Annotated in this window: 61 protein-coding genes (2 of these 61 cut by a window edge); 42 read left to right on the forward strand and 19 right to left on the reverse strand. The window is 68.3% G+C overall.

The features are described from left to right. Positions 1-129 carry the 5' portion of a TolC family protein gene (locus L1081_RS30760; protein WP_489417267.1) on the reverse strand. 1,074 nt of this gene lie to the left of the window's left edge, so 129 of the gene's 1,203 nt are visible here — the first part of the coding sequence; its start codon is at positions 127-129; its stop codon lies off the left edge, out of view. A 106-nt stretch (positions 130-235) separates the two neighbouring features. After that, positions 236-595 carry a hypothetical protein gene (locus tag L1081_RS30765; RefSeq protein WP_489417268.1) on the reverse strand — a complete coding sequence of 120 codons (360 nt, stop codon included), beginning with the start codon at positions 593-595 and terminating at the stop codon, positions 236-238. Between the two features lie 301 nt (positions 596-896). On the opposite strand from L1081_RS30765, the gene L1081_RS30770 reads away from it, so the two are divergent. From L1081_RS30770 to L1081_RS30820, 11 genes are all read left to right on the forward strand, one after another. Continuing rightward, a complete protein-coding gene (locus L1081_RS30770) occupies positions 897-2,003 on the forward strand; it encodes a PQQ-dependent sugar dehydrogenase (protein WP_489417269.1) in 1,107 nt (368 codons plus the stop codon). 151 nt (positions 2,004-2,154) lie between these two features. Beyond that, positions 2,155-2,442, forward strand: a complete 288-nt coding sequence (gene bufA1 / locus L1081_RS30775) for a BufA1 family periplasmic bufferin-type metallophore (protein ID WP_489417270.1) — start codon at positions 2,155-2,157, stop codon at positions 2,440-2,442. Between the two features lie 22 nt (positions 2,443-2,464). Next, the gene (bufB, locus tag L1081_RS30780) at positions 2,465-3,307 is read left to right on the forward strand and encodes an MNIO family bufferin maturase (RefSeq protein ID WP_489417271.1); all 843 of its coding nucleotides are present in this window, start codon (positions 2,465-2,467) and stop codon (positions 3,305-3,307) included. Next, positions 3,304-4,092, forward strand: a complete 789-nt coding sequence (locus tag L1081_RS30785; RefSeq protein WP_489417272.1) for an HvfC/BufC family peptide modification chaperone — start codon at positions 3,304-3,306, stop codon at positions 4,090-4,092. Before bufB ends, L1081_RS30785 begins: the two co-directional genes overlap by 4 nt. Continuing rightward, positions 4,089-4,574, forward strand: a complete 486-nt coding sequence (locus L1081_RS30790; protein ID WP_489417273.1) for a DoxX family membrane protein — start codon at positions 4,089-4,091, stop codon at positions 4,572-4,574. Before L1081_RS30785 ends, L1081_RS30790 begins: the two co-directional genes overlap by 4 nt. A gap of 73 nt (positions 4,575-4,647) precedes the next feature. Beyond that, the gene (locus L1081_RS30795) at positions 4,648-5,454 is read left to right on the forward strand and encodes a LuxR C-terminal-related transcriptional regulator (RefSeq protein WP_489417274.1); all 807 of its coding nucleotides are present in this window, start codon (positions 4,648-4,650) and stop codon (positions 5,452-5,454) included. A gap of 87 nt (positions 5,455-5,541) precedes the next feature. Next, complete coding sequence (locus tag L1081_RS30800; RefSeq protein ID WP_489417275.1) at positions 5,542-6,567, forward strand: Rieske 2Fe-2S domain-containing protein; 1,026 nt, start codon at positions 5,542-5,544, stop codon at positions 6,565-6,567. Between the two features lie 45 nt (positions 6,568-6,612). Beyond that, positions 6,613-7,590, forward strand: coding sequence for a tripartite tricarboxylate transporter substrate-binding protein (locus tag L1081_RS30805; RefSeq protein ID WP_489417276.1), 978 nt, complete (start codon positions 6,613-6,615; stop codon positions 7,588-7,590). 126 nt (positions 7,591-7,716) lie between these two features. Next, the gene (locus tag L1081_RS30810; protein ID WP_489417277.1) at positions 7,717-8,964 is read left to right on the forward strand and encodes an MFS transporter; all 1,248 of its coding nucleotides are present in this window, start codon (positions 7,717-7,719) and stop codon (positions 8,962-8,964) included. 165 nt (positions 8,965-9,129) lie between these two features. Then, complete coding sequence (locus L1081_RS30815) at positions 9,130-9,390, forward strand: type II toxin-antitoxin system RelE/ParE family toxin (RefSeq protein WP_489417278.1); 261 nt, start codon at positions 9,130-9,132, stop codon at positions 9,388-9,390. Beyond that, positions 9,362-9,655: an addiction module antidote protein gene (locus tag L1081_RS30820; RefSeq protein ID WP_489417279.1), complete on the forward strand. Its 294-nt coding sequence runs from the start codon at positions 9,362-9,364 to the stop codon at positions 9,653-9,655. The genes L1081_RS30815 and L1081_RS30820 overlap by 29 nt, the downstream gene beginning before the upstream one ends. A 52-nt stretch (positions 9,656-9,707) precedes the next feature. On the opposite strand, the gene L1081_RS30825 is transcribed toward L1081_RS30820, so the two are convergent. The 5 genes from L1081_RS30825 to L1081_RS30845 all read right to left on the reverse strand — a co-directional run bounded on the left by L1081_RS30825 (position 9,708) and on the right by L1081_RS30845 (position 14,172). Next, the gene (locus L1081_RS30825; RefSeq protein WP_489417280.1) at positions 9,708-10,271 is read right to left on the reverse strand and encodes a hypothetical protein; all 564 of its coding nucleotides are present in this window, start codon (positions 10,269-10,271) and stop codon (positions 9,708-9,710) included. A 31-nt stretch (positions 10,272-10,302) separates the two neighbouring features. Next, positions 10,303-11,100, reverse strand: a complete 798-nt coding sequence (locus L1081_RS30830; RefSeq protein ID WP_489417281.1) for a DUF899 family protein — start codon at positions 11,098-11,100, stop codon at positions 10,303-10,305. Positions 11,101-11,222: 122 nt separating this feature from the next. Next, positions 11,223-11,909 carry a Vgb family protein gene (locus L1081_RS30835; protein ID WP_489417282.1) on the reverse strand — a complete coding sequence of 229 codons (687 nt, stop codon included), beginning with the start codon at positions 11,907-11,909 and terminating at the stop codon, positions 11,223-11,225. Between the two features lie 49 nt (positions 11,910-11,958). Beyond that, positions 11,959-13,179 (reverse strand): helix-turn-helix domain-containing protein, encoded by a 1,221-nt coding sequence (locus L1081_RS30840; RefSeq protein WP_489417283.1) that lies wholly within the window; start codon positions 13,177-13,179, stop codon positions 11,959-11,961. Between the two features lie 102 nt (positions 13,180-13,281). Then, positions 13,282-14,172 (reverse strand): GSU2403 family nucleotidyltransferase fold protein, encoded by an 891-nt coding sequence (locus tag L1081_RS30845; RefSeq protein WP_489417284.1) that lies wholly within the window; start codon positions 14,170-14,172, stop codon positions 13,282-13,284. 214 nt (positions 14,173-14,386) lie between these two features. Here L1081_RS30845 and L1081_RS30850 point away from each other — a divergent pair, with 214 nt between their 5' ends. Genes L1081_RS30850 through L1081_RS30865 form a run of 4 tightly spaced genes read left to right on the forward strand, consistent with a single transcriptional unit; the run spans position 14,387 to position 18,442 of the window. Next, positions 14,387-14,860 carry a 2Fe-2S iron-sulfur cluster-binding protein gene (locus L1081_RS30850; protein ID WP_489417285.1) on the forward strand — a complete coding sequence of 158 codons (474 nt, stop codon included), beginning with the start codon at positions 14,387-14,389 and terminating at the stop codon, positions 14,858-14,860. Between the two features lie 13 nt (positions 14,861-14,873). Next, entirely contained in the window at positions 14,874-17,147 is a 2,274-nt protein-coding gene (locus L1081_RS30855; RefSeq protein ID WP_489417286.1) for a molybdopterin cofactor-binding domain-containing protein, read from the forward strand. Continuing rightward, positions 17,144-17,488 carry a c-type cytochrome gene (locus tag L1081_RS30860; protein WP_489417287.1) on the forward strand — a complete coding sequence of 115 codons (345 nt, stop codon included), beginning with the start codon at positions 17,144-17,146 and terminating at the stop codon, positions 17,486-17,488. Before L1081_RS30855 ends, L1081_RS30860 begins: the two co-directional genes overlap by 4 nt. A gap of 60 nt (positions 17,489-17,548) precedes the next feature. Continuing rightward, a complete protein-coding gene (locus tag L1081_RS30865) occupies positions 17,549-18,442 on the forward strand; it encodes a LysR substrate-binding domain-containing protein (protein WP_489417288.1) in 894 nt (297 codons plus the stop codon). Here L1081_RS30865 and L1081_RS30870 read toward each other — a convergent pair. The 4 genes from L1081_RS30870 to norR all read right to left on the reverse strand — a co-directional run bounded on the left by L1081_RS30870 (position 18,439) and on the right by norR (position 22,358). Further along, on the reverse strand, positions 18,439-18,639 hold the full coding sequence (locus tag L1081_RS30870; protein ID WP_489417289.1) for a hypothetical protein: 201 nt from the start codon (positions 18,637-18,639) through the stop codon (positions 18,439-18,441). The genes L1081_RS30865 and L1081_RS30870 overlap by 4 nt on opposite strands. A 162-nt stretch (positions 18,640-18,801) precedes the next feature. Then, positions 18,802-19,794, reverse strand: coding sequence for a tripartite tricarboxylate transporter substrate-binding protein (locus L1081_RS30875; RefSeq protein WP_489417290.1), 993 nt, complete (start codon positions 19,792-19,794; stop codon positions 18,802-18,804). Then, the gene (locus L1081_RS30880) at positions 19,791-20,666 is read right to left on the reverse strand and encodes an amidohydrolase family protein (protein WP_489418014.1); all 876 of its coding nucleotides are present in this window, start codon (positions 20,664-20,666) and stop codon (positions 19,791-19,793) included. The genes L1081_RS30875 and L1081_RS30880 overlap by 4 nt, the downstream gene beginning before the upstream one ends. A gap of 111 nt (positions 20,667-20,777) precedes the next feature. After that, positions 20,778-22,358: a nitric oxide reductase transcriptional regulator NorR gene (gene norR / locus L1081_RS30885; RefSeq protein ID WP_489417291.1), complete on the reverse strand. Its 1,581-nt coding sequence runs from the start codon at positions 22,356-22,358 to the stop codon at positions 20,778-20,780. A gap of 138 nt (positions 22,359-22,496) precedes the next feature. On the opposite strand from norR, the gene hmpA reads away from it, so the two are divergent. The 3 genes from hmpA to L1081_RS30900 all read left to right on the forward strand — a co-directional run bounded on the left by hmpA (position 22,497) and on the right by L1081_RS30900 (position 24,600). Beyond that, complete coding sequence (gene hmpA / locus L1081_RS30890; RefSeq protein ID WP_489417292.1) at positions 22,497-23,681, forward strand: NO-inducible flavohemoprotein; 1,185 nt, start codon at positions 22,497-22,499, stop codon at positions 23,679-23,681. Positions 23,682-23,752: 71 nt separating this feature from the next. Beyond that, positions 23,753-24,037, forward strand: a complete 285-nt coding sequence (locus tag L1081_RS30895) for a hypothetical protein (protein WP_489417293.1) — start codon at positions 23,753-23,755, stop codon at positions 24,035-24,037. Between the two features lie 152 nt (positions 24,038-24,189). After that, positions 24,190-24,600 carry a response regulator gene (locus L1081_RS30900; protein WP_489417294.1) on the forward strand — a complete coding sequence of 137 codons (411 nt, stop codon included), beginning with the start codon at positions 24,190-24,192 and terminating at the stop codon, positions 24,598-24,600. On the opposite strand, the gene L1081_RS30905 is transcribed toward L1081_RS30900, so the two are convergent. Next, positions 24,578-25,945 carry an aldehyde dehydrogenase family protein gene (locus tag L1081_RS30905; protein ID WP_489417295.1) on the reverse strand — a complete coding sequence of 456 codons (1,368 nt, stop codon included), beginning with the start codon at positions 25,943-25,945 and terminating at the stop codon, positions 24,578-24,580. The two genes, L1081_RS30900 and L1081_RS30905, sit on opposite strands and share 23 nt — an antisense overlap. Before the next feature lie 308 nt (positions 25,946-26,253). Here L1081_RS30905 and L1081_RS30910 point away from each other — a divergent pair, with 308 nt between their 5' ends. The 3 genes from L1081_RS30910 to L1081_RS30920 all read left to right on the forward strand — a co-directional run bounded on the left by L1081_RS30910 (position 26,254) and on the right by L1081_RS30920 (position 28,032). Continuing rightward, complete coding sequence (locus L1081_RS30910) at positions 26,254-26,673, forward strand: CBS domain-containing protein (protein WP_489417296.1); 420 nt, start codon at positions 26,254-26,256, stop codon at positions 26,671-26,673. A 294-nt stretch (positions 26,674-26,967) separates the two neighbouring features. Then, a complete protein-coding gene (locus L1081_RS30915; RefSeq protein WP_015866353.1) occupies positions 26,968-27,525 on the forward strand; it encodes a type 1 glutamine amidotransferase domain-containing protein in 558 nt (185 codons plus the stop codon). A gap of 54 nt (positions 27,526-27,579) precedes the next feature. Continuing rightward, complete coding sequence (locus L1081_RS30920) at positions 27,580-28,032, forward strand: DUF1772 domain-containing protein (protein WP_489417297.1); 453 nt, start codon at positions 27,580-27,582, stop codon at positions 28,030-28,032. Positions 28,033-28,038: 6 nt separating this feature from the next. On the opposite strand, the gene L1081_RS30925 is transcribed toward L1081_RS30920, so the two are convergent. Then, positions 28,039-29,058 (reverse strand): alpha/beta fold hydrolase, encoded by a 1,020-nt coding sequence (locus tag L1081_RS30925; RefSeq protein ID WP_489417298.1) that lies wholly within the window; start codon positions 29,056-29,058, stop codon positions 28,039-28,041. Between the two features lie 101 nt (positions 29,059-29,159). Here L1081_RS30925 and L1081_RS30930 point away from each other — a divergent pair, with 101 nt between their 5' ends. After that, the gene (locus tag L1081_RS30930; protein ID WP_489417299.1) at positions 29,160-30,092 is read left to right on the forward strand and encodes a LysR substrate-binding domain-containing protein; all 933 of its coding nucleotides are present in this window, start codon (positions 29,160-29,162) and stop codon (positions 30,090-30,092) included. Positions 30,093-30,123: 31 nt separating this feature from the next. Here the strand turns inward: L1081_RS30930 and L1081_RS30935 are convergent, their stop codons facing one another. From L1081_RS30935 to L1081_RS30945, 3 genes are all read right to left on the reverse strand, one after another. Beyond that, complete coding sequence (locus L1081_RS30935) at positions 30,124-31,116, reverse strand: tripartite tricarboxylate transporter substrate-binding protein (protein WP_489417300.1); 993 nt, start codon at positions 31,114-31,116, stop codon at positions 30,124-30,126. Between the two features lie 49 nt (positions 31,117-31,165). Continuing rightward, positions 31,166-33,004 carry a CocE/NonD family hydrolase gene (locus L1081_RS30940; protein ID WP_489417301.1) on the reverse strand — a complete coding sequence of 613 codons (1,839 nt, stop codon included), beginning with the start codon at positions 33,002-33,004 and terminating at the stop codon, positions 31,166-31,168. A 193-nt stretch (positions 33,005-33,197) separates the two neighbouring features. Continuing rightward, entirely contained in the window at positions 33,198-34,088 is an 891-nt protein-coding gene (locus tag L1081_RS30945; RefSeq protein WP_489417302.1) for a LysR substrate-binding domain-containing protein, read from the reverse strand. 131 nt (positions 34,089-34,219) lie between these two features. Between L1081_RS30945 and L1081_RS30950 the strand changes: the two genes are divergently transcribed. The 5 genes from L1081_RS30950 to L1081_RS30970 are packed head-to-tail and all read left to right on the forward strand — an operon-like array spanning position 34,220 to position 38,922. Next, the gene (locus tag L1081_RS30950; RefSeq protein ID WP_489417303.1) at positions 34,220-34,888 is read left to right on the forward strand and encodes an RraA family protein; all 669 of its coding nucleotides are present in this window, start codon (positions 34,220-34,222) and stop codon (positions 34,886-34,888) included. Continuing rightward, entirely contained in the window at positions 34,885-36,261 is a 1,377-nt protein-coding gene (locus tag L1081_RS30955; RefSeq protein ID WP_489417304.1) for an amidase family protein, read from the forward strand. Before L1081_RS30950 ends, L1081_RS30955 begins: the two co-directional genes overlap by 4 nt. Continuing rightward, positions 36,254-37,210: a tripartite tricarboxylate transporter substrate-binding protein gene (locus L1081_RS30960; RefSeq protein WP_489417305.1), complete on the forward strand. Its 957-nt coding sequence runs from the start codon at positions 36,254-36,256 to the stop codon at positions 37,208-37,210. Before L1081_RS30955 ends, L1081_RS30960 begins: the two co-directional genes overlap by 8 nt. Before the next feature lie 54 nt (positions 37,211-37,264). Then, positions 37,265-38,239, forward strand: coding sequence for a tripartite tricarboxylate transporter substrate-binding protein (locus L1081_RS30965; RefSeq protein WP_489417306.1), 975 nt, complete (start codon positions 37,265-37,267; stop codon positions 38,237-38,239). Next, positions 38,236-38,922, forward strand: coding sequence for a hypothetical protein (locus L1081_RS30970; protein WP_489417307.1), 687 nt, complete (start codon positions 38,236-38,238; stop codon positions 38,920-38,922). Before L1081_RS30965 ends, L1081_RS30970 begins: the two co-directional genes overlap by 4 nt. A 90-nt stretch (positions 38,923-39,012) precedes the next feature. Here L1081_RS30970 and L1081_RS30975 read toward each other — a convergent pair whose 3' ends face one another. After that, positions 39,013-39,684 carry an RraA family protein gene (locus tag L1081_RS30975; protein WP_489417308.1) on the reverse strand — a complete coding sequence of 224 codons (672 nt, stop codon included), beginning with the start codon at positions 39,682-39,684 and terminating at the stop codon, positions 39,013-39,015. Between the two features lie 30 nt (positions 39,685-39,714). Further along, on the reverse strand, positions 39,715-40,923 hold the full coding sequence (locus tag L1081_RS30980) for an aspartate transaminase (RefSeq protein WP_489417309.1): 1,209 nt from the start codon (positions 40,921-40,923) through the stop codon (positions 39,715-39,717). A 162-nt stretch (positions 40,924-41,085) separates the two neighbouring features. Between L1081_RS30980 and nac the strand changes: the two genes are divergently transcribed. The 14 genes from nac (at position 41,086) to L1081_RS31050 (ending at position 51,606) form a co-directional block, all read left to right on the forward strand. Beyond that, positions 41,086-42,024: a nitrogen assimilation transcriptional regulator NAC gene (gene nac / locus L1081_RS30985; protein WP_489417310.1), complete on the forward strand. Its 939-nt coding sequence runs from the start codon at positions 41,086-41,088 to the stop codon at positions 42,022-42,024. A 145-nt stretch (positions 42,025-42,169) separates the two neighbouring features. Beyond that, positions 42,170-42,598, forward strand: coding sequence for a biotin/lipoyl-containing protein (locus L1081_RS30990; RefSeq protein ID WP_489417311.1), 429 nt, complete (start codon positions 42,170-42,172; stop codon positions 42,596-42,598). Between the two features lie 17 nt (positions 42,599-42,615). Then, on the forward strand, positions 42,616-43,968 hold the full coding sequence (gene accC, locus L1081_RS30995; RefSeq protein WP_489417312.1) for an acetyl-CoA carboxylase biotin carboxylase subunit: 1,353 nt from the start codon (positions 42,616-42,618) through the stop codon (positions 43,966-43,968). Continuing rightward, positions 43,965-44,633 (forward strand): 5-oxoprolinase subunit PxpB, encoded by a 669-nt coding sequence (gene pxpB / locus L1081_RS31000; protein WP_489417313.1) that lies wholly within the window; start codon positions 43,965-43,967, stop codon positions 44,631-44,633. Before accC ends, pxpB begins: the two co-directional genes overlap by 4 nt. Further along, a complete protein-coding gene (locus L1081_RS31005) occupies positions 44,630-45,622 on the forward strand; it encodes a 5-oxoprolinase/urea amidolyase family protein (protein WP_489417314.1) in 993 nt (330 codons plus the stop codon). The genes pxpB and L1081_RS31005 overlap by 4 nt, the downstream gene beginning before the upstream one ends. A gap of 1 nt (position 45,623) precedes the next feature. Next, entirely contained in the window at positions 45,624-46,031 is a 408-nt protein-coding gene (locus L1081_RS31010) for a biotin/lipoyl-containing protein (protein ID WP_489417315.1), read from the forward strand. Between the two features lie 20 nt (positions 46,032-46,051). Continuing rightward, positions 46,052-46,816 carry a 5-oxoprolinase subunit PxpA gene (locus L1081_RS31015; RefSeq protein WP_489417316.1) on the forward strand — a complete coding sequence of 255 codons (765 nt, stop codon included), beginning with the start codon at positions 46,052-46,054 and terminating at the stop codon, positions 46,814-46,816. 155 nt (positions 46,817-46,971) lie between these two features. Further along, the gene (locus L1081_RS31020; protein WP_489417317.1) at positions 46,972-47,724 is read left to right on the forward strand and encodes an SDR family NAD(P)-dependent oxidoreductase; all 753 of its coding nucleotides are present in this window, start codon (positions 46,972-46,974) and stop codon (positions 47,722-47,724) included. A 32-nt stretch (positions 47,725-47,756) separates the two neighbouring features. Beyond that, positions 47,757-48,458 (forward strand): ABC transporter permease subunit, encoded by a 702-nt coding sequence (locus L1081_RS31025; RefSeq protein ID WP_489417318.1) that lies wholly within the window; start codon positions 47,757-47,759, stop codon positions 48,456-48,458. 6 nt (positions 48,459-48,464) lie between these two features. Beyond that, positions 48,465-49,223 carry an ABC transporter permease subunit gene (locus L1081_RS31030; protein ID WP_489417319.1) on the forward strand — a complete coding sequence of 253 codons (759 nt, stop codon included), beginning with the start codon at positions 48,465-48,467 and terminating at the stop codon, positions 49,221-49,223. A 32-nt stretch (positions 49,224-49,255) separates the two neighbouring features. Then, the gene (locus L1081_RS31035; RefSeq protein ID WP_489417320.1) at positions 49,256-49,990 is read left to right on the forward strand and encodes an ATP-binding cassette domain-containing protein; all 735 of its coding nucleotides are present in this window, start codon (positions 49,256-49,258) and stop codon (positions 49,988-49,990) included. Positions 49,991-50,034: 44 nt separating this feature from the next. Continuing rightward, the gene (locus L1081_RS31040; protein ID WP_489417321.1) at positions 50,035-50,877 is read left to right on the forward strand and encodes a transporter substrate-binding domain-containing protein; all 843 of its coding nucleotides are present in this window, start codon (positions 50,035-50,037) and stop codon (positions 50,875-50,877) included. Positions 50,878-50,979: 102 nt separating this feature from the next. Beyond that, positions 50,980-51,186, forward strand: a complete 207-nt coding sequence (locus L1081_RS31045; RefSeq protein ID WP_319435299.1) for a hypothetical protein — start codon at positions 50,980-50,982, stop codon at positions 51,184-51,186. Between the two features lie 144 nt (positions 51,187-51,330). After that, positions 51,331-51,606: a hypothetical protein gene (locus L1081_RS31050; RefSeq protein ID WP_489417322.1), complete on the forward strand. Its 276-nt coding sequence runs from the start codon at positions 51,331-51,333 to the stop codon at positions 51,604-51,606. Positions 51,607-51,621: 15 nt separating this feature from the next. On the opposite strand, the gene L1081_RS31055 is transcribed toward L1081_RS31050, so the two are convergent. Beyond that, positions 51,622-52,563 carry an EamA family transporter gene (locus tag L1081_RS31055; protein WP_489418015.1) on the reverse strand — a complete coding sequence of 314 codons (942 nt, stop codon included), beginning with the start codon at positions 52,561-52,563 and terminating at the stop codon, positions 51,622-51,624. An 83-nt stretch (positions 52,564-52,646) separates the two neighbouring features. Here L1081_RS31055 and L1081_RS31060 point away from each other — a divergent pair, with 83 nt between their 5' ends. Next, positions 52,647-53,267, forward strand: partial view of a LysR substrate-binding domain-containing protein gene (locus L1081_RS31060; protein ID WP_489417323.1) — the 5' portion only. Its footprint extends 249 nt past the window's final position; the window shows 621 of its 870 coding nt (coding positions 1-621); it begins with the start codon at positions 52,647-52,649; its stop codon lies beyond the right edge, outside the window.

Here is a 53,267-nt window from a genome sequence, read left to right on the forward strand (position 1 = left end):
TTCGGTGGCGCTCCGCACGCCGGCGCGGGCGGCGCGTGCGGTCTCGGAGCGCCGGGCGGCCAGCTCGAGCGCGGCGTCGAGGGACAGGGGCGCTGCCGTCGCAAGGCACGGCAGCAGCACAACAGCCATGGCGGTTGCGCGGGAAAAGAAAATGGACATGGCAACTCCGCGGACGAACGAGGCAATCGCTGGCAAGCGGACGCGCCGCACCAGCACTGGTCAGTCGACGGAGGGGTCAGACGCGAAGTCTGAGGGTCGCAAGAAAAACGGGATCAGGCGGTGGATGCTGCCGCTCGGGCAGCGCCTGGCGCGGGAGCGGCTCGGCAAGCGCTGCCAGCACCAGCGGCACGGCCAGCACCTGCACGATGGCAGGCAGCGAAGGCGTGGCGGCCTTCACCGGTTCGAACGACAACGACATGTCGACGGCATGCTGGTGGCACAGCACGGGCTGGGCGCTGTCCATGCCCTCGCAAGGCTCGCCCGGCGCCATTGCCATCCCGGCCGACGCCTCCGCGTCCGCTGCCCCGGGGCAGACGTAGCTTGCCAGCGCCAGCTGCGAGAACAGCAGCGAGAGGACCACGAGAAACGCGGTCATGCAACGTCGGGGGAAGCGATAGCCGCTCATGAGGGCACCAGTGTATCGCCGGCAACAGAATGTTCCGAGGCCTTCGATCGCCGGGGTAATAGAAAGGACGGACTGTCGGGCTTGCCCGCTCGCCGATAAGATTTTCGAGCGGCAATGTCGCCGCAACCCTGCAGCAGCCACCGACATGAACACAGCGCCACCAGCCATTCGTCGTTCAAATTCGAGGCCTGCTGCGCTGTCCTGGCGGCGACATGGCCCTGGCGCCGCGCTTCTCGCGACGATCTGGCTCTGGCATGCCGGTGCGCCGGCCATGCCCGCAAACTCCGCGCCGGATGCGCCGCAGGCCAGCACCTTCGCCGACGGGCTCGAGTCGCCCTGGGGCATGGAGTTCATGCCCGACGGCAGCCTGCTCGTCACCGAGCGGCGGGGCAGGCTGCGCATGATCAGCGCCGATGGGCGCGAGATCTCGTCCATCCAGGGCGTTCCGCGCGTGGACCATCGCGATCACGGGGGCCTGCTCGATGTCGCCATCGATCCGGCGTTTGCCTCGAACCGCCTCGTGTATCTGAGCTACACGAAAGCCGGCCGCGGACTGCATGTCGACCGCAACGGCCTGACGGTGGCACGCGCCCGCCTGAGCGACGACGGATCGCGCATCGATGAACTCAAGGTGCTGTTTCGCCAGACGCCGGGCGCGGTGAACGGGCAGAACCTCGGCGGGCGGCTCGCTGTTTCCGCCGACGGCCATCTCTTCGTCACCATCGGCGACCGCCACGCGCCGCAGGACCGCATGCGCGCCCAGGCGCTCGCCTATTACCAGGGCAAGACCGTGCGCATCCGCACCGATGGCACCGTGCCCGACGACAACCCCTTCGCCGCAGGCCACGGCGCGCGTCCGGAAATATGGAGCCGCGGGCATCGCAATCCGCAGGGCGCATTCGTTCATCCCCGGACCGGGCAGCTCTGGGTTGCCGAACACGGACCGCAGGGCGGCGACGAGATCAACATCGTGCGCAGGGGCCTGAACTATGGCTGGCCGGTGGTGAGCTTCGGCTGCGAGTACGACACCTGCGCCAAGATTGGCGAGGGAACATCGAGGCGAGGCATGGAAGCGCCGCTGGCCTTCTGGAAAGCGCCAAAGATCGCACCGAGCAATCTCATCCTCTACACCGGCGACCAGTTTCCTGCATGGAAAGGAAACGTCTTCGTCGGTGCACTGGCCGGCAAGGCTGTATGGCGCTTCGAACTCGCGGGCGAGGACAGCGCGCCGCGCGTGGTTCGGCGCGAAGCCCTGTTCGCCGAACTGGGAGAACGCATCCGCGACTTGAGGCAAGGGCCCGATGGCGGCCTCTATCTGCTCACGGACGGTGCCAAGGCGCGCATCGTGCGCGTGGCGCGGGCGGATTCGATGCTGTAGCTGGCGGCGTTCTCGACCCTCGTTCGCTCGGCAAAAAAATCTGCCGAATCGGGCATGGCCCTGTAACCCCGGCCACGCACGCCGCGAACTAGCAAGTGACTGCGCATTGGGCGCGGTTGCAATTTCTCAATCAATCTTTTGGAGTTCATCCATGATCAACCGTTCTTTCGCGATCACCGCTCTTGCACTGGGTGCCCTTGCCGCGGGCTCTGCCATGGCGCAGGACAAACCGATGGCAGACAAGATGGCCGCCATGGAAAAGTGCTACGGCGTCTCGCTGGCCGGCAAGAACGACTGTGCCGCCGGCCCTGGCACCACCTGCGCGGGCACCTCCAAGGTCGACTACCAGGGCAACGCCTGGAAGAACGTTCCGGCCGGCACCTGCGCCACCATCAAGACGCCCAAGGGCATGGGTTCGCTGACGCCGATCAAGTCCTGACCGCGGCACTGTGCACGCTGCCATGCCCGACATCCTCGCGGCCGGCCTCGGCCTCAAGCCGGAGCACTACGAGGCTGCGCTCGGCGGGCGTGCCGAGGGCCTGTGGTTCGAGGTGCACCCCGAGAACTACATGGTGGCGGGCGGGCCGCGCATCGGATGGCTCGAAGCGATCCGCGCGCACCATCCGGTGTCGCTGCATGGCGTCTCGCTCTCGCTCGCAGGGGAGGCAGAGCTGGATGCGGCGCATCTTCAGCGGCTGGCGGCGCTCGCCCGGCGCATCCAGCCTGCGCTGATCTCCGAGCACCTGGCCTGGTCCACATGGAACGGCCAGTATTTTCCGGACCTGCTGCCTTTTCCGCGCAGCACCGCCGCGCTGCACCGCATCGCCGACAACATCGCGCGCACGCAGGACGCGCTGGGCACTGCGATTGCCATCGAGAACCCGTCCCACTACCTGCGCATCGACGGGCATGAATGGGACGAGATCGATTTTCTTGCCGAGTTGTCGCGCCGCAGCGGCTGCAGGCTGCTGCTCGACATCAACAACGTGTACGTGTCCGCATGCAACCTGGGCTTCTCGGCCGAGGACTGGATCGACCGGTTTCCGCAGGCGCTGGTCGGCGAGATCCATCTCGCGGGCCACAGCGCGGACCCCACGCTCGGCGATGCGTTGCTGATCGATTCGCACGATGCGCCCATCGCACCGGAGGTCTGGCAGCTGTACCGGCGCTTCGTCGATCGCGCCGGCTCCCGGCCCACGCTGATCGAGCGCGACGGCAATGTGCCGGCCTTCGAGGAACTCATGGCCGAGCAGGCACAGGCCGCGGCCGTGCTGCAGCGCGCGGCGCAGGAGGCCATGGCATGAACGCGCCGCCCGATCAGTTCCAGCAGGCCTTTGCGCAGGCCCTGTTCGCTCCTTCGGAAGCCGCGCACCCCGCAGTGCGGGCGCTCGCCATGCAGCCCGCTTTCGCGGTGTACCGCAACACCGTGATGAAGGCCTGCATCGATGCGCTGCAGGCCAACTTCCCGACCGTTGCGCAGCTGGTGGGCGAGGCGTGGTTTCGCGCCGCCGCCGCACTCTACGTGGCGGCCGACCCGCCGAGCGACGGGCGCCTGCTGCACTACGGCGGCGGCTTCCCCGATTTCCTGCGCGGCTTCGAGCCGGCCGCCGAGCTCGTCTACCTGCCCGGCGTGGCGCAGCTCGACGCGCTCTGGCGCGAAGCGCATGCCGCACAAGACGCACCGGCCGCCGACGCCGCGTGGATCGCCCGCCGCACGCCGGAGCAGATGGCGGCCCTGGCCCTCGCGCCGCATCCGGCCGCCCGCTGGGCCTGGTTCGACGAGCAACCGGTCTACAGCATCTGGGAACGCCATCGCCGGCCGAGCGCGGTTGGCGACGAGCTGGCCTGGCGAGGCGAGGGCGCGTTGCTGACGCGGCCGGGCGACACGGTGAACTGGCACGGGATCACCCGGGCCGGCTGCGCCTTCCTCGACGCCTGCGCCAGCGGCGCAAGCCTTGCCGAGGCGGCGGAGCGCGCGCTGGCGACCGACCCGCAGGCAGACATCTCGGCCATGTTCGCGGCGCTGCTGCGCGCCGGTGCATTCGCCGGCGCTTCGGCTTCGCCTGCATCCAACGAAAGAACACCATGAGCACCACCTCTCAGGCTTCCGCACCGATCGAAGGCAACAACCATCGCGGTCTTCGTGCGCACTGGAACGCAGCGGCCGAACGCCTCACGCGCCTCGTGGCCCACGACGCGCTGGCACTGGCCACGCGCGTGGCCGTGGCGGCCATCTTTTTCTATTCGGGCCGCACCAAGGTCGAGGGCTTTCTCACGCTGACCGACAGCGCCTACGAGCTGTTCCGCACCGAATACAAATTGCCGTTCGTGCCGCCCGAGATCGCCGCGCACCTGGCGGCCTACTCGGAGCACCTGTTCCCGTTGCTGCTGGTGCTGGGCCTCTTCACGCGTCTGTCGGCACTGGCCTTGCTGGGCATGACGCTGGTGATCCAGGTCTTCGTCTACCCGGATGCATGGCCGACGCACCTCTCGTGGGCCGCGCTGCTGCTGTACCTGGCGGGCCGCGGCGCCGGGCGCCTGTCGCTCGACCACGCACTGGGCATTCGCTGACAGGCCGAGCGCTCGGCCCCCCGAGGGCTTCCACCCTGTTGAATCGGGCGCGGCTTGCCTATATTGGGCCGCCATGCCGTCCACCTGGTTTCTCGACACGCCACCTGCGGGCCAGCTGTTGGACGCCGGTGCCGTCGCGCACCTGCTCGATGCGGGCAGCGAGCAGGCGCCCGCGCTCCACATGCTCGACTTCATCAACCACGTGGTGCCGGTCGAATACATCTCGCTCGTCGAGTACATCGACGGTGTTCCGTCGCAGGTCGAAGGGCATTCGGCCGGCCGGCGCGACAACATCACGGCCGAGTGCTTCTCCCTCTACAAGAAGCGGTTCCGGCTGGCCGACGACATGACCCGCCTGGCCACGCGCATGGGCGGGGAGGCGCTGGCCCATGCACCCGTCACCGCCTTGCTGTACGACGCGGCGGACATTCCCGACCCCGCATGGCGCGAGCAGATCTTCACCGGGCGGCAATTGACGGGGCGGCTGAGCTTTCTCTATTCGCCCGTGCCGCGGACGATCTTTGCGATCAACCTGTACCGCAACCGGCAGAACGGCAGGTTCGCGCAAGCGGATGTCGCGCAACTGCTCGGCCTTGCGCCCCTGCTGAAGCGCGCGCACCGCAATGCGCTGTTCGCGCAGCTCGCGTCGCCCGATACGCCGCTGCGGGTGGCGGGCATCGAACGCACGCTGCAGCGCACGGCGCCGCAACTGTCGCCGCGCGAGCGCGAGGTCTGCGCGCGCATCGCCTGCGGGATCGGCGCCGACGGCATCGCGGCCGACCTCGGCGTTGCCGCGTCGAGCGTGGCCACGCTGCGCAAGCGCGCCTACCTGAAGCTCGCGATCCACGGGCGGCAACAGCTCCTGCGCTTCATCCACTAGGGTTGGCCCGGAGCTTTTTGTACCCTTCTGCGGGGACAGACGAAAGCCGCGCGAATTCCTACATTGCCTGGACTCTTGGAGACAGGCATGTGGGTTCGAAACTGCTGGTACGTCATTGCGTGGGATCACGAGATCTCCGCGAACGCGCTGTTCACGCGCACGGTGCTCGACGAGCCGATCCTGGTCTATAGAACCGAAGGCGGCGAACTCGTTGCGATGCAGGACCGCTGCTGCCACCGGCATGCGCCGCTGTCCCGCGGCCGCAAGGAAGGCGACTGCGTACGCTGCGGCTATCACGGCCTCAAGTTCGCGGCCGACGGCGTCTGCGTGGAAGCACCCGGTCTGGCCAGCATTCCCGTGAAGGCGCGTGTACGGACCTATCCGGTGGTCTCGCACAACAAGTGGATTTTCGTATGGATGGGTGATCCGTCGCTCGCGGACCGCGCGCTGCTGCCGGACAACTTCTCGTGCGACCATCCCGACTGGCGCTACACGCCGGGCTATGTCCACTACGACACGCCCTACCTGCTGGTCTGCGACAACCTGCTGGACTTTTCGCACCTGAGCTATGTGCACGAGGGCACGCTCGGCGGATCGACGGCCATCGCCCAGGCCGTGCCCAGGATCGAGAAGGTGCCGCGCGGCATCCGCGTGACGCGGCACGTGCCCGACGTGCCCCCGTCTCCCTTCTGGAAGTCGTTCCAGAGCTTCGACCGCAATGTCGACCGCTACTTCATCTACGACTTCCTCCTGCCCGGCACCTTGCTGATGAAGTCGGGCGGGGCGCCCGTGGGGCAGGCCGAAGGCGAGCAGCGCGGCGGCGTGCAGCTGCACAGCTGCCAGGCGCTCACGCCCGAGACGGCAACGACCACGCACTACTTCTTCCAGCAATCGCACCGAAGCAGCATTGCGGACCCCGCGGTCACCGAAACCATCTACCGGGGCCTGGTCACCGCGTTCGAAGAAGACCGCGAAATGATCACCGCGCAGTACCTGAACATCGATCCCGAAGCGCGGATGCTGCCGCTCGCGATGGACGCCGCACTGGTCCAGTACCGGCGGCTGGTGCAGGAAGAGGTCGAACGCGAGCGGCGCGCGCCGCTCGGCGCCTGACGCGCCGCGGCAAGCGGCCCCAAACACAACACCCAGGAGACCCCGATGCGCCGCCACTTCCTCACCTTCGGCTTCGCCATGCTCGCCGCACTGCCGCTCACGGGGCTCGCGCAAGGAAGCTTCCCGGGCAAGCCGATCCGCATCGTCGTGACGGCCCAGGCCGGCGGTGCCAACGACTTCGTCGCGCGCCTGATCGGCGAGCATGCCGCGAAGACGCTGGGCCAGCCCTTCGTGGTCGACAACCGTGCCGGCGCGAACGGCGCGGTGGGCCTGGGCGAGGTGGCGCGGGCCGCGCCCGATGGCTACACGATCGCGGTCACGCTCGGCGATTCGCTCATCAACAACGTCGCGCTCTACAAGACGCTGCCCTACGACCCGCAGCGCGACTTCGTCTTCCTGACGCAGGTCGTGCGCAGCCCGGCCATCCTGTCGGCCAACCTCGAGCTCGGCGTGAAGGACATGGAGGGTTTCCGCAAGCTCGCAGCCCGGCCGGGCCAGAAGCTCAGCTACGGCACCTGGGGACCGGGCGGACTCGGCCACCTGGCGGGCGAAGCGCTCAACCGCAGGCTCGATGCGCACATGGTGCACGTGCCGCAGCGCGGAGAGGCGCCGGTGATGGCCGACCTGCTGAGCAACACCGTGAGCGTCGGCCTCACGTCGGCGGGCCTCGCACGCCAGCATGTGCAGGCGGGCAAGGTCGTTGCGCTGGCGATCATGGGGCGCGAGCGCTCGGCGGTGCTGCCGCAGGTGCCCACGATGCGCGAACTGGGCTTCGACGATCCGCTGTTCGAGGCGGCGGTATGGATCGCCTTCGTCGCGCCCGCCAGGACGCCGCCCGCAGTGGTCGAGCGGCTGACGGTGGCGCTGCGCAACGCCGCCGCCATGCCCGAGGTGCAGGCGCGGATGGCGGAGCGCGGGCTGGAGATGCTCAACACCACGCCCGAGCAGTTCGCGGCGAACTACCGGCGCGACTTCGACGTGATCACCCGGCGCATGCGGGAGTTCGGCATCGAGGCGCAGTAGCCGGGGCAGTGCCGCCGTGTCCGGCCGCACTGCCCCGGCGCATGGCTGGCCTCTATGCAAAAAGAGAAATGTCGTTATAGTCAACCAATTGGTTCACTATTTTCAACCTTCTCCGGGAACAAGACGATGAACATCCCTGCCTCCGCGCGTCCGGCCGACGCACTCGACTCCAACTGGTCCATCGTGGCCGCCGGCGCGCTGATGACCTGCGTGGCTATCGGCGTGCTGTTTTCGCTGGCCGTTTTCCTGGAACCCATGAGCGCGGCCACCGGCTGGTCGCGCGCGGGCATTTCCAGCGCCATGACGCTGGCCTTCCTGAGCATGGGCGTGGCCGGGTTCGGCTGGGGCGCCTTGAGCGACCGCTACGGCCCGCGCGTGGTGGTGCTGGCGGGCACGGTGCTGCTGGGGCTGTCGACGGTGCTGGCCAGCCGCGCGTCGACCTTGCTCGAGTTCCAGCTCTGCTACGGCGTGATGATGGGCATTGCCGCCGGCAGCTTCTTCGCGCCGGTGATCGCCACCACCGCCTCCTGGTTCGACAGGCACCGCAGCCTGGCCGTGTCGCTGGTGTCGGCGGGCATGGGCGTGGCGCCCATGACCATCTCGCCGCTGGCCGCGTGGCTGGTGACGCACTACGACTGGCGCACGGCCCAGCTGATCATCGGCATCGGCGCATGGATCTTGCTGCTGCCCGCGGTCTGGCTCATTCGCGCGGCCCCGGGTGCCGCCCATGCGGCCGCTGCGGGAGGAGGCGCAGCCCCGGCGCCGGAGATGAAGGTCGGGCAGGCGCTGCGCTCGCGCGCCTTCCTCGTGCTCGGGATCACGTTCTTTGCCTGTTGCGCCGCGCACTCGGGGCCGATCTTCCACACGGTCAGCTATGCCATCGGCTGCGGCCTGCCGACCTTCGCGGCCGTCACCATCTACAGCATGGAAGGCGCTGCCGGGCTGGGCGGGCGCCTGCTCTTCGGCGTGCTGGCGGACCGGCTGGGCGCCAAGCGGGTGCTCGTCGCGGGACTGCTGATCCAGGCCTTTGCCGCCGCGAGCTACCTGCTGGTGAACCAGCTCGGCGGCTTCTATGCCGTCGCCATCGTCTTCGGCCTTGCCTATGGCGGCGTGATGCCGCTCTATGCGGTGCTGGCGCGGGACTATTTCGGCGCCCGCATCCTGGGCACGGTGCTGGGCGCGGCATCGATGCTGTCCAGCCTGGGCATGGCGCTCGGCCCGGTGCTGGGCGGCTGGCTGTTCGACCGCTACGGCAGCTATGCCTGGATGTACATCGGCTCGATGGCCGTGGGGCTGGGCGCCGTGGCCATCGCGCTCACGTTCCCTCGGACCAGCGCCACGGACAAGCAGCCTCGGCTGCAGCCGGTGGGCTGACTCTTTTGGCAGGCGGCGATCGGCGGCACCGGTTTCGCCGCCCGCCGGGAAGCGGCACTCGCCAGCGCTTGCTTGACTGTATCCTGTAGGCTACAATTCTTTCATGTTCACGGTCATTGTGAAACCGATGAGTTCTCCGCTTGGCTCGAGGGACTGAAGGATGGCATGACGCGCATCCGGCTGGCCTGTCGGCTCGATAAAGCACGCCGAGGGAATCTCGGCGACGTAGAGCCTGTCGGTGACGGTGTTTCCGAGATGCGCGAGTTCTTTGGCCCCGGCTGGCGCATGTATTTCATTGAGCAGAATGGGGCCATCATCGTCATGCTGGGCGGCGGAGACAAGTCGACCCAGCAGCGCGACATTGAACGAGCCAAGAAGTTGGCTCTGGAGTTGCGAAATGAGCAAGATCAAGACCCGTCCATTTGATATCGCCAACTACCTCGCCAGCGAGGAAGACATGGTGGAGTACCTGCGCCAGGTGGTGGATGACAACGACCCCGCCGAATTTGCCGGGGCGCTGGGTGCCATTGCGCGCGCCCGAGGCATGGCCCAGCTCGCCAAGGACACGGGTCTCTCCCGCGAAAGCCTCTACAAGAGCCTCTCGGGAGAAAGGGCACCCAGCAGCGATACCCTGTTCAAAGTCATCAACGCACTAGGCTTCAAGCTGAAGATTGAGCCGGCGCATTCCTGACAGCGGTCGATTCACTTTGCATTGGCCCGTGCAATCCGCACGGTGAATACGATCACATCAAGCGACGAAGCCAGCAGGCACCGGCATCGAAGCCGCGGCAGGCACCGACCGCGATCGCGCCCGTGACCACGAGCATGGCCGCGGTATGAACGCCGACGGCCGCGAGCGCCAGCAGCAGCGAGTCCGACGCACTGAACGCCGGCGCCGCCCCATCGCCCATGCACAGCGGGACCAGCGCCGGCACCAGCATCAGGCCGGCGCCGTGCGCGGTGGACACCATGAAGGACCAGAACGCCATCCCCGCATGCCCCGCTGGCGCACGTGCGGCCTTGGGCGTGCGGCCCGACAGGTGAAGCCCCGCGAAGACGAGCACCAGCACGCCCGCCAGCACCTGCAGCACCACGCGGTCCAGCGAGAGGCCGAAGGCCACCGCACCGGCCACCAGTGCCACCGAGGCGGCGTGCCCGAGTGCGATCGGCGCCAGGGCCCGCAGGGCCTGCCTCCGATCGCGCGAACGCACGCCCCAGGCCGCCGCCCACATCCAGCCGCTGGCGGGGTTCAGCCCGTGAAGGGCGCCCACCCCCGCGACCGCGAGCCACGGCCAAAGGCTTGCCATGATGGGTCTGCCGGTTCAGCGCGTTGACCGGTCAGTCGGACGCGTGGCAGCATGAACCCGCCGCGGCCGCCGGCTTCGCGGCCGGCGCCGCTTCGTAGCGGTCGTGGTGGCGCACCCAGTCCATCGCATGGACCGGGTTGGGCTCGTCGCGGCCCTTGGGCGTGAGATCGAGCAGGCTGTAGGTGCCCATCATTGCTTCGACGCCGCGCTCGTAGGTCGAGTAGGTGTGAAACACCTCGCCCGCATCGTCCTTGTAGAACACGCTGATGCCGGGGGCTTCCTGCGCCGGGAAGGGCCGCACGTTGTAGTTGTAGTAGACCTCGCCCTTGCCCTCGGCCCACTGCTGCGGCGTGAAGCTCACGTTGAAGTCGTAGTTGAAGTCGCTGCCGTGCGCCGACACCCACCTGAACTGCCAGCCCATGCGCCGGCGGAAGCGCTCGATCTGGTCCAGCGGCGCGCGCGAGACGACCAGCAGCGCGACGTCACGGTTCTCGAGGTGCACCTTCATCCCGCCGAGATGGTCGGACATGTACGAGCAGCTCGGGCAGCCCTGCTCCCAGTCGGGGCCGAGCATGAAGTGCTGCACCAGCAATTGGCGGCGGCCTTCGAACAGGTCGGCCAGCGCGCGCGGGCCGTCGGGCGTGTCGAAGACGTAGCTCTTCTCGACCCGGGTCCACGGCAGCGCGCGGCGCTCGCGGGCGACCTGGTCGCGCAGATGCGTGAGTTCCTTTTCGCGCGCCAGCAGCGCCTTGCGCTGGGCCAGCCACCGGTCCTTCGACACGACAGGGTGGTTTGTCACGGTGCTCTTTTCGGCAATGGCGGTGTTCATGCGTTTCTCCTTGGGCTCGGTGAGCCGATGTGGGTTTCGTCCATGCGCGGCTCCACCCGCCTGGTGGCCGGCGCGCTCGTCTTCGGCAGGCAAGCCGAAAAGGGGTTGTCGCGGTGGGCCGCTCAGGCCCTGGCGGCTCGCGGGCGCCGCACGGCGCGGACCTTGCCGCTGCCGCCGCCACCGCAATAGAAGAGGTCGGCGCCGTCGGACTCGAGCCCGCTCACGTTGGCGCCGCGCGGCATCTCCAGCCGCTCGAGCACGGCGCCGCTGTCGGGGTCGACGCGGCGCAGTTCGCTCTCGTCGCCTTCCCAGGTGGCGTGCCACAGATCACCGTCGACCCAGGTCACGCCGGTGACGAAGCGGTTGGACTCGATGGTGCGCAGCACCGCGCCGCTGACCGGGTCGATCTGGAGGATCTTGCGGTCGCGGTACTGCCCCACCCAGAGGCTGCCCTCGGCCCAGGTCAGGCCCGAGTCGCTGCCGTGCCCGGGCGAGGGAATCGACGCCAGCACCTTGCCGTTGGCCGGATCGATCTTGTCGATGCGTGCCTCGGCAATTTGATAGAGGTAGGTGCCGTCGAAGGCGGTGCCGGCATCGCAGGCGCAGTCGAGGGTGCGCGTGGTCTCGCCGCTTGCCGGATCGAAGGCCACCAGTTGCGCGCCGGTGGCCGCCCAGACGCGCTCGCCGTCGTGGGTCACGCCGGCCACGCTGGCGGCGCCGGCGAAGGGGCCGTACTCGCGCACGATCTCGGCCGTGCGCGGCGCGGTCTCCGCCTTGTCTTTCTTGCTCGCTGCAGTGCTGCTGTTCATCGCTGGCTCCTTGTGTGGCGGCTCCGGGATCGGCGCCTTGGAGACAACTCTATTCAATCGGCAGCGCGGCGGGGAGTAACAAGATCGTCGTGAATCCCGAAAGCGGCGGCGCGAGCCAGCGCTGCGCCCGCGCGCGGCCGATGGCGCGCACCCGCCCCTCGGCCTCGAGCTCGGCCAGCGCGCGCTGCACCGTGCGCTGGCTCGCGTCCAGTGCCAGTGCCAGCGCCGAGGTCGACCACGCCGCGCCGTCGGACAGCAACGCCACCAGCGAGGCCTGTTCGCCGTCGATCGGCGGCGCGAGCACGACCACCTCGCGTGCATCGCGCGGCCTGAGCGCAAAGCCGCGCGCCGTGGCCTCGATGCCCGCCTCGGCCACGACCAGCGCGCGCAGGCGGCCGATCTCGACCCGCAGGCGCGCGCGCAGCGTCTCGTCGGGATGGCGGGTGTTGAATGCGTAGGCGATCAACGCTTCGCGGTCGACGTCACCGGGCCAGGCCTCGGCGAGCGCACGCGCCAGCGCGAACAGCACCGGCCGGCGCGCCAGCGGCCGCCATGCGCCGCCGGCGCCCACGCCGCGGCGGCAGGCGTCGACCACCAGCGCGTTCGAGGCCCGCAGTGCTGCGACCTCGTCGAGCCGCAGCGCCTCCTGCCCGCCGGCAAAGAGCCGCCGCGCCGCAGGACGGTCGAGCGCGGCCCGTGCCTCCGCCACCTCGGCCGAGAGCGCCGGCACGCGAGCGCGGTCGGCCGCCGCCTGCGCACGGGCCAGCGCCTCGCGCGCCGGGCCGACGTGCAGCGAGCGCAGTGCCAGCTCCATGGCGGTCAGCTCGGCCACCGCCGCGAGCGCCGGGGGCAGGTCGCGCGCATCGAGCGGCGCCAGCGCGGCCCGGGCCGCCTCGAGCCGGCCGAGCAGCAGCAGTTGGCGCGCCGCGATGAGCCGCGCCTGCAGCGCATTGGCACGATCGGCGTGCGCTTCGAGCGTGGCGGCCGCCGCGGCCAGCGTGCGCGGCGAGCCGCCGAGTTCGCGCATGGCCATGGCCACCTCGGCCTCGGCCACCACGCAGCGCGCGCGCGCCAGTTCCTCATGGGCACCGAAGCCGCGCGCGGCGCGCCGCAGCAGTTCGCGGGCGCGCGGATGCTCGCCGAGCTGCGCCATCGCGATGCCGCGCAGGGCCAGCGCCGGCGGGTCCTCGCGCAGCGCGACCCGCTTGAGCGCGCCAAGCGCATCGCCGGCGGCCAGGGCGCGGGCGGAGGCGGCAATCAGGGAATCCATGGCGCGAGGCTACACCGGTACCAACGCCGATCCAGTTCTTCACTGGAAACCGCCCATGCTCCCCCTGAACCAAGGGACAGGTTCAACGGACACCGGCTGTTGCTAGCGGGGGAGATCGGCGCCTCCCGGTTCCTCTGGCACATCCACGCTCTCCGACGGTCCGAGACGCGCGTACCGGGGCATGCAGTCCCGGACCAGCATTGCTACAAGCTCAGCCTGCAACACGTCTTTCGAACGCTTGAGGGGATCGCGGTTCGGATATTTCGCCAAAGCCCGCTTGACGTCCACGAAATCCAAGGGATGCATCGTGTTCATGAGCGCCATCTCACCGGTCGTGGAGACCACCATCTGGCTGAATCGCGGGGAATCCAGGATCCGCTCGCCCGTGGAGACCTGCACCGCCCAGATGTCGTCTTCGTCATCGCTCATGCGCAGTGGATGCGGGTCACCATCCTTGGCGACACGGCGAATGACATCGACCTCGAATCCGGTCGCGTTGCGCACGGTCTCCTTTTGATCCTCGAGGCGCTCGAAAGACTTGTCGGCCTTGCGAAGAAGACCGAGCAGCGACACCTCCGATTCCTTCATGCGGGAAAAAAAGGCCAGATGCTTGCGCGTACCAAACAGAAGGTCGATGTCGCGAGTCGCCATTGCCTCAGGCACGAATCTCACGCCACACGCACTTTCATAGGCGTACAGGGCGTGTGTGCCGACCACGGTGAAATGCTCGGATACCCCCGCTTTGTCCAGGGCGTTCAGTACGTCGACAACGACTGGGGGGACACGGCCGACGCGCAGCGCGCGATTCAGACGACGCTGCTCTTCGAATGTTCTTTCGATGGACGCCAGCCGATCGGCAAGAGCGGCCTTGCGTTGGGTGAAGGTCTGAAAAGTCCTGGCGGTCGCGTCGCTTTCGGGCCCCAATGATTTGTGGGCGCCCTTGACGGAAGTACGGATCAGATACCGATGACCCGAGATCTCGCGCCAGATCATTCCGCCTCGGAACTGCGCGGCCTCGTGCCTCAAAGCAAACAGGAGTGGTGCTGGGCGACTTCAGGCTGGCCAACCCCGCCCCACAAACGTGTTTCATGAAGCCTGGCTTCACAAGGTATGCAGTATTAGCCACTATTTCTTTTGGATTCTTCTTCTTACAGTCGCCGCCAGCGCCCCTCGGGCGCGACCCCACCCACGAAGAACGGATCCCACCATGAGCTCGCTCAACATCAACGGCCGCGACCGTACGGTCGACGCCGACCCCGGCACCCCCATCCTCTGGGCCCTGCGCGACACGCTGGGCATGACCGGCACCAAGTTCGGCTGCGGCGCGGCGCTGTGCGGCGCCTGCACCGTGCACCTGGACGGCCAGGCCATCCGCTCGTGCATCACGCCCATCTCGGCCGCCGAGGGCAAGAAGATCGTCACCATCGAAGCCGCCACCGATGGCAGCGACCCGGTGGGTGCCGCGGTGCACACCGCGTGGGTCAAGCATGACGTGGCGCAGTGCGGCTACTGCCAGAGCGGCCAGATCATGAGCGCCACGGCGTTCCTCAAGTCGCAGCCGAAGGGCAAGCAGCCCACGGCGGCCGAGATCGATGCCGCCATGGCCGGCAACATCTGCCGCTGCGGCACCTACGCCCGCATCCGCGCCGCGGTGGCCGATGCCGCCAAGACCCTGGCCTGAAGGAGCACCCGCCATGTTGCCCACCCATATCGATTCCACCGAACTGCCGCGCATCCTTCAGCGCCTGATGGCCGAAGCAAGCCAGCAACAACCCGAGGACACCGCCGCGCTGCCGCGCCGCAGCTTCCTCAAGCTGGCCGGCGTGGGCGGCCTCGCGCTCGGCGCCTTTCCCCACATGGCCATGGCGCAGGCCACTGGCAAGGGCGCCGCGGCCAGCGCGCTCAAGCCGACGCAGCAGCCCTCCGCCTTCGTGCAGATCGCCCCCAACGGCGAAGTCACCGTGACCCAGAACCGCCTCGAATTCGGCCAGGGGGTACAGACCGGCCTGCCGATGATCCTGGCCGAGGAGCTCGATGCCGACTGGAACCTGGTGCGCAGCAAGAGCGGCACCAACGACCCCGCCTACCACGACCCGCTCTTCGGCATGCACCTCACCGGCGGCTCCAACTCGATCAAGAACAGCTACACGCAGTACCGCGAGCTCGGCGCGCGCGCCCGGGCCATGCTGCTGTCGGCCGCCGCGGCGCGCTGGAACGTCGACGTGGCCACGCTGCGCACGCAGGCCGGCACCGTGCTGGGCCCGAACGGCCGCAAGCTGGGCTACGGCGAACTGGCCGAGGCCGCCATGGCGCTGCCGGTGCCCGAGAAAGTCACGCTGAAGGACCCGAAGGACTTCCGGATCATCGGCCGCCCGACCACGCGCCTGGACGCGCGCGCCAAGAGCAGCGGCCGGCAGGACTTCGGCATCGACGTCAGGCACGCGGGCCAGCTCACCGCCGTGGTGGCGCATCCGCCGGTGTTCGGTGCGCGGCTTGCATCGGTGGACGACAGCGCCGCGCGCGCCGTCAAGGGCGTGAAGGCCGTGCTGCGCGTGCCGCTGGACCGCGGCGCCGAAGGCGTGGCCGTGGTGGCCGACGGCTACTGGCCTGCCAAGCTGGGCCGCGACGCGCTCAAGCTGCAGTGGGACACGGGCGCTGCCGAGAAGGTCGACAGCGACAAGCAACTGGTCCAGTACCGTGAACTGGCCAAACAACCCGGCGCACGCAAGTTCGACGCCGACATGGCGCCGCTGGCCAAAGCGCCGCGCCAGCTGGACGCGGAGTTCGTGTTCCCCTACCTCGCCCATGCGCCGATGGAGCCGCTGAACTGCACCGTCAAGCTGTCCGGCGACCGCGCCGAGCTGTGGGTCGGCACGCAGAGCGCCGGGCTCGACGGCGCCGCGGCGGCGCGCACGCTCGGCCTCAAGCCCGAGCAGGTGCGCGTGAACGTGCAGATGGCCGGCGGCGGCTTCGGCCGGCGCTTCGTGGGCTCGAGCGACGTGGTGGTCGAGGCCTGCGAGGTCGCCAAGGCCGCACGCGCCGCGGGCCTGGATGCGCCGGTGCGCCTGCTGTGGAGCCGCGAGGACGACATCAAGGGCGGCTACTACCGTCCCATGCACCTGCACCGCGCGCGCATCGGCTTCGACGAGCGCGGCAAGGTGCTGGCCTGGGACCACGTCATCGTGGGCCAGTCGATCACCACCGGCACGGTGTTCGGCGACTTGATGGTGAAGAACGGCATCGACGCCACGGCCGTCGAGGGCATGCGCGATCCGTACCCGCTGCCGATGCGCCTGACCGTGCACCACCCCAAGGTCAACGTGCCGGTGCTGTGGTGGCGCAGCGTGGGTTCCACCCACACCGCCTTCGTGATGGAGACGCTGCTCGACGAGATCGCGCGCAGCACCAAGCAGGACCCGGTGGCCTACCGCATGCAGCTCTTCGGCGACAAGCATCCGCGCCACCGCGCCGCGCTGCAGCTCGCCGTCGACCGGAGCGGCTATGGCAAGAAGCAGCTGCCCGCCGGCCGTGCCTGGGGCGTGGCCGTGCACGAGTCCTTCGAGTCCGTGGTGGCCTACGTGGTGGAGGCTTCGGTGAAGGACGGCCAGCCGGTGCTGCACCGGGCCACCGCCGGCGTGCACTGCAACCTGGCCGTCAACCCACGCAGCGTGGAAGCCCAGGTGCAGGGCGCAGCGGTCATGGGCCTGTCGATGTGCCTGCCGGGTGGCGCCATCACGCTGAAGGACGGCGAAGTGCAGCAGAGCAACTTCGGCGACTTCACCGTGCCGCGCATCACCGACATGCCCGAGTTCGCCGTGCACATCGTGCCGAGCGCGGAGCCGCCCAAGGGCATCGGCGAGCCGGGCCTGCCGCCGCTGGCGCCGGCCTTCGCGAACGCCATCGCGCAACTGACCGGCAAGCCGCTGCGGCAGCTGCCTTTCAACCTCGCGGACGCAAAACCGGCATGACCCGCAACGATCGCAAGCAAGGCCTCGCCGCCTCTCTCGCCCTGGCCTTGGGGCTTTGCGCAGGCGCGGCCTGGCCGGACCGCGCGGCGGCCAGCCAGGCACTGGCGCAGAAGTACGCCTGCGTCGCATGCCACCAGCCCGCGGCCAAGGTGGTGGGGCCGTCGTGGAAGGAGATCGGCGCACGCTACGGCGACGGAAAGACCAGCGCGGCGCAGCTGGCCGCGAGCATCAAGGCCGGCAGTTCGGGCAAGTGGGGCGCCATGCCCATGCCGCCGCAAGGCCGGGTCCCCGATGCCGACTTGCAGTCGCTCGCGCAGTGGCTGATCGACGGCGCGCCGTGACCGGCATTCCCTGAGCCGCGGATGCCCAAGGCGGCGCAGGGCCGCTCCCTAGAATGCCGCATGGAAACCCGGCAGATGCGTTGTATCGTGGCCATCGCCGAGGCCGGCAGCCTCACGCGTGCGGCCGAGAACCTCGGCCTCGCGCAGCCCGCGCTGACGCAGACGCTGAACCGGCTGGAAAACGAGCTCGGCACCCGGCTCTTCACGCGCACGCGCCGCGGAGCCACGCTCACCGAGGCCGGGCTCGCGGTCGTCGATGACCTGCGGGCCAGCCTCGCCTACGGCGACACGGCCACCGAGCGCATCCGCGCCATGGGTGCGGGACGCGCGGGCCGGCTCACCATCGGCTTTGTCACGCACGCCGTCTACGAGGTGCTGCCGCGCGCGCTGCAACGCCTGCGCGCGGCGTATCCGCAGCTGGATATCTCCTTGCGCGAAATGAGCAATGCCGAGCAGGTCGAGGCGCTCGAAGGCGGCCGCATCGACATCGCGCTGCTGCATCCTCCCGTGGCCGTCAACGCGCGCGTGCACGAGAAGCGGCTCGGCGAGGAACGGCTGGTGGCAGCCATTCCCGCGGCCCATGAGCCCGGCGCCGACGGCTGCGTGTCGCTGGCGGAGATCGCCGCGCACGGGCTGGTGTGGTTTCCGAGCCTGCAGATGTCGGCGCTGCGCACCCAGATGCTGGCGGCGTTTCGCGCCGCCGGACACGAGCTGCGGATCGTGCAGGATGCCAACCGCACGCTCACGGTGCTGTCATGCGTGGCGGCGGGCCTCGGGTGGTCGCTGCTGCCGAGCTCGGTTCGCGCGCTGCGCCACGAGGGCGTGCGCTATGCCGAGGTGCGCGACGGCGCCGCGCTGCCGCCTTTCGAGCTCTCCGCGATGTGGCTTGCGAAATCGCGCCCCGCATTCGCGGATGCCTTTGCGGCCATGCTCGATGCGCAGCCTTGCAGCTAAGGCTGTCGAAGCGCGGCTTCCTCGGCCAGCCGCGTGACGATGGCCTGTTCAACCACCCTGCGGGGAGCGAGCTGCAGGCGGTCGCACTGAGCGCAGCGATAGAGCCGCCGCGAAGGGAACAGACGCATCCACAGGCGCCGCTGCAGGCGCTTCAGGTGGCCGAAGCCGCACGGGCAACTTGAAAACAGGTTTTCCAAGACAAGCTCCAAATGGGTTCGCAGTACCGAGCTTGTCTGTCGCTAGAACTTCTCGGCTTCTGGCAGCTTCGTTGCGTCAAGTAATTATTTGTCGAAATTTCGCCTGATTGTGTGGAGATTGGTAACGGTTAACACTCCCACAAAGTAGGGAGCGGCTGAAGTTCAGTCGAGCGCGATCCGGTTGGTCTTCGCGACCTGGGTCCATTTGGCAATCTCGGCGCGGCGGAAGGCGTCCAGTTCGGCCGGGGTGGAGCCGATGACCTCGGCGCCCATGCCTTCGAGGCGCGTGCGCACACCGGGTTCGCGCAGCACGGCGGCCAATTCCCTGGACAGCCGGTCGACCACGGGCGCAGGCGTTCCGGCCGGAACGAACACGCCATTCCATTCGTAGACCTCATAGCCCGCGAGCCCTGCTTCGGCCACCGTCGGCACCTGCGGCAGCACCGGCGAGCGCGCCTTGCCGGTCACCGCCAGCGCACGCAGCTTGCCGCCCTGGATGTAGGGCAGGCTGGAGGCCAGGCTTGCGAAGAACACCGGCACCTGGCCCGCCATCACGTCGGTGAGCGCGGGGCCGCCGCCCTTGTAGGCCACGTGGGTCATGCGCACGCCGGCCATCGCGCCGAAGAGTTCTGCGGCCAGGTGCTGCGCCGAGCCGTTTCCCGAGGAGGCGTAGTTGATCTGCTCGGGCCTGGCCTTCGCCTGCGCGACGAGGTCTTTCACGCCCGCGATGGGCGCGGCGGGATTGGCCACCAGCACGTTGGGCACCCGCACCAGCAGCGAGACCGGCGCAAGGTCGCGCAGCGTGTCGAACGGCATCTTGCTGCGCAGCGCCGGGTTCTGCGAGTGGTTGGAGGCGTCGAGCATGACCGTGTAGCCGTCGGCTGCGCTCTTGGCGACCAGGTCGCCGCCGATCGCGCCGCCCGCGCCCGCGCGGTTGTCGATCACCACCGGCTGCCCGAGCCGGGCCGAGAGCTTCGGCGCGATCACCCGCGCAACCGCGTCGACGGTGCCACCCGGCGGATAGGTCACGACCATCTTCACGGGCTTGGCGGGCCATGCCTGCGCGGCGGCGCCCAGGGCCGAAAGGCACAGCGCGGTGCCGATGCAGGCAGCGGGAAGCCACGCGCGCAGCTTGTTGGTTGTTGTTGCATTCATGAGGTTGTCGTCTCCTTGGAAAAACCGAAAAGCGCGGCCGGCGTGTCGACCAGGATGCAGCGCCGTGCGTCGGCCTCCGGAATCCAGTGGTTCAGCGCGGTGCGCGTGTGTGCGTAGCCCGTGTGTTCACGGTGCTGGGTGTGGGGCCAGTCGCTGCCCCACAGCAGGCGCTGCGGCCCGCAGGCGTCGAGCAGCGACGCCGCAGCGCGGCGCGCCTCGGCCCCGAGCGGATCGCGCCAGTTGCGGTAGGCGGCCGACAGCTTGACCCAGGTGCGGCCACCGGCGGCAGCGCGCACGAGCCAGCCGAAGCCGCTGTCGGCCGCGGTGTTCTCGCCCGGGCGTCCGAAGTGGTCGACGACCAGCTTGCAGCCGGCATCGAGCACGGGCTGGCCCGCCGCGGCCAGGTCCTGTGATGGCCGGTGCAACTCGACGTGCCAGTCCAGCGCCCGCACATGCTGCAGCAGCGTTTGCCACACGGGCCGGGAAAGATCCGGCATCGGCAGCCCCACGAGGTTGAGCCGCAGGCCGCGGATGCCGGAATCCGCGAGCACTCGCAGTTCATCGAGCGGCGTTCCGGGCTCGACCACCGCCACGCCGCGCAGGCGCTCCGGGTGGGCGCGCAGCACGCCGAGCATGTAGCTGTTGTCGGTGCCGAGGAAGCTGGGCTGCACCAGCACGCCGTGCGACACATCGTGCGCATCGAGGAGGCCGAGGTACTCGCCGGGTGTGGCGTCGTAGTCCGGCGCGTGCCGACGCTCGGGAGCGAGCGGCAGGCTGCCGAGGAAGACGTGCGCATGGCTGTCGACCGCGCGCAGGGCTTGCGGACCGTCGCGGGCCGCCGATCGCTGCGGCAGAGGATGGGAAGAAAACAGATCGCGCCTCCTGGATGAAGTGAGGCGGAAGTATCGGCAGGGAGGCGTTGCTGCGGAATCCGCGCGCGCGTTCGTTATTCATAAGCACCGCTTATGCCGCGGCCGGCCCGTTCAGGGCGTGCTGCCAGGCCGCGGCACGCCGAGCTTGCGCAGCGTCCGGTGGAAGTTGCTGCGGTCGATGCCGGCCTCGCGCGCCGCATTGGCCACGTGCCCGCGATGCCGCGCCAGTGCATCGGCGAGCCAGGCCCGCTGGAATGCCTCGGTGGCTTCGCGCAGCGTGCCGCCGGTGGCGCCGGCAAAGCCCGCCTGCGGGCCGGCTGGCTCCGGTGCAGGTGGCGTCGACGGCATTGCAGGAGCGCCGGCCGCCGCGGCCTCCAGCGCCAGGTGATGCGGCTCGATCGCCGTCCAGCGCGCGCCGCGTCGCTGCTCCCTGAAGGCGCGCAGCGACGCGCGGCTGATCACATGCTCCAGTTCGCGCACGTTGCCGGGCCAGCCATGCGCAAGCAGGGCGGCCTTGGCGGCCGGCGACAGCCGCAGGTTGCGCGCGCCCAGGCGATGCTGGTTCTCCTCGAGAAAGCCGCCCGCAAGCGCCACCACGTCGCGCCCACGCTCGCGCAGCGGCGGCACGACCAGCGGATAGACCGAGAGCCGGTGGTAGAGGTCGGCACGGAAGCGCCCCTGCGCAATCGCCGCGGGCAGGTCGCGGTTGGTGGCCGCGATCACGCGCACGTCGACCTTCAGCGTGCGGTCGCTGCCGGGCCGCTGCAGCTCGCCGCTCTGCAGCACGCGCAGCAGCTTGGCCTGCACCGTCAGCGGCAGCTCGCCGACCTCGTCGAGAAAGAGCGTGCCGCCATCGGCGATCTCGAACTTGCCGTTGCGGTCCTGCACCGCGCCGGTGAAGGCGCCGCGCTTGTGGCCGAAGAGCTCGCTGTCGGCCAGCGACTCCGGCAGCGCCGCGCAGTTCACCTGCACCAGCGGTTGGTCGCTGCGGCGCGAGCGCGCATGCAGGCGCTGCGCCACCAGGTCCTTGCCCACGCCGGTCTCGCCGAGCACCAGCACCGTGAGGTCGGACACCGCGACCGTGTCGATCTCGCTGCACAGCTGCTTCATTGCCGGGCTGCTGCCGAGCAGCTCGCGCGTGGCGCCGCGCCCCGACCGCAGGGCCTGTGCCACGGCCTGCTCGCGCATCGCGCGCGCTTCCATTTCCTGGATGGTGTGGGCCGATTCGATGCCGGTTTCCACCAGCGCCACCAGCGCGTCGAGCTGCGCCGGGCCCACGGTCTCGAAGGCGCCGGCATCGAGCGCGTCCAGCGTCAAGAGGCCCCAGGTGGCGCCGCGCAGGCGCAGCGGCGCACCCATGCAGTCGTGCACGGGCAGGATGCCCGGCTGACCAGCGACGAGGCCGTCGTACGGATCGGGCAGGCCGCAGTCGTGCGCAAAGCGCAGGCCCCGTTCGCTCTCGAGCAGGCGGGCAAAGCGCGGGTGCGAGGCCACGGGGAATTGCCGCCCCATGGTTTCGTCGCTCAGGCCGTCCACGGCCAGTGGCCGCAGGACGTCGCCGTCGAGCCGCAGCAGCGCGGCGGCATCGCATCGAACGAGGCCGCGCGCGGCAGCGAGAAGCGCGCGGTAGCGCTGCGCCTCGGCGGCCGCGGCCCCTTCGGTTGTGGCGGGACTGACACTGGTGGTGGTCATAAATACAACATGAATCCTGTTGCGAATTTGACCACGTGTCGAAAATCCCCAGTGGTGGCGGGCACTTGCGAGAGGCCGGAAGCTGGCACGGATCGTGAGAAGGAAAGGCATCTCAACTGCCGACCCCGAAAGCCACAGATGACCCCGCAAAACATCGCCATCGTCAAAGCCACCGTTCCCGCGCTCCAGGCGCACGGAGAGGCCATCACCAGCCACTTCTACCGGATCATGTTCGAGAGTCATCCGGAGGTGAAGGCCTTCTTCAACGAGGCGCACCAGGCCGCCGGCAGCCAGGCCCGCGCACTCGCTGGCGCGGTGCTGGCCTATGCCACGCACATCGACCGGCTGGACGAGATTGCCGGCGCATTGCCGCGCATCATCCAGAAGCATGCCGCGCTGGGCGTGCTGCCCGAGCACTATCCGGTGGTCGGCGGCTGCCTGCTGCAGGCCATCAAGGACGTGCTCGGAGACGCCGCGACCGACGAGATCATCGCGGCCTGGGGCGAGGCCTACCAATCGCTCGCCGCGCTGCTGATCGCCGCCGAGGAGGAGGTCTACCGCGCCAACGCGGCGCAGACCGGCGGCTGGCGCGGCGAGCGCGAATTCCGCGTGGCGCGGCGCGAGCAGGAGAGCGAGGTCATCACCTCCTTCTACCTGGAGCCGACCGACGGCGGCCCGCTGCTCGCTTTCTCGCCCGGCCAGTACCTCACGCTGGTGCTGAACATCGACGGCGAGCCGCTGCGGCGGAACTACTCGCTGTCCGATGCGCCGGGCAAGCCCTTCTACCGCATCAGCGTCAAGCAGGAAGAGGGTGGCCGCGCATCGAACTGGCTGCACGAGAAGGCCGGCGTCGGCACCCTGCTGCAGGTGCAGGCGCCTTGCGGCGACTTCGTGCTGCAGCCCGCGGGCGAGCGCGTGCGGCCGCTGGTGCTGGTGACGGGCGGCGTGGGCATCACGCCGGCCATGAGCATGCTCGAGTCGGTGGCGCACACCGGCCGCCCGGTGCACTTCATCCATGCCGCGCGGCACAGCGGCGCCCATGCCTTCCGCTCGCGCGTCGACGCACTGGCGGCCCGGCATGCCAACGTGAAGCCGCTCTATGTCTACGACGCGCCGCGCGAATCCGACCAACCGCATGCGACCGGTTTCATCACGCGCGAACTGCTCGCGCAGCAGCTGCCGGCCGACCGCGACGTCGACCTCTACTTTCTCGGGCCGAAGCCCTTCATGAAGGCGGTGTATGCGAGCGGCCTCGCGCTGGGCGTGCCGAAGCAGCAGCTGCGCTACGAGTTCTTCGGTCCGCTGGAAGCGCTGGAGGCATAAGGCGGGCTACCCACCCCATCGACGCTTGGGCGGCATCGATATACGATAAAAGTACACTCAAGGAGATCGGAATGTCCAACCCGAAAGCGCCTGAGAGTAGCAGTGGCTGCGGTGCGGTCGAACGCGCGCTGGACGAGAGCAAGCAGGTGAAGAAAGCGGTGGAGGAAGCCGCGGACGAGCTCGCTCTCGTTCACGTGGTTCTGGACAAGGGCGTGGCCCGGGACGTGCGCAGCGACGACCTCGACCGTGCAATCGAACAGACCGATGAGATCGAGAAGAAGCTCTCGAAGTCTGTCGATCTGCTCGAGAAGGTCGCCGAGGCATTGGAATCCGAAAGCAACAAGAAGGCGCCGTAAGGCTCATCGGGCTCATCGGCGGCGCGCTTCCTGAGCACCGCCCCCAAGTCGAGAAGCCTGCCTACAAGGACAGGGAAACCCAGGCCGTAAAAAGAATCGATTGGTGGTTGCGTTCCGTTGTCCAAGGGCCTCCAGACGCCGAAAGCGTATGCATGCCACTCACTACGATCCTTGTCGAGGACAGCCGGACGATCCGGGACAATCTGATTCCTGCGCTGGAAGAACTGGCCGGCGTTCACGTCGTGGCGAGCGCCGAGACGGCTGAAGGGGCCATCGATGCCCTCGCGCTGCATGGTTCCTGGCAACTGGTGATCGTCGACCTCTTTCTCAAGGAGGGCTCGGGCCTGACGGTCATCCGCGCCTGCCAGAGCCGCTCCAAAGACAAGCATCTGATCGTTCTGACGAACTACCCGAGCGCCGAAATGCGCCGCCGGTGCCTGGCGCTCGGCGCCGATGCGGTCTTCGACAAGTCCACCGAGCTCGATGCCTTTTTCGAGCAGTGCCTGGGTTATCAAGCCGGTGAGCTTCCAGGCGACCAGGCTATGCCACCCACACCGTCTTGATGTTCACGAACTCCTTGATGCCGTAGCCCGACAGCTCGCGGCCGTAGCCGCTGTCCTTCACGCCGCCGAAGGGCAGCCGCGGATCGGAGCGGACGGCCTCGTTGACGAACACGCAACCCGCCTCGATCGACTCGGCTGCGATGCGCTCGCCGCGGGCCAGGTCGCGCGTGATGACGGCGGCGCCCAGGCCGAACGAGGAGTCGTTGGCGACGGCGATGGCCTGCGCCTCGTCCCGCACCGGAATGACCGCGGCCACGGGGCCGAACAGCTCTTCGTCGTATGCAGGCATGCCCTTGGCGACATCGGTCAGCACGGTCGGCGGATAGTAGGCGCCCGGGCCTTCGGGAATCTGGCCGCCGAGCAGGCAGCGCGCGCCGCGCTGCACGCTCTGCCCGACCTGCCGGTGCAGGGCGTCACGCAGGTCGTGCCGGGCGAGCGGGCCGATTTCCGTCGCCATGTCGAGCGGATCGCCTTGCCGCACCGCCTTCATCTTCTGCACGAAGCGCTGCTCGAATTCACGCTGCACCGGCTCGACGACGATGAAGCGCTTGGCGGCAATGCAGCTCTGGCCGCCGTTGACCAGCCGGCCCTTGGTGCACACGCTCACAGCCAGGTCGAGGTCGGCGTCCTCCAGCACCAGGTAGGGATCGCTGCCGCCGAGTTCGAGCACGGTCTTCTTCAGCATCTCGCCGGCCTCGCGCGCCACCGCGCTTCCGGCCGCGCCGCTGCCGGTCAGCGTGACCGCGCGCACCAGCGGATGCCCGATGGCCGCGTCGACCTGCGCATTGCCGATCAGCAGCGTGCGGAACAGGTGTTCTGGCATGCCGGCCTCGCGCAGGATCTGCTCAATCGCGAGCGCACAGCCCGGCACGTTCGACGCATGCTTGAGCACTGCGGCGTTGCCTGCCATCAGCGCGGGCGCGGCGAACCGGAACACCTGCCAGAACGGAAAGTTCCAGGGCATCACGGCCAGCACCACGCCCAGCGGATTGAAGGCGACGAAACTCATGCGCGCTTCGGTATCGACCGGCTCGCGCGCCAGCAGCCGCGCCGCGTTGTCGGCGAAGAATTCGCAGCACACCGCGCACTTCTGAGCCTCGGCAATGCCGTCGCGCAGCGGTTTTCCCATTTCGCGCGCCATCAGCCGGCCCCAGGTGTCGGACTTCGCGCGCAGGATCTTCGCCGCCTCGCGCAGGTGCTGCGCGCGCTGCTCGAACGAGGTGCCGCGCCAGGCCAGGAATGCCTCGTGCGTCTTGCCGATGATGTCGTCGACCGCGGCGGCGGACATCTGCGCATAGGTTTCCAGCTTCTCGCCGGTCGCGGGGTTGATGGATTCGAGGGCCATGTCCTTGGGCTCCTTCCTGTTGAACGGCAACGAGCGCTCTGCCGCAGTGCGCTCCTTTGGGTCACTCTAGGTCGGCGATGCGCAGCGCATGTAGGCCGCCGCGACCATGACGGTGTAAGTCTCCGAGCCACCGGAGTCGAGCCTGCCTTCCTGATCTTTGAAGCGAGCGATGCAGGCGACCACGCATGTGGAGGGCCGAGTCCTACAGCTGAGAGGCGGCAATTGTTCGCAAAGTGCGCATGAGGCCCGGGCGCCGGCCGTATCGGCTGGATCTGCCGCGTGGCCTTCCAACCGAAGAGGAGATTCTCATGCACACGATCAAGGATGTGATGAGCCGGGACGTGCAAGTCATCAGTCCCGACGCGACGATTGCCGAGGCCGCGCGGCAGATGCGCGACGGCGATTTCGGCATGATGCCGGTCGGCGAGAACGACCGGATGATCGGCTCCATTTCGGACCGCGACATCGCGGTGCGCGCGGTGGCCGAAGGCCGCGGCGCCGACACCAAGGTGCGCGACGTGATGTCGGACGGCGTGCGGTGGGCGTACGAGGACGAATCGGTCGAACGCGTGGTCGCGATCATGGGCGAGTACCAGATCCGGCGGCTGCCGATCGTCAGCCGCGACAAGCGCCTGGTGGGCATCGTGGCGCTGGGCGACATTGCGGTCAGGGAACCTGCGCCGGCTCCCGCGGCCGAAGCGCTGTGCGAGATCTCGGAGCCCGCCTGAGTGCCGCCGTTGGCGCAATTCCTACAGCGCTTCCGCACACCTCTGACAGAAGTCGGCGGTGCGGCGGCGCAGTCTGGTATCGGATGTGGTGCGCTCCTCTGGACCCCGACGTGCTCTTGTGAAATCGAGCGAGCACGACATGCATGGGATCGGACAGGCCGGCACACAAGCCAATGAGCGAAGCTTGTCGGCAAGGCGCATGGCATGAAAAGCGCACCGCATCCCCCTGGTCATTGAAGAGGGCAGCGACCGGCCGATGCCTTCTTTCGAAAACACCGCCGAAAGGATTCCCACATGAGCAAGACCCAACTCGATGGCGCCAAGGTCGCCATTCTCGTGGCCGACGGCTTCGAGCAAGCCGAGATGACGGAGCCGCGCAAGGCGCTCGACGCGGCCGGCGCCGCCACCAAGATCGTCTCGCCGAAGGACAACACCGTGCGCGGCTGGAAGCACCACAAGCCGGCCGATGAGTTCAACGTCGACATACCGCTGCCGCAGGCGGCCGCGCACGAGTTCGATGCGCTGGTGCTGCCCGGCGGCGTCATGAACCCCGATGCGCTGCGCATCAACGAAGAGGCCATTGCCTTCGTGCGCGATTTCTTCAAGGCCGGCAAGCCCGTGGCCGCGATCTGCCACGGACCGTGGACGCTGATCGAGGCCGACGCGGTGCGCGGCCGCACGATGACCTCGTGGCCCTCGCTGCGCAGCGACCTCACGAATGCCGGCGCCAAGTGGGTGGACCGCGAGGTCGTGGTCGACGGCAACCTGATCACCAGCCGCAAGCCCCAGGACCTGCCGGCCTTCGACCGCGAGATGGTCAGGCTGTTCGCGGACGCCCGGGCGCATGCCTGAGACGGCTGCTGGCGAGCTCCAGGTCTTTCGGGAGAAGGCCGGGCCCTTCGTGTCATGAGCACGAGGATCGTTCAGTTCCTGGCCATTGCAATCGGCGCACTCGCGCTGATTCCTTCGGGCGCGCACCTGGCAGCGCTTCCGAACAAGATCGACCTCGGCCAGGCGGCGTATTTCCTGGTGCAGGGCATCTACCGCGGCTGGGCCGTGCTCGGGTCGCTGTGGGTGGCGGCGCTGGTGGTGAACATCGTCCTTGCGGTCGTCGTCCGCTCGCAGCTCGTGCCGTTCTGGCTCGCGCTCGGTGCCGCGGGCTGCATTGCAGCGATGTTCGCGATCTTCGTGGCGTGGACCTTGCCGGGCAACCAGGCCACGCAGAACTGGACCACCGTCCCGGCGAACTGGGAAACCCTGCGGCGCAATTGGGAGTACTCGCATGCGGTGAATGCCGCCATCGTGTTCCTCGCGCTCTGCCTGGTTAGCGCGTCGGCGTTGTCCTGGCGCAGGCCATGACCGGGTTCATCGGCCGCCCGCGCGCACTGCTTCGACAACGGACAGCACCGCATCGGCTACCACCTGCGGCTGGTCGAGTTGGATGTCGTGCCCCGCATCGGCCACGAGCAGGTGCCTGCCGCGCGAGGACCAGGCCGCCATCTCCTCGTGCATCTGCTTCCAGATCGCCTGGACCTGCCGGCCCTGCTCGGGCGTGATCTTCATTCCGCCCAGCTCAGCGGTGGTGTACGGCGCCATTGCGGTCAGCACCACGAGCGGACGATCGCCCAGGTCGCGGAAGCCCCTGGCCTCGGCGAGCGAGGCGTCGGCCGCATCGCTCTCCGCGAGCTGCGTGCGCAGCGACTTGGGTGCGAAGGCACGGATCGCCTGCATGTCGCGCGCGCTTCGATGCGGGGCCTGCGGCAGCAGCGCCGGCGCGGCCGCGCGCAGCACGCCGAAGGGCGCAAGCGCCACGCCGATGCGCGAGCGCATCGAGCGCGATTCGGTCATGAAGCGGGCGACGCGTTCGACCTGCTCCGGATGCGAGGGATCGACCAGCACCAGCCCCGCCACCTCGGCGCCGAAGTCGCGCGTGAAGCCCACGCTGTAGAGCCCGCCCAGCGACTGCCCGACCAGCACGAAGGGACCGCGCTCGCCCGCGTTGGCCAGCGCGGCGCGAAGGTCATGCGCCGCCTGCCTTGCGTCGGGAGGGTGTTCCGAAGGATCGCTCCACATCAGCCCCGCGCGGCTGTAGGCGCATGCACGCGTGTGCGCCGCGACCTTCGGCTGGACGGCCGACCAGCTCAACGATCCGTCGACACTCAGGCCCGCTTCGAACACCACGATGGGGGAGCCAGTGCCGCGGCAATCGAGCTGGATGCGGCGCCCACCGCCGATGTCGATCAGCTTTCCGGGCGCGGGAAAGTCTCGCGCCGCGCGGTAGCGGCCGATCTGCTCGTAGGCGGCGCCGGCGAGAGCCGCTGCGGCGACGAGTGCCGCAACTGCGGCAAGGCCGGCGCGCAGGCTTCGATGTCTTGAAGTTTTCACTGTACGGCTTTATGGCATGAAGGCGCCGTCGCGGGAACCTGGAGTCGGGAAAAAAGGGCACGCGATTTCAACAACAGCCCTGTTGCACGCAATACTTCCGCATGGACATCCGTCAGCTACGCTATTTCGTCAAGGTCGTCGAGCTCAAGAACATCACGACCGCGGCAGAGGCGCTCTTTATCGCCCAGCCTTCCTTGAGCCAGCACATGGCCAATCTGGAGTCGGAGCTCGGCGTCACCTTGCTGGAGCGCAGCGTGCACGGCACGCGGGCCACGGCCACCGGCGAACTGCTCTACCGCCATGCCAAGACGATCCTGCGACAGTTCGAAGACACCCGCTCGGCCATCCGGCAGGAGAGCGAATCGCCATCCGGCCGGGTGGCCATCGGGTTCCCGACCAGCACCTCGCGCATCCTGGCCGCACCGCTGCTGGCGCGGCTGCAGCAGCGCTATCCGCTGATCGAACTGGAACTGGTGGAGGCCTCCAGCGGGGACCTGACCGGGCAGGTGGCGGCCGACCGGCTGGCGCTGGCGGTCACGATGGATGCGCGGGCCGACTCGCGCCTGCGCATCGAGCCGATCCTCGAGGAAGAACTGTTCGTGGTGGTGGCCTCGTCGCAAAGGGCACCGCGCGCCTTCGGCATCGAGGCCTTTGCCAAGCTGCCGCTGCTGCTGCCCACGCATCCGAACTCGGTGCGCGTGGCCACCGAGCGGCTCCTGCGCGATCGCCAGCTGAAGTTCCGTCTGGTGGCCGAAACCAGCGCGGTGGAAATCCTGATCCTTGCCGTCGAACGCGGGCTCGGCGCCACGGTGCTGCCGACCGCGGCCTTTGCGCTGGCGCAGCAGCATGGCCGCGTGTGCGGCGTGCCCATCAAGGGGCGGCCGCTGCTGCGCGAGCTGTCGCTGAGCCTGTCGGTCCCGGCGGCGCACAGCCCCGCCGTGCAATGCGTGCGCGAACTGCTCCTGCAGGTGATCGAGGAGGAGATCGCAAGCAAGCGCTGGAAGGGCGTGCGGCGGTTCAGCGACGCAGGGTAGGGCGGTGCGCTCCTTCGCGAGCGCCCCATGCTCACTCCACGCGGATGTTGTTCCTGGTGATGAAGGCACTCCAGAAAGCCTGGTCGTCGATCGCGCGGCGGCGGATCTCGGCTTCGCCGCCGCTCATGGCCGGCAGCGAGAGTTCGGCCAGCCGGGCCTTGACGGCCGGGTCCGCCATCACCTTCTGCAGCGCGGCGTTGAAGGTGGCAACGATCTTCGGGTCCAGGCGCGCCGGGCCGGCAATGGCGTACCAGCCGGGCATCGGCGGCACGTTCAGCCCCGCTTCCTTCACCGTCGGCACCTGGGGCCACTGCGGCACGCGGCTGGCGCCGAGCACCGCCACCGCCTGCACCTTGCCCGACTGCACCTGCGGCAGGGCCGGCCCGACCACGCTCACCATGGCGTCGACCTCGCCGGCCAGCACGGCCGTGAGCGCCGCGGCCGAGCCCTTGTAGGGCACGTGCATCAGCTTGACGCCCGCGGTCGCGGCGATCAGTTCCATCGCGATGTGGGTGGAGTTGCCGATGCCGGCGCTGCCGAAGGTCAGTTCGCCGTTCTTCGCTTTCGCCTGCTCGAGAAACTGCGTGAAGGTCTTGATGCCGCTCTTGTTGCTCGCCACCAGCACGAAGGGCGTGTCGGCCACGGGCGCAAGAAAGGTGAAGTCCTTCAGCGCGTCGTAGGGCAGGCTCTTGTACAGGGCCGGATTGAAGGCGATCTGCGATACGCCTGCGAGCACCAGCGTGTAACCGTCGGCGGGCGCCTTGGCCACGGCGCCCAGGGCCACGAGGCCGTTGGCCGCCGGATTGTTCTCCACCACCACGGCCTGGCCCAATTGCTGGGCGAGCCGGTCGCTGAGCAGGCGCGCGATCACGTCCGACCCCGAACCCGCCCCTTGCGGCACCACGAGCTTGACCGGCCGCGCGGGCCAAGGCGATTGGGCCTGCACCGCGAGCGGCACGGACAGGAGCGGCGTGCCGGCCAATGCCAGCATGGGAACGAACGAGCGACGGGTGATGTGGGGCATGGCGTGCCTCTCTCTTGGCATGTTGAAGGAAGAACGGGGAAGCGAAGTGCTAGCGCGGCGTGGCGCGCAGCGGAAGATCGAACCAGCTGGCGTCGGTGCCACGCAGGATTTCCAGCCGCGGCGGCCGCCCGTGCGGCACCTGCGGGCCGTGGCCTTCGTCGCTGCCGCCGATGGACAGCCGTATGCGGCTTCCCGCGGCAAAGGTCCAGGACACCGGCAGCAGTGCGAAGTTCAGGCGCGCGGGCTCGTGGGGCACGAGCAGGCGGGCCGAAGCACGGTCACAGGTGTTCACGGGCCAGCTCGCCACGTAGTCCGGCGAATGCGACAGGCCCTCGCGGTGCAGGGCGCGCAGCAGGCCTTCGGTGACGTAGCGGCAGCTGCCGTCGGCCAACACTTCGCTCAGATAGACGTAGACGGCCGCGTCGGTCTCCGACGATGCGAACAGCAGGCTCGCGCTCACATGGCCCGTCAGTTCGGCGGATGCAGCCAGCGGTGCGCTGGTGTAGTGCAGGTATTGCGCCTGGCGCTCGGTCCAGTCGGGGTAGTAGTGCTCGATGCCGACGGCGCCCAGCCGTTCCAGCCGCGTCTGGCGGCCGGTCGAAACGGAGAAGTCGACCTGGTAGCTGTCGCGGCCCGGGGCGGCGGGCGCGTGCAGCGCCAGCACGCCCTGCGCATCGGGATGAACGCGGCAGGTTCCCGCGAATGGCGGCCATGCATCGACGGCCTGCCACTTCTCGTCGTGGATGGTGAAGTAGTGCACCGGCTGCTCCTTGTCGAGCCCGGTGTCGATGCCCCGCAGGTGATGGTCGAAGAAGCGCAGCACTTCGGCCAACAGCGGAAAGTCGGAACCGGTCTGCTCGCGCCAGGGCGAGACGTTGCTGCGGGCGCCGTGGTCCCAGGGGCCGAGCAGCAGGCGGTGCTGGTGCCTGGGCAGCGTCAGGAAGCGCGTGATCGCCGAGTTGCTGTAGCCGGCACCGTCGTACCAGCCCGAGACGGAGTAGATCGCCACGTCCTCGGGGATCTGGCGCGCGTAGTGGCCGGGGCTGCACACGTCCAGCGTCAATGCGGGGTCGTGCAGCGTTGCGTCGCGCCGGAACGGAAGCTCGCGGGCCATGTCGTTCAGCCGGCAGTTGCTGCGGTGCTGGTGCAGCGCCTGGGCCAGCAGGTGGCCATCGACATCGGCGTCCACCGGCTGCGGCCCGGCGAACAGCGGGTTGCCGTAGTACGCGAACTTGGCGAGGGCGGGGCGGTCGTCCTGGTCGAGCGCGACCATCAGTTCGTCGTAGCGGCCGGTCCAGATGGTCGAGAGCACGCCGCCCACGTAGAGCTGGTCGGTGTAGATGTCGGTCACTGCGAACAGCGGTGCGATGGCCTTGACGGCGGGGTGCCGCGTGCTCGCAAGGAACACCGCCGCCGCGCCCAGGTACGAAATGCCGGTCGAGCCGATGCGTCCGTCGCTCCAGGGCTGCTGCACGATCCACTCGGCAATCTCGTGGTAATCGTCGCGCTCCTTCGGCGAGCGCAATGCGTCGCGCGTGCCGAAGCTCGCGCCGGTGCCCCGCACATCCACCACCACCACCGCGTAGCCATGTGGCACGAAGAAGTCGCGGTAGCGGCCGCAGTTGGGGCTGGCCTCCACCGTGAGGTCGGTGGTCACGAAGCGCCGGTAGTAGGGCGTGAAGATGACGATGGTGGGCAGGCGGGCGGGCGGCTGCGCGCCATCGCGCGCCTGGGGCAGGTAGTAGTCGAGCGCGATGCGGCAACCGTCGCGCATCGTGACGTAGAGCGACTCCGGCCGCCCGGGCAGGCCGAAGGCGGCCTCGCGGCTGGCAAGGTAGGCGCTGGGCGGCAGGTGCCAGGCGCCTGGCGTGCTATCGCGGTCCGACATGGGGTGGGGGTACTTTCCTGAAGACAGAGGGATGGTGTTGCCACCGTTCCGTCATTCTGGGAATGCGCGCTCGCATTGAAAAATGCGAAATCATGATCGATCCATAGGTTGCTCCTATGGAAGGAAGCGATGCTCCACCGCGGCCGGGCAACCTGCCGAACCATCAGAACCCGACAGTCGCTCTCAGGCTTTATCAGCCGCTGTCCCGGGACGATCCGTCGGCCTGGAAGAACCCGGCGTCTTGCAGATTGCGCAGCACAATGTCCAGGATGCGCGCCGTCGTGTCGCTGCGGTGGTGCGCCAGGTACGAGAAGTAGTAGGGCACGTTCGGCACCACTGGCCTGGCGTGCAGAATTTGCAGGGATTTTTCGGCGACCTGACGGCGCGTGATCGATGCGGGCAGCATGGCAATCGCATGGCCGGAGGCGACCAGCGCCACCATGAGCGAGAGCGAGTTGCAACTGCTGTACTCCTCGAACGAATAGCCGTCCGAGGCCAGCCAGCGCGATGCCGATTCATGCAGGGTCGACGGCGGCGCATTGCAGACGATGCGGTGGTTCAGGGCGTGGGCCGGCAGAAAGTCTCCCTCGGGCATCATCAGGTCATGGGCCGCCACCCACTGGTGTTGGGTCAACCCCATGAACTGGCTTGTCACGTCGGGCTGGCTGCTTTGCCCGGTGTGCAGCGCCATGTCCAGTTCATGGCTGTTGATCTTCTGAAGCAGCTGGGCGCCTCCGCCCACCGTCAGGTCCACGCGAAGCGCCGGATAGCTGTCCTTGATGTCCTTGAGGATCTGCGGCATCCCGATGATCGCGCAGGACTCGTCCACCCCCATGCGCACCAGGCCCGTGATGGTGCGCCGCAGATCGAGCCGCGCCATGTCCTGCGCCGACGCCAGCACGCGCTCCGCATAGACCAGCACATTGCGGCCCAGCTCCGTCACCAGCAGGCGCTGGTTCTGGCGTTCGAACAGCTGGATACCCAGTTCCTCCTCCAGGTCGCGAATGCGGTGCGAGATCGCCGGCTGGGTGAGATGCAGGTGGCGGGCCGCCGCATGCACTGTGCCGAGACGCGCGGTCCACACGAAAGCTTCCAGCTGGTGGAGGGTGAACCTCGTTGATAAGGAACTCGAATCAACCATCGTGAGAATTGATCAGTATCGGTGCCGGGAGTGGCTACCTACGATTGCCGTCATTCACAACGACGATATCCGAAATGACTGCAATCGAACGAGGAGAGTTGCCGCTGCCATGCGCGCTGCAACTGCTGGCCTTGCTGAAGGAGGTCGAGCCGGCCACCATCGGCCACTTTCATGATCGCGGCTTCATGCATGGGCGCATCAAGGCCATCACTGCGGTGGCGCGCAGCGTCGGCACCGCCGTCACCGTGCGCTGCGAGGGCTCGGACGGATCCATCCTGCACCACGCGCTGGGACAACTGCGGGCTGGCGATTTCCTGTTTGTCGACCGCGCCGGCGACGAGACGATCGCGTGCATGGGAGGTGCCAGCATGTTGGCAGCGCGCCTTCGCGGTGTCGCAGGCGTGGTGGTCGATGGCTGCGTCACGGACATCGCGGAGCTGCGCGAGCTCGGCGTGCCGGTGTGGGCCCGCGGCCTGAGCGCCCGCACCACCCGCGCCGGCGGGCTGTCGGGCAGCTTCTGCCGGCCAGTGGACTGCGGGGACGTGCGCGTGCATCCCGGCGATGCCGTGCTGGCTGACGAGAACGGCGTTCTGGTAATGCCGCCCGACGAGGCCTGGGCCTTGGCCCGGAAGGCGATCGGACTGCAACAGGCGGAGCAGCAGACGCTGTCACGGTTGCGCGCCGGCGAGTCCTATTCCGAGGTGCTGGACACGCGCCTTGTTTTCCAGGAGGCAGCGGCATGACGAGCGCCCATCAGACCAGGCCGCCCGCCTTCGCACCGATGGCGGAACTGTCGCGTGCCTTGCGAACCGGAGAGACGAGTTCGGTGATCCTCACGCGGGAGTGCCTTCGTCGCATCGCGGCGCACGACGCCGTCTTCAAGAGCTTCCTGGCGGTCTACGAAGAAGAGGCCCTGGCTGCGGCAGCCCTCGCCGACGAGGAGCTTCGCGCAGGCCGCGATCGCGGCCCGCTGCACGGCATTCCGCTGGCGCTGAAGGACCTGGTGAACATCCAGGGCAAGCCCACGACGGCGGGCTCACCGCTGCTGTCGGCCAACATCGCGCAGCAGGACGCAGCCATCGTTCGGCGCATTGCCGACGCCGGCGGCGTCATCGTCGGCAAGACCCATATGGTGCAGTTCGCGCTGGGCGCCTGGGGCACCAATACGCACATGGACACGCCACGCAATCCGGCCGGCCGCGCCACGGACACGCTGGTGGCAGGCGGCTCCAGCAGCGGATCGGCCGTGGCCGTGGCGGCCCACCTGGTGCCGTGGGCGATCGGCTCCGACACCGGTGGCTCGGTTCGCGTACCCGCGGCCTTCTGCGGCATCGTGGGCTTCAAGCCCACCATCGATGCGCTGCCGCGCGAGGGCGTCTATGCGCTCAGCGAGAGCCTGGACAGCGTGGGCCTCATTGCCTCGTCGGTGCAGGATGCCCGGCTGTGCTTCGAGGCACTCGTCGGCGCGCCCGGTTCGGGCTCGGACGCCCGCCGGCGGATCGGCGTTCTGGAGGCGGACGAACTCGCGCCACTCGCGCCGGCCGTCGCGCGATGTCATGCGCAGAGCCTGCAAAGGCTCGGGCAGGCGGGTTTCAGTCTGGTGCCGTTCCGGTTTCCGGCGCCGCTGGCGGCGTTCAAGGAACCCACCAACGCCATCATGATCGCCGAAGGCGCCTGGGTGAATGACCGCTTCCTGGACGACCCGGGCGCGCCAATGGATCCGTCGGTACGGTCGCGGCTCCTCGCCGCCCGGGCGACCACGGCCGTGCAGTATCTGCAGGCTCAGGCCACCGCGTCGCGCTGGCAGCAGGAGTTAGCCGGCGAGATGGACAGGCTCGGGCTGTCCGCTGTCGCCATGCCCGTCACGGCGATGACCGCACCGCGCCTCGAGGATGTCGACCACAACGTGGCGCCGGTCCACTTCACCCGCCCGGTCAACCTGCTCGCGCTGTGCGGTATCTCGCTTCCCGCGGGTGAGGACGACGACGCACGGCCCATCGGGCTGCAACTGGTAGGGCGCGCAGGTGGCGATCATGCACTGCTGGGTGTCGCCGCCGAAGTCGCCGCCGCACTGCATCCGTCTCGAATTGCGCCGCAAGAGGTGCGCAATGCTTAGCAAGCTGGCCGCCGTCCTGCTGGCATTCGTCGTCCCGTGCGCGGCCGCCCAGGACTACCCGCACAAGCCGGTGCGCCTGATCGTCCCGTTCCCTCCGGGCGGCAGCGTGGATCTGGTCGCGCGTCTGGTCGGCAAGAGCCTGCAGGACGCGCTGAAGCAGCCCTTCGTGGTCGACAACAAGCCGGGTGCCTCCGGCAACGTCGGTGCCGCCTACGTCGCCAAGGCACCGCCGGATGGCTACACGCTGCTGGTCGGCAGCGCCGGCGTCTTTGCCGCCAACCAGTTCCTGTATGCCAATCCGCCATTCGATCCGCTGCAGGCCTTTGCGCCCATCATGCGGATCGTCGACCAGCCCAACATCCTGGTCGTGGGCCAGCAGTCGCCCGTGCGCAGCGTCAACGAGCTGATCGCGCTGGCCAAGGCACGCCCGGGAAAGCTGAGCTTCGGCAGCGCCAGCGTCGGTTCCGCCCAGCATTTCTCCACCGAAATCTTCATGCAGCAGGCCGGCGTGGAGCTCCTGCACGTTCCCTACAAGGGAGGCGCGCCGGCCCTGGTGGATCTGATGGGCGGTCAAATCGACATGCTGTTCGACACCTCGCCAACAGCCTTGCCCTACGCCAGGAGCGGCAAGCTGCGTGCGCTGGCCATCACCAGCCGACAGCGCTCCCCGCTGCTTCCGGACGTTCCCACGATGAAGGAAGCGGGACTGCCCGACTTCGAGGTCGTCACCTGGACCGGCATTGCCGCGCCGGCCGGCACACCCCAGGCCGTGATCGACAGGCTCAACGCCGCGATCAAGACCGCGCTGCGCGGCGAGTTGCGCAGGCAACTCGAGGAGACCTCCCTCATTCCGGTCGGGGACTCGCCCGGGGCCTTCCGGGAGTTCATGCGCAAGGACGCGGACAGCTACGCGCGCCTGGTGAAGGCCGCGAAGATCACGCCCCAGTGATCTTGCAGGGCGGTCCGGACGACGAATTTCTCACCCTCTTGATTGGATGCCGATATGAAGATTGCCTTGATACGTGCTGCGTGTGCCTTCTCGCTGGCGATGGCAGGGCTGGCGCTCGCAGGGGATTACCCGGACAAGCCCATCCGCATCGTGGTTCCCTATCCGCCGGGCGGTGCGTCCGACACGGTGTCGCGCCTGATCGGGCAGCAGCTGTCGCAGCGGCTCAAGCAGGCCGTCGTCGTCGAGAACAAGCCGGGGGCCACCGAACAGATCGCGGCCAGCTTCGTCGCCAAGGCGAACCCGGACGGCTACACGATCCTGCTGGCCTCCACCGCGGGGCTTTCGGTCAATCCGACCCTCTACAAGGGACGCCTCGCCTACGACCCGGAAAAGGACCTCGCGCCGATCGTGATGGCCGTGACCCTTCCCAGCGTGGTCATGGTTCATCCTTCGATGCCGGTCAATTCGTTCGACGAGCTCACGGCGTTCGCTCGGTCTTCGGCGACACCGATCAACTACGCTTCCAGCGGCGCCGGCAACCCCAGCCACCTGGGCATGGAGCTGTACAAGCGCGCGGCGTCCATCGACATGACGCATGTGCCCTACAAGGGTGGCGCGCCCGCGCTTCAGGATCTGATGTCCGGCCAGGTGTCTGTGATGATGGCCATCGGTCCGGAGTCGATGCCGATGGCCAAGGCCGGCCGCATGAAGGCGCTCGCAGTCACCACGGCGAAGCGCTCGCCCGCCTATCCCGGATTGCCCGCAGTTTCCGAGACCAAGGGCTTTGCCAACTTCGAGCTGCTGCACTGGTTTGCACTGCTGGCACCCGCCCGGACGCCCGACGCCGTCATTGCATTGCTGAACAAGAACGTGAACGACATCCTGAAGGACCCGGAGGTGAAGAACAAGCTGCTCGAGATGGGAATGGAGCTCGAAGGCGGTTCGCCGCAGCGATTGGCCGAAACGATCAAGCGGGACCGCCTCAAGTGGGAAAAGGTGATCATCGAATCGAACATCAGGATCGATTGATCCGCACCGACCAACATCATCATCCGAAAGAGAGAGCCGACATGGTATTTGCTGGCGAAGGCATCCTGATTTCATCGATGGAAGTGCTCCCGGACGAGGAGGCCGACTTCAACGAGTGGTTCGACCGTGAACACCTGGCCGAGAGAGTGGCGATTCCGGGTTTTCTCGAGGCGAGACGGTATGAATCCGTCAGCGCGCCGACGCGCTACCTGCAGATCTACAACACCACCAGCTTCGATGTGCTGGACGGCGCGCCTTACAAGGCAGCCCTGGCGAACCAGACCGCATGGTCGAATCACCACATTTCCCGATTCATCGCGCCGACGCGCGTGGTCGGACGCCTGGTGCACAGCGCGGGGGTCGCGCGAGGCGTTGCAGTCGCACTGATGCGGCTACGACCGTCCGGCGATCCGGCCATGATGCCGGCGCTTGCGGGTGTTCTGGAAGTGCTCGACCAACCGGGCACCGCTTCGATCCACTTTGTCGAGGCCGATGCCGGCCTTTCCAGGCCGGTGACGGCGGATTCGGGCTACGTGGGCAGTGAGGACTGTTATGTGCTCGTCGAATGCACCAGCGAGGCCGCTGCCGAGAGAATCGCAGACCGGCTGGAAGCACCAGTGGAAGAGTATGGAGAACTCATCGACGCGCGAGTTTTCCGGTATCGCATGGATATCAGCGCGTAAGACGACCTCCAGCGTGGGTTCCGCCGCGCAGGCGCTCGCTTCTCCTGGGTTTGCGGCAGGTGATGGTCGTCGCCTTCGCTCATCCAGGCTTCAGTTGGCGCAGCGCGCCTCGAGCGCGTCGATGAAGGCGCGATCCCATCGACCCTCCTTCATGGCCCGGATGGTCTCCGCTTCCGTCGCGAGGTGCGCGCGCGCCTTCTCGATCAGCAGCTCGGCCTCGTCTGGCGCGAAAGCCATCAGCCCGTCCTGGTCGCCGACCACGATGTCGCCGGGATTGACGACCATCCCGCCGACCGACACCGGCACGTTGATCTCGCCAGGACCGTCCTTGTAGGGCCCACGGTGGGTGACGCCTCGCGCATACACCGGGAACTCGCGTGCCCGGACCTCGGCCACGTCGCGGATCGCGCCGTCGATCACCACGCCCACGGTACCGATGTGCGCGGCGTAGAACGAGAGGATGCCGCCGACCACCGCGTTGTTGAGATCGCCGCCGGCATCGATCACCAGCACGTCGCCGGGCCGGCAGAATTCGAGCGCGCGCAGATACGTGAGGTTGTCGCCTCCGCGCGAGCGTGCCGTGACGGCCGTACCCGCCATGGTCCGGGCGGCTGGGCGGTGGTAGGGATGCAGGCCGGTACTGCCGATGTTGCGGTGCATGTTGTCGCTCAGCGCCGCGACCGGAATCTCCCGCAGTGCGGCGAGGATCTCGGGCGCCACCGGTGCGGCCGACGGGTTCTTGCGGATGGCTTTGTAGGGCATGGATGCTGTCCTCGGGTATTCAGGGGCGCGTCAGCGCAGGGTGGCCACGGCCCGCGCGATGCGCGTGCAGCCTTCTTCGAGCGTCTCGATCGACGTGGCAGTGGAAAGGCGGAAGTAGGGCGACAGCCCGTAGGCCGTGCCCGCGACCACGGCCACGCCTTCGCTCTCGAGCAGGTACATCACCACGTCGCCGTCTTCGGCCAGCCGCTTGCCCTGCGGCGTGGTCTTGCCGATCAGGCCGCCGCAGTGGATGTACAGGTAGAAGGCGCCGGGCGGCGGGCTGCAGCGCAGGCCGGGGATGTCGTTGATGAGCGCCAGGGTGCGGTCTCGGCGCTGCTTGTAGACCGCCACGCTCTCGGCCACGAAGCCCTGGTCGCCATTCATGGCGGCCGCAGCGGCCGCCTGGCTCACCGAGCAGCAGTTGCCGGTGGACTGCGACAGCAGCGTGTCCATCGCCTGGACCAGGTCGGCCGGACCGGCCGCATAGCCGATGCGCCAGCCCGTCATCGCATAGGTCTTGGAGACACCGTTGACCACCAGCGTGCGCTCGCGCAGCGCCGGTGCCACTGCGAGCAGGTGCGGCGTCGCCTGTCCGTCGAAGCGGATGTGCTCGTAGATGTCGTCGGTCATCACCATCACCTGCGGATGGCGCTGCAGCACCTCGGCCAGCGCGCGGTATTCGTCCGCGGTGTAGCTGGCGCCGGTCGGGTTGCTGGGCGAGTTGATCAGCAGCCAGCGCGTGCGCGGCGTGATCGCGGCCTCCAGCTGCACGGGCGTCAGCTTGAAGCCGTTGGCCTCGGGGCAGGCCACCGTGACCGGCGTGCCTTCGCAAGCCAGCACCATGTCGGGATACGACACCCAGTAGGGCGCGGGAATGATCACCTCGTCGCCCGGCTCCAACGTGACGGCAAGCGCGTTGTAGATCGCGCTCTTGGCGCCGCTGGTGGCGATGATCTCGTTCATCGCGTAGCGCAGGCCGTTCTCGCGCTCGAGCTTGGCAGCGATGGCGCGGCGCAGTTCCACCGTGCCGGCCATCAGGGTGTAGCGCGTCGCGCCTTGCTCGATGGCGGCGGCCGCGGCCTGCCGGATGTGGGGCGGCGTGTCGAAGTCGGGCTCGCCCACCACGAGGTTCACGATCGACTTGCCCTGGCGGCGCAGCTCGTTGGCGCGGTCGGCGGCGGAGGTGCTGGGCGAGGGCTTGATGCGCCGCACGCGGGCGGCAATGCGGGAGGGCGTCACTTGTCTTCCTGGGTTGGCGATGGCATGGGCCGAACGGTACGCACATCGATCCCGCGAGGCCAAGACGAGATTGCACTGGTCGTATAGGCGCAGCTTATGGTGGCTCCCGATGGCTGCTGCGCAGGGGCGGTGCTAGGCTCGGCTTTTGCTTGGGGACATGGCGTGAACCTGCGACGCCTCAAATATTTCGTGAAGATCGTGGACATCGGCAGCCTGACGCAGGCGGCCGAGGTTCTTTTCATTGCCCAGCCGGCGCTGAGCCAGCAGCTGGCCACGCTCGAGGGCGAGGTGCGCCAGCAGCTGCTCGTGCGCACCAAGCGCGGCGTCACGCCCACCGAGGCCGGCAAGGTGCTGTACCGGCATGCGCAGATCATCCTGCGCCAGTGCGAGCAGGCCCGCGTGGACATGGAAGCGGCCGGCGAAGGGCTGTCGGGCCAGGTGTCGGTGGGGCTTGCGCCCGGCACGGCGGCCTCGGCGCTCTCGCTGCCGCTGCTGCGCACCGTGCGTGCGCGCCACCCCGGCATCCTGCTCTACCTGAACGAGAACTACGGCACCACGCTGAGCGAGCTCATCATGAACGGCCGCATGGACCTGGCCGTGCTCTACGGCGACAAGGCGATCCACGGCCTCTCGTTCCTGCCGCTGCTCAAGGAGCCGCTGTACCTGGTCGGCCCGCACGCCATGCCGGCGCCCGCGCAACCGGTGAAGCTGGCCGACCTGCGCGACATCGAGCTCTTCCTGCCGCGCCCCTACAACGTGGTGCGCAAGCTGGTCGACGCGGCCTTCGTGCGCGCGGGCATGGTGCCGCGCGTGGTGGCCGAGATCGAGTCGGCCTTCACGCTGACGGCCGCCATTGCCGACGGGCTGGGCGCCACCATCCTGCCGGCGTCGATGGCGCGCGAAGTGGTGGCGGCCTGCGGGGCCTGGCAGTTCCAGATCGTCGACCCGGTCATCGAGGCGCCGTTGGCTCTTTGCCAGTCCGACCACCTGCCGCTCTCGGAGCCGGCGCAGGCGGTGAAGAGCATCCTGCTCGAACTCGTGGTCGACCTGGCCGGCACCTTCGCGGCCACGCCCGAACCCGAGCTGGCCGCGCTGTCGTAGCGCACCGTCATAAGCCGCCCTTATCCCGGCACAGCCATTCCGTCTTGGGCTTTGTGCCTGCGGCCCGCTACCGTTCATGCCTGCCGTCACGCGTTCGCGGAATGCGTCGGCCACCAAGGATGTTCTGTCGCCCAGGCAGCCCGGCATGAAGCAGGAACAGATCAAGACGCTCATCGACGCACTCGCGGCCTCGGACCTCGCGGAGCTGGAGTACAGCGAAGACGGCAGCACGCTGCGGCTGGTGAAGCAATCGGCGCTGGCGGCCGCGCCCGCCGCGCGGCGCCCGGCTGCTGTGCGCAAGGCGACCGCCGCAGTGTCCGCGGGACCGGCGCTCCCGGCGGCGGCCGAATGCCTTGCGCCGCTCTACGGCGTGGTGCACCTGCAGCCCGCGCCGGGCGAGCCGCCCTTCGTGCAGCCGGGGCAAGCCGTCGAGGCCGGGCAGATGCTCTGCGTGATCGAGGCCATGAAGATGTTCAACGAAGTCCGCGCCGACGCTGCCACCACCGTGCAGGCCGTGCTGGTGCGCTCGGGCCAGGAAGTGGAAGCAGGCGAGCCCCTGTTCCGCTTCGGTTGAGGAAGAAAGGCCGCGCGATGTTCGATACCGTCCTCATCGCCAACCGCGGCGAGATCGCCCTGCGCATCCTGCGCGCCTGCCGCGGGCTGGGCCTAAGGACCGTGGTCGCGCATTCCGAGGCCGACAGCGAAGCCAGCTATGTCGCACAGGCCGACCAGGCGCTGTGCATCGGGCCCTCCGCGCCGGGACAGAGCTACCTGAACCAGTCCGCCCTCCTGTTTGCCGCCGAAGTCAGCGGCGCGCGGGCCATCCACCCGGGCTACGGCTTCCTGTCGGAGAACGCGGGCTTTGCCGCGCGCGTGGAGCAGGCCGGCCTGGTCTTCGTCGGCCCCAGTGCCGCCTGCATCCGCACCATGGGCGACAAGGTCTCGGCCAAGCGCGCGATGCGCAAGGCCGGCGTGCCCTGCGTGCCGGGGCCCGACGAGCCGCTGCCGGACGACCCGGTCGCGGTGCAGGCCCTCGCGCGCGCGATCGGCTACCCGGTGATCGTCAAGGCGGCGGGCGGCGGCGGTGGGCGCGGCATGCGCGTGGTGCAGGGCGAAGCCGCGCTGCTCGATGCGATGGCGCTCACGCGCGAGGAAGCGCGCCAGGCCTTCGGCAACCCCGAGGTCTACATCGAGAAGTTCCTGCTGCACCCGCGCCACGTCGAGATCCAGGTGCTGGCCGACAGCCACGGCAACGCCGTCTGGCTGGGCAGCCGCGACTGCTCGCTGCAGCGCCGCCACCAGAAGGTGATCGAGGAGGCGCCGGCGCCCGGCATCGACGAGGCACTGATGGCCGAGGTGGGCGAGCGCTGCGCGGCCGCCTGCCGGCAGATCGGCTACTGCGGCGTGGGCACCTTCGAGTTCCTCTACGAGAAGGGCGCTTTCTATTTCATCGAGATGAACACCCGCCTGCAGGTCGAGCACCCGGTGACCGAGATGACCGCGGGCATCGACATCGTGCAGCAGCAGTTGCGCATGGCGCGCGGCGAGCGCCTTTCGCTGGTGCAGCACGAGGTGCGGTGCCAGGGCCATGCGATCGAATGCCGCATCAATGCCGAGAACCCCGAGACCTTCGCACCAACGCCCGGGCGCATCACCGGCTGGCAGGTGCCGGGCGGCTTCGGCGTGCGCGTCGATTCGCATGCCAACGCCGGCTACCGCGTGCCGCCTTACTACGACTCGATGATCGCCAAGCTGATCGTGCACGGCAGCACGCGCACCGATGCGCTCGATCGCATGCGCCTCGCGCTCGCCGAAATGCGCGTCGATGGCATCGCGACCAACGTGCCGCTGCACCGCAAACTGCTGAGCGACCAAGGCTTTGCCGCCGGCGGCGTGGACATCCACCACCTCGAACGCTGGCTGCAGCAAAGGAGCGCGGCATGATCGCGCAGCGGCCATCGATCAGCCCGCTGGGCACGACCGCGCTGATCTTCGAGGCGCCCGGCGAGATGAACCTCAACTCGCAGCAACGGATCTGGGCGCTGGCGCACGAGACCCAGGCCTGGCCCGAGATCCGCGAAGCCGTGCCGGGCATGAACAACCTGATGCTGACCTTCCTGCACCCGCCGCGCGGCCTCGCTGCGCTCGAAGCCCTGGAGGCGCGCCTGCGCGATGCGTGGGACGCGGCCGTCGCGCGGCCGCGGGAAGGCCGGGTGGTCGAGCTGCCCGCGGTCTACGGCGGTGCGGGCGGCCCGCACATGGCCGACGTGGTGGCGCACACCGGCCTGAGCGTCGAGCGCATCGTCGAGCTGCACAGCGCGCCGCTCTACCCGGTGTATGCACTCGGCAGCCATCCGGGCTACTGCTACCTGGGCGGCATGGACGCGCGCATCGCCACGCCGCGTCGCAGGGTGCCGGTGCTGAGCATCCCGGGCGGCGCGGTGTCGATCGGCGGCGCGCAGACCGGCGTGTCGGCCTCGGCCGGGCCCAGCGGCTGGAACACCATCGGCAGCACCTCGATGTCTTTCTTCGATCCCGCGCAGGACCCGCCCGCGGCGCTGCAGCCGGGCGACATGATCCGTTTTCGCGTGGAGGGCATCGTCCGATGATCGAAGTGCTTTCCTCGGCCGCGCTCGCCACCGTGCAGGACCTGGGGCGCACCGGCAGCCTGCGCTGGGGCGTCGGCACCTCGGGCGCCATGGACAACCTGGCGCTCGCGGCCGGCAACCTGCTGCTGGGCAATGCGCTCGACGCGGCCGCCGTCGAAGTGCCGGTATTTCCCTTCAAGGTGCGTTTCGACGAGGACTGCGCGTTCGCGCTGACCGGCGCCGATTGCGCGGCCCGGCTGGACGACCAGCCGCTGCTGCCCTGGTGGGTGCACCAGGCGCGGGCCGGGCAGGTGCTGGCGCTGGGCCTGCCGCAAGGCGGCGCACAGCAGCGCGGCAGCCGCGCCATGCTGTGCCTGGCCGGCGGGGTCGACGTGCCCGAGGTGCTGGGCTCGCGCAGCACGCAGCTGCGCGGCGCGTTCGGCGGCCACGAAGGCCGTGCGCTGCGCCGGGGCGACGTGCTGCGTACCGGCGCTGCGGGAGCCGTATGCAAGACCGGCTTCGGCCTGGTGCCACCCGCGCTCATGCTGCCACTGCAGCAGGACGGCGTCGCGGCGGTGCGCGTGCTGCCGGCGGCGGAGTACCTGGGGTTCGAGCCGGCATCGCGCGCCGCCTTCTGGGCCGGCGAATGGAAGATCACCTCGCAGAGCGACCGCTACGGCTACCGCCTGGAGGGCGAGGCGCTGCGCCCCATCGCGCCAATGGAGCTGCGCTCGCACGGCATCGTGCCCGGGGTGATCCAGGTGCCGCACAGCGGGCAGCCGATCATCCAGATGCGCGATGCCCAGCCCTCGGGCGGCTACCCCAAGTTCGGCACGGTGATCGAGGCCGACATGTGGCGCCTTGGCCAGGCGCCGATCGGCAGCCGTGTGCGCTTCATCGAAACCACCTGGGACGAAGCGCTGGCCGCGCTCGACGAAGTGCGCGCCTGGCTCGACAAGGTGGCGCGCATGGTGGAACTGCACCGCGGTGCGCCCGCGGCGGGGCGCTGACATGCAAGACATTGCGCTGCAAACCAGCCGATTCGCCGCATGGCTCGCCGACACGGACATCGGCCTGTTCGAACTGCGCACCCCGCAGGGCACCTTGCGCCTCGGCCGGCAGGGCGACGACATCGTGGAACTTCCCGCCGAGGTGACCGAGGCCGAGGCCGAGACCGCGCCCGTGTCGGTCCACGCCCCCTCGGTCGGCGTGTTCCTGCACAGCCATCCGCTGGCCACCGCGTCGCTGGTGCGCATCGGCGAGCACGTGGAAGCCGGCCAGACCGTCGGCCTGCTGAAGATCGGCCCGCTGCTGCTGCCCGTGACCGCGCCGCAGGCCGGCATCGTCGATGGCATCCACACGGCCGACGGCCTGGCGGTCGGCTACGGCACGCCGCTCGTCGACCTGCATCCCCTCTGACGAACGAGAGAAGGACTCTCATGGACATCGACCTGAACGCAGACCTCGGCGAAGGCTTCGGCCCCTGGCGTATGGGCGAGGACGAAGCGCTGCTGGACATCGTCTCTTCCGCCAACGTGGCCTGCGGCTTCCATGCGGGCGATCCGGTCATCATGGACCGCACCGTGCGCATGGCGCGCGCACGGGGCGTCGACGTGGGGGCGCATGTGGGCTTTCCCGACCTGCTCGGCTTCGGCCGCCGGCCGATGCAGATCGAGCCGAAGGAACTCGTCGCCTACGTGCTCTACCAGCTGAGCGCGCTGGACGGCATGGCGCGCACCGCCGGTCACCGCATGACGCACATGAGCTTTCACGGCGCACTCGGCAACATGGCCGCGGCGGACGCCGCGCTCGCCGAGCCGCTGGTGCGCGCCGTGGCGGATTTCGATCCGATGCTCATCGTGAGCTCGTCCGCCAGCCGCGCCATCGAGGACGCGGCCGCACGCTGCGGCCTGCGCGTGCGCACCACCTTCCTGGCCGACCGTGCCTGCGAGGATGACGGCCTGCTGGTGCCGCGCAAGCTGCCTGGTTCGGTCATCCACGACCAGGGCGCGGTGCTGGCGCGCGTGCGCCAGCTGCTGGAGGAGGGCACGGTCACCAGCTACAGCGGCAAGAAGATCCCGATGCGCGCGCATTCGATCCTGCTGCATGGCGACACGCCCGGTGCGGTGGAGCTGGCGCGCGCGGTGCGCGGCGTGGTCGAGCAGGTGGGGCGCGTGGTGCCCATATCGAGGCAGTCGGATTAGGTCGGACATGGTGCTTACCCTAGGCCGTATGCGCGAACACGGGGCAACATAAGGACGGCTTATCGCTCCACAGCCAATCCGTCTTGGCGCCGCAAAGAAGCGCTCGATACAGTGAATTCGAAGCAGCGATCTCCAGTTCCACGAAAGAAACAAAGATGCCCTTCTCCGACTACAAGACCGCGCTGGTGACAGGGGCCTCCTCGGGCATCGGCGCCGCCGTCGTCGAGCGCCTCTGCAAGGAAGGCCTGAAGGTCCACGCGCTGGCGCGCAGCGCCGACAAGCTGGCCGAACTGGCCACTCGCACCGGCTGCATCCCGCACGCCATCGACGTGAGCGACCTGGCCGGCATCACCCGCCTCGCGCAAGAGGTGGAATTCGACGTGCTGGTCAACAACGCCGGCGTGGACCGCCCCGGCTCCATCCTCAAGGCCGACGCCGAGGGCATCGACCTGCTGGTCGACGTGAACCTGCGCGCCGTGCTGCACCTGTGCCGGCTCGTGGTGCCCGGCATGGCCGCGCGCGACCGGGGCCACGTGGTCAACATCAGCTCCATTGCCGCGGCCTACAACTTCGGTGGCAACAGCACCTACCACGCGACCAAGGCGGCCGTGAGCATGCTGTCGCGCCAGCTGCGCATCGACGTCTTCGGCAAGCGCGTGCGGGTGACCGAGATCTGCCCGGGGCGCGTGGCCACCGACATCTTCGCGCACGTGCACGGCGACTCCGAAGAAACCCACAAGCGCTTCGTCGAAGGCTACGAGCTGCCGCAGGCCGAGGACATCGCGAACGCCATCGCCTTCGCGATTGCGGCGCCCATCGCGGTCAACGTGGGCCATATGGAAATCACGCCCACGCTGCAGGTGCCCGGCGGGCTCTCGACCGCGCGCCCGGAAGCGCCGCAAGCCTGAGCGCCCTGCATGGCCACGCCAAGGAGCAGCACATGAAGGACTTCGACCTGCTCGCGATCCTGCTGAAGCCGGAGTTCGGTGCGATGCTCTGGCACGGCCTGCTGGAGACGCTGAAGATCGCGGCTGGCTCCTGGCTGCTGGCCATGGCCATGGCGGTCGTGCTGCTGGTCGTGCGCCTCACGCCGAGCCGGCTGGCCGAACGCGTGGTGGCCGGCTATGTCTCCTACCACCGCAACGTGCCGACGCTGGTGCAGCTCATGCTCTGGTACTTCGGCATCTTCAGCCTGCTGCCCGATGCGCTGCAGGGCTGGCTGTCGGCCCACAACGCCGAGACGATTCTCTCGATCGTCGCGCTCGGGCTCTGCCAGGCGGCCTACTTCAGCGAGGACATGCGCTCGGGCCTGCGCTCCATCCCGGCCGGGCAGGCCGAGGCCGCGCGCGCGCTCGGCCATGGCTACATCGGTTCGATGCGCCACGTGATGCTGCCGCAGGCCATCCGCAACGCGGTGCCGGCACTGGTGAACCACAGCGTGTCGCTGTTCAAGAACAGCAGCCTGGCGATGGCCATCGGCGTGGCCGAACTGACCCACGCGGTGAAGGAAATCGAGAGCCAGAGCTTTCGCACCTTCGAGGCCTACAGCATGGCGACGGTGCTGTACCTGGTGTGCTCGCTGCTCATCATGGCGGTGGGCGGCTGGCTGTCGCGGCGCTACCGCATCGTCGGAGCGAGGTAGCAAGCCATGTTCAGCGTCTATGAAATCCTTCGCGACAACTGGCTGCTGCTGCTCATCGGCCAGTACCCCAGCGGGCCGCTCGGCGGCATCGTCGCCACGCTGATCCTGTCGGTGCTGGGCATCGTGCTGGCGTTTCCGCTGTCGGTGCTGCTGGCGCTGGCGCGGCTGTCGCCCTGGCGCCTTTTGCGCTGGCCGGCCACGGTGCTGGTCTATGTGGTGCGCGGCGTGCCGCTGCTGATGGTGATCCTGTGGGTCTACTTCCTGGTACCGATGCTGATCGGGCGCGACGTGTCGGGCTTCACCACCATGCTGTGCACGCTGGTGATCTACGAGGGCGCCTACCTGTCGGAGGTGGTGCGCGCCGGCATCCAGGCCCTGCCCAAGGGTCAGGCCGAGGCGGCGCGCGCACTCGGCCACAGCCACCTGGGCGCCATGTGGTTCGTGATCCTGCCGCAGGCGCTCTACAACATGCTGCCGAGCATGCTGAGCCAGTTCATCTCCACCATCAAGGAAACCACGCTGGGCTACGTGATCAACGTGCAGGAGCTGACCTTCGCGGCCAACCAGATCAACAACCAGCTGCTGACCAAGCCGTTCCAGGTGTTCTTCATCCTGGCGATGACGTACTACGTCGTCTGCTTCAGCCTGACGCAGCTGGCGCAATGGCTGGAGCGGCGCGTGGCCCACAAGCGGCTCGGCGCCGTTTCGCCGAAGGCATCCGAAGACGGCGCTTCGTTGCCGCCACCGGTGGTGGTGAATCCATGAACCCCGTTCCACACCCCGCAGGGGATGACACCATGATCCTGTTCTCCAACATCAACAAGTGGTATGGCGACTACCAGGCGCTTGCCGACGTCAACGCCGAGGTGAAGAAGGGCGAGGTGGTGGTGGTCTGCGGGCCTTCGGGCTCCGGCAAGTCGACGCTGATCCGCACCGTCAACCGGCTGGAGGAAGTGAAGTCGGGGCAGCTGCTGTTCGACGGCCACGACATTCACGCACCCATGAGCAGCGCGGCGCTCAACAAGCTGCGCAGCCGCATCGGCTTCGTGTTCCAGAGCTTCAACCTGTTTCCGCATCTCTCCGTACTGGAGAACATCATGCTGTCGCCCATGCGGGTGCTGGGCGTGAAGCGGGCCGACGCGAAGGCGCGGGCGGCGCAACTGCTCGAGCGTGTGGGCCTGTCGAACAAGGCCGGCGCCTACCCGGCCCAGCTCTCGGGCGGGCAGCAGCAGCGCGTGGCCATTGCCCGCGCGCTCGCGATGGAGCCGCCCGCGATGCTGTTCGACGAGCCCACCAGCGCGCTCGACCCCGAGATGGTGGGCGAGGTGCTCTCGGTGATGCGCAGCCTCGCCGGCGACGGCATGACCATGATGTGCGTCACGCACGAGATGAACTTCGCCCGCGAAGTGGCCGACCGCGTCTGGTTCATGGACGCCGGCCGCATCCTCGAGAAGGCCGACCCCGAGACCTTTTTCGGCAGTCCGCAGCATCCGCGCGCGCAGCGCTTCCTGTCGGATTTGCGCGCGCACTGAGCTTCGTTTTCTTCATTTCCTTCGAATTTCTTCAGGAGTCCAGCATGTCGAACAGAACCACTTTCCGTCTCGCCGCCATCGGCGCCTGCCTTGGCGCCGCGCCTTTCCTGGCGCAAGCCGACCAGTGGAGCGACATCAGCGCGCGCAAGGAGCTGCGCTGCGGCACCTTCGCCGACGTGCCGCCGTTTGCCGCGCCCGATCCGAAGACGCGCGAGATGGTGGGCCACGACGTCGACCTGTGCCATGCGCTGGCCAAGGAGCTCGGACTCACCGCCAAGGTCACGCCGCTGTCGGTGGAAGCGCGCGTGCCCGAGGTCAAGCTCGGGCGCGTCGACGTGACCATTGCCAACCTGGCCTATACAAAGAGCCGCGGCGAGCAGATCCAGTTCAGCGACCCGTACTACGTGGCCAAGGAAATGCTCGCGGTGAAGGCATCCGACCCCGGCACGGCCAAGGCCGACTTCAAGGGCAAGCGCCTGAGCTCGACCAAGGGCTCGACCTCGGAGCTGTCGATCAAGATGAACGGCTCGGAACCGGTGACCTTCCAGGACACGGGCTCCGCCTTCATGGCGGTGCAGCAGAACAAGTCGGTCGGCATGGTCGCGAACACGATGACCATCACCAAGCTGGTCAACCAGTCGAAGACCGAGGGCGTGGCGCTGAAGATGATCAAGGAGCCGATGGTGCTGCAGCCCATCGGCGTCGGCATGAAGAAGGACGAGCCGGTGCTGCTTGCCAAGGTGAATGGCGCGCTCTACGCGTTGGAGAAGTCGGGCGAGCTCGACAAGATCTGGGCGAAGTGGCTCGGCCCGAACACCGAATACAAGATGACGCGCGAAGAAAAGGTCATGCCGCTGGCCGACCTCAAGTTCGAACTCCTGCCCTGAGCGTTCGCTTCGCCGCCCCGCGAACGCGACTGGTTATAAGTAGTAATCATTAAAACGAAACTGCGTATTGTTTTTACCCGGTTTCGTCGGCATCATCACCGCATGGAGAAGACCAAGGCCCTGGTGACCGTGATCGAGATGGCACGCGCCGGGCTCGGCTTTACGCCCGCCGACGCCCTCGACCACATCGCCACGCTCATTGCGCAGGAGGATGCGCAGAGTGCGTTCTACGACCGCAGGGTCGAAGAGCTGCTTCGCCTTGGGGCCTGCATCTGGAGCCTCCGGCGCGACCTCGTGGCTCCGCGCTGAGCTTCTTCGCTCCGCCCCGCTTCTTGACACGCATGGGCTATGCCGTGTGGCCAGATGCAGGAAAGGGTACTTAAGGCTACATTTCTCAGAACCAAAAAAGCCGGCATTTTTGGACTGGACAAGCGCCGGCAATCGGAGGATTGAATGCCGCTCTTGTTCCTGCTGAGGCTGCAGCACACGCTGCTGCCCGTCAGAGTCGCCCTTCCGGAGGAGGTCCGGATCGTCTCGGTGCTCGTGGCCACCGGTTTGATCGAGGCCGAGTTCGCACCCGTCAGGCCGGCGGGCCGGGATGCCGCTTCGCGCATCGCGACGGTGAAGCGCATCACCGAGGAAGGCCTTGCCGAACTCGCCCAGATGAACGACGCGCCCAAGTTCGTGAAGACCTCGATGCAGTTCGCGCGGGGATTGCGATTGATGTGAGCTTCGCGTGGTCGATCAGCCGACGCCCGCCGCATCCCGCTTCGGTTGTTTGATCGTCCACAGCGCAAACACCATCAGGGCGACGCCCGCAAACTGGACGGCATTCAAGCTGCGTCCGTACACACCCCAATCCACCAGCACCGCGGTCAGCGGGTACACGAACTGCAGAACGGCGATTTTCCCAAGGGAAAGCCGGGCCATGCCCGCGAAAAGAATCGCGTAGGCCAAGCCGGTGTGCAGCACGCCCAGCCCCGCGAGCCACGCCCAGGCCGATGCCTGGCCGGGCCAGCCGAACACAAAAGGCGCCCACGCCAGAACGACGACCCCGGTCACGCACTGCCACCAGGCCAGCGCGTAGGATGTGATGGTTTTTTCCGTATTGGCGAGGATGGTCACCGCGGCATAGCAGAGCGAGCCGCCCAGGCACATCAGCAGGCCCAGCGCGTAGTCGCTGCCCCATGAGGCCACCGATGCCATGCTGCCGACCAGGCCGGTCGTCAACGCCAGCCCGCACAGCGCGGCCAGGGTGGCGGCCCACTGGCGCGCCGACACGGCTTCACGCAGGACCAGTGCGCCGAAGAGAATGATCCACACCGGCTGGATGTGAAAAACAATGGTGGCCACCGCAATCGAGATGCGCGGGATGGCCGCAAAGAACAGCGCCCAGTTCACGACCATCAGGCAGCCCGTCGCGCAGGCGATCCACCAGCTCTTGCCGTGCAGCCGCAACTCGTTCATTCGACCGGTTGCCAAACCCCATGCGAGCAAGGCCAATGCACCGAAGGCGCAGCGAAACAGGACCGTGACCAGCGGATGCTGGCTCGCCTCTTCCACGAAGACACCGACGGTGCCGAGCAGCACGCCGCCGGCAATCAGCAGCCATTGGCCCGTGCTTTCCCGGTTGGATGGCCGCGCCGCCGCGAACACGGGGTGCACCTGAACTGCCTTCTTTTGCATGAAACTGATCGTCTGCCCATGCGGCATCGGCGTAAAGCGCATAGTTCGAACGCCTATCATTCGAATATCGAATGAGAGCGACCATGAAATATCCCGATTTCCAGATCGACTGGCTGCGCGCCCTGGTGGCGGTGGTGGATGCCGGCTCGCTGTCCGCCGCGGCGCCCCTGGTCCACCGCTCGCAATCGGCGGTGAGCATGCAGATCAAGAAGCTGGAGAACGCGCTCGGCCAGGCCGTGCTGCTGCGCGGCCCGCGGCACCTGGAAGTGACGCCGGCGGGCGCGCAGCTGCTGGTCTATGCGCGCCGCATGCTCGAACTGCAGTCGGAAACGCAGAACGCCATGTTCGGACCGGAACTGGCCGGCCGCGTGCGGCTCGGCGTGCCGGACGACTACGCCTCCACCTACCTGACGCCAGTGCTGCGCAGCTTTGCCGGCCGCTACAAAGGGGTGGAAATCGAACTGACCTGCGAGCAGTCGACCTCCCTCATCCCCAAGATCGCGCGGGGCGAGCTGGACCTGGCGCTGGTCTCCCGCGACAAGCCGCAGCGCGGACAGCTCCTGTTCCAGGAGCCGCTGGTGTGGGTGGGCACGGCGCAGCATGAAGCCTGGCGCCGCAATCCATTGCCGATTGCGGTCTACGAAGCGGGCAGCATGGCCCGAACTGCCGCGCTCTCGAGCCTGGCGGCCAGGCGGCGCGCCTAT

The organism is Variovorax sp. MSC1_012 (assembly GCF_023667525.1).
Taxonomy (GTDB): Bacteria; Pseudomonadota; Gammaproteobacteria; order Burkholderiales; family Burkholderiaceae_C; genus Variovorax; species Variovorax beijingensis_B.

What these genes read in the sequence shown, in the direction of transcription:
- L1081_RS30990 (WP_489417311.1), top strand. Translation starts at nt 42,170, where the DNA reads ATGAAGCAGGAACAGATCAAGACGCTCATCGACGCACTCGCGGCCTCG.
- L1081_RS31055 (WP_489418015.1), bottom strand. Translation starts at nt 52,563, where the DNA reads ATGCAAAAGAAGGCAGTTCAGGTGCACCCCGTGTTCGCGGCGGCGCGG.
- L1081_RS31045 (WP_319435299.1), top strand. Translation starts at nt 50,980, where the DNA reads ATGGAGAAGACCAAGGCCCTGGTGACCGTGATCGAGATGGCACGCGCC.
- L1081_RS30900 (WP_489417294.1), top strand. Translation starts at nt 24,190, where the DNA reads ATGCCACTCACTACGATCCTTGTCGAGGACAGCCGGACGATCCGGGAC.
- L1081_RS31050 (WP_489417322.1), top strand. Translation starts at nt 51,331, where the DNA reads ATGCCGCTCTTGTTCCTGCTGAGGCTGCAGCACACGCTGCTGCCCGTC.
- L1081_RS30770 (WP_489417269.1), top strand. Translation starts at nt 897, where the DNA reads ATGCCCGCAAACTCCGCGCCGGATGCGCCGCAGGCCAGCACCTTCGCC.
- L1081_RS31005 (WP_489417314.1), top strand. Translation starts at nt 44,630, where the DNA reads ATGATCGAAGTGCTTTCCTCGGCCGCGCTCGCCACCGTGCAGGACCTG.
- bufB (WP_489417271.1), top strand. Translation starts at nt 2,465, where the DNA reads ATGCCCGACATCCTCGCGGCCGGCCTCGGCCTCAAGCCGGAGCACTAC.
- L1081_RS30825 (WP_489417280.1), bottom strand. Translation starts at nt 10,271, where the DNA reads ATGGCAAGCCTTTGGCCGTGGCTCGCGGTCGCGGGGGTGGGCGCCCTT.
- hmpA (WP_489417292.1), top strand. Translation starts at nt 22,497, where the DNA reads ATGACCCCGCAAAACATCGCCATCGTCAAAGCCACCGTTCCCGCGCTC.
- L1081_RS30910 (WP_489417296.1), top strand. Translation starts at nt 26,254, where the DNA reads ATGCACACGATCAAGGATGTGATGAGCCGGGACGTGCAAGTCATCAGT.
- L1081_RS30930 (WP_489417299.1), top strand. Translation starts at nt 29,160, where the DNA reads ATGGACATCCGTCAGCTACGCTATTTCGTCAAGGTCGTCGAGCTCAAG.
- L1081_RS30820 (WP_489417279.1), top strand. Translation starts at nt 9,362, where the DNA reads ATGAGCAAGATCAAGACCCGTCCATTTGATATCGCCAACTACCTCGCC.
- bufA1 (WP_489417270.1), top strand. Translation starts at nt 2,155, where the DNA reads ATGATCAACCGTTCTTTCGCGATCACCGCTCTTGCACTGGGTGCCCTT.
- L1081_RS30915 (WP_015866353.1), top strand. Translation starts at nt 26,968, where the DNA reads ATGAGCAAGACCCAACTCGATGGCGCCAAGGTCGCCATTCTCGTGGCC.
- L1081_RS31025 (WP_489417318.1), top strand. Translation starts at nt 47,757, where the DNA reads ATGAAGGACTTCGACCTGCTCGCGATCCTGCTGAAGCCGGAGTTCGGT.
- L1081_RS30875 (WP_489417290.1), bottom strand. Translation starts at nt 19,794, where the DNA reads ATGAATGCAACAACAACCAACAAGCTGCGCGCGTGGCTTCCCGCTGCC.
- norR (WP_489417291.1), bottom strand. Translation starts at nt 22,358, where the DNA reads ATGACCACCACCAGTGTCAGTCCCGCCACAACCGAAGGGGCCGCGGCC.
- L1081_RS30860 (WP_489417287.1), top strand. Translation starts at nt 17,144, where the DNA reads ATGACCCGCAACGATCGCAAGCAAGGCCTCGCCGCCTCTCTCGCCCTG.
- L1081_RS30855 (WP_489417286.1), top strand. Translation starts at nt 14,874, where the DNA reads ATGTTGCCCACCCATATCGATTCCACCGAACTGCCGCGCATCCTTCAG.
- L1081_RS30955 (WP_489417304.1), top strand. Translation starts at nt 34,885, where the DNA reads ATGACGAGCGCCCATCAGACCAGGCCGCCCGCCTTCGCACCGATGGCG.
- L1081_RS30865 (WP_489417288.1), top strand. Translation starts at nt 17,549, where the DNA reads ATGGAAACCCGGCAGATGCGTTGTATCGTGGCCATCGCCGAGGCCGGC.
- L1081_RS30920 (WP_489417297.1), top strand. Translation starts at nt 27,580, where the DNA reads ATGAGCACGAGGATCGTTCAGTTCCTGGCCATTGCAATCGGCGCACTC.
- pxpB (WP_489417313.1), top strand. Translation starts at nt 43,965, where the DNA reads ATGATCGCGCAGCGGCCATCGATCAGCCCGCTGGGCACGACCGCGCTG.
- L1081_RS30765 (WP_489417268.1), bottom strand. Translation starts at nt 595, where the DNA reads ATGACCGCGTTTCTCGTGGTCCTCTCGCTGCTGTTCTCGCAGCTGGCG.
- L1081_RS31035 (WP_489417320.1), top strand. Translation starts at nt 49,256, where the DNA reads ATGATCCTGTTCTCCAACATCAACAAGTGGTATGGCGACTACCAGGCG.
- L1081_RS30810 (WP_489417277.1), top strand. Translation starts at nt 7,717, where the DNA reads ATGAACATCCCTGCCTCCGCGCGTCCGGCCGACGCACTCGACTCCAAC.
- L1081_RS31010 (WP_489417315.1), top strand. Translation starts at nt 45,624, where the DNA reads ATGCAAGACATTGCGCTGCAAACCAGCCGATTCGCCGCATGGCTCGCC.
- L1081_RS30790 (WP_489417273.1), top strand. Translation starts at nt 4,089, where the DNA reads ATGAGCACCACCTCTCAGGCTTCCGCACCGATCGAAGGCAACAACCAT.
- L1081_RS30965 (WP_489417306.1), top strand. Translation starts at nt 37,265, where the DNA reads ATGAAGATTGCCTTGATACGTGCTGCGTGTGCCTTCTCGCTGGCGATG.
- L1081_RS30805 (WP_489417276.1), top strand. Translation starts at nt 6,613, where the DNA reads ATGCGCCGCCACTTCCTCACCTTCGGCTTCGCCATGCTCGCCGCACTG.
- L1081_RS31030 (WP_489417319.1), top strand. Translation starts at nt 48,465, where the DNA reads ATGTTCAGCGTCTATGAAATCCTTCGCGACAACTGGCTGCTGCTGCTC.
- L1081_RS30785 (WP_489417272.1), top strand. Translation starts at nt 3,304, where the DNA reads ATGAACGCGCCGCCCGATCAGTTCCAGCAGGCCTTTGCGCAGGCCCTG.
- L1081_RS30960 (WP_489417305.1), top strand. Translation starts at nt 36,254, where the DNA reads ATGCTTAGCAAGCTGGCCGCCGTCCTGCTGGCATTCGTCGTCCCGTGC.
- L1081_RS30795 (WP_489417274.1), top strand. Translation starts at nt 4,648, where the DNA reads ATGCCGTCCACCTGGTTTCTCGACACGCCACCTGCGGGCCAGCTGTTG.
- L1081_RS30940 (WP_489417301.1), bottom strand. Translation starts at nt 33,004, where the DNA reads ATGTCGGACCGCGATAGCACGCCAGGCGCCTGGCACCTGCCGCCCAGC.
- L1081_RS30840 (WP_489417283.1), bottom strand. Translation starts at nt 13,179, where the DNA reads ATGGATTCCCTGATTGCCGCCTCCGCCCGCGCCCTGGCCGCCGGCGAT.
- L1081_RS30835 (WP_489417282.1), bottom strand. Translation starts at nt 11,909, where the DNA reads ATGAACAGCAGCACTGCAGCGAGCAAGAAAGACAAGGCGGAGACCGCG.
- L1081_RS30895 (WP_489417293.1), top strand. Translation starts at nt 23,753, where the DNA reads ATGTCCAACCCGAAAGCGCCTGAGAGTAGCAGTGGCTGCGGTGCGGTC.
- L1081_RS30975 (WP_489417308.1), bottom strand. Translation starts at nt 39,684, where the DNA reads ATGCCCTACAAAGCCATCCGCAAGAACCCGTCGGCCGCACCGGTGGCG.
- L1081_RS31020 (WP_489417317.1), top strand. Translation starts at nt 46,972, where the DNA reads ATGCCCTTCTCCGACTACAAGACCGCGCTGGTGACAGGGGCCTCCTCG.
- L1081_RS30815 (WP_489417278.1), top strand. Translation starts at nt 9,130, where the DNA reads ATGACGCGCATCCGGCTGGCCTGTCGGCTCGATAAAGCACGCCGAGGG.
- L1081_RS30845 (WP_489417284.1), bottom strand. Translation starts at nt 14,172, where the DNA reads ATGATCTGGCGCGAGATCTCGGGTCATCGGTATCTGATCCGTACTTCC.
- L1081_RS30830 (WP_489417281.1), bottom strand. Translation starts at nt 11,100, where the DNA reads ATGAACACCGCCATTGCCGAAAAGAGCACCGTGACAAACCACCCTGTC.
- L1081_RS30905 (WP_489417295.1), bottom strand. Translation starts at nt 25,945, where the DNA reads ATGGCCCTCGAATCCATCAACCCCGCGACCGGCGAGAAGCTGGAAACC.
- accC (WP_489417312.1), top strand. Translation starts at nt 42,616, where the DNA reads ATGTTCGATACCGTCCTCATCGCCAACCGCGGCGAGATCGCCCTGCGC.
- L1081_RS30935 (WP_489417300.1), bottom strand. Translation starts at nt 31,116, where the DNA reads ATGCCCCACATCACCCGTCGCTCGTTCGTTCCCATGCTGGCATTGGCC.
- L1081_RS30800 (WP_489417275.1), top strand. Translation starts at nt 5,542, where the DNA reads ATGTGGGTTCGAAACTGCTGGTACGTCATTGCGTGGGATCACGAGATC.
- L1081_RS31040 (WP_489417321.1), top strand. Translation starts at nt 50,035, where the DNA reads ATGTCGAACAGAACCACTTTCCGTCTCGCCGCCATCGGCGCCTGCCTT.
- L1081_RS31015 (WP_489417316.1), top strand. Translation starts at nt 46,052, where the DNA reads ATGGACATCGACCTGAACGCAGACCTCGGCGAAGGCTTCGGCCCCTGG.
- L1081_RS30950 (WP_489417303.1), top strand. Translation starts at nt 34,220, where the DNA reads ATGACTGCAATCGAACGAGGAGAGTTGCCGCTGCCATGCGCGCTGCAA.
- L1081_RS30850 (WP_489417285.1), top strand. Translation starts at nt 14,387, where the DNA reads ATGAGCTCGCTCAACATCAACGGCCGCGACCGTACGGTCGACGCCGAC.